Below are 55767 nucleotides of genomic sequence, written 5' to 3'. Positions count from 1 at the left end.
TTACAACCACAGTCCTCACGACTTGACGGTGAGTCCGGTCAATTACTTCGGGAATAACAACCTGGCATCTTTGGAACAAAGTGTAATCACGGATAATTTCACTTCATCGCTCAGGACTTCCTACGGGTTGAAAAAAGGAAACGTAAACATCGATTATGGCCTGTGGTGTAGCGTGGACCTGAAGGGGCTGGATTCCGAACTGAGAGGAAAAGGTCCTGCCGGTCAACTTGTTCCCGCTGCCGACTCACTGAGGAATAACCTCTGGTATAACACCTACCAGGTGGGTGTAGATCAGAATTATACCTACAATGAGGGTGGAAAATTCAAAGCCACCCTTGCCATTCCTGTCATTAATTATACCCTGACGGTAAATAACCGGAATCTTGATACATTCACCGGTTACAACCGCTGGATAATCAATCCTTCCCTTAAAGTTTCGTATGACCTGACGCACGAACTGGCTTTGGCTGCCGGTGGAAATTTCCAAAAAAATTATGGAAATATGGACGATGCCTACACGGGGTACATCATGCATTCTTACCGCAATCTGCTCCGCAATACCATTAACCGTCTGTTTGAGTCGCGTTCGGGAGGAGCAAACGCATCCATACAATACCGCAATGCCTTTCGGGCGCTCTTCCTCAATTTTGGTGTCAATTATGGAACGTCGTGGAGTAACCTGCTTTATGGCTTCGATTACGATGGCATCATGCAGGTGAAGAGAACCATTGACCAACCAACCCGGTCAGAGTACTATGGACTAAGCTTTGGCGGCAGCAAAGGCCTCGGTTTCTGGAAAACAAGGTTCAGCGCGTCAGGAGGGTACAACGAAGGCCGGGGTGACCATTTAATACAGGATGAAATTTTGACCTACCGTTCGGAAGGTTACAACATAAGTGCCTCCATCGATATGACACCCTCTTCATTCATCAATCTGACGTATCGATTTGGCTGGTCGAAGAGTTGGAGTTTTTCGGAGGAGTTAACGACACGGTTTCCCTCCATCCGCAACCAGAATCATACGGCCGGTATCTGGATCAACCCTGCCAAAAGTTTTGGAATAAACCTAAATGGAGATTACCGGTACAACAGTGCGGTGAATAATCGCAACACGACTTTTGTCGATGCCAAAATGCGTTACAAGAGCGGACGGGCGGAATGGGAACTGGAGTGTAATAACCTGTTCAATGTCAGACAATATGTTTCGGCTTCCTATACAGATATAAGTACCTATTATTATAAATATAACCTGAGGCCGAGAAGTTTTCTGTTAAACGTGAGGTTTAAGTTGAAGTGAATGACTATAATTTAAATTTATTTTATTATATGATACCAAAAATAATTCATCAAGTGTGGGAAGGAAGAAAGGATGTATTACCGGATTTTCACAGAAGATTAGGCGGGACATGAAAAGATCATCACCCAGATTGGAAATACGAACTATGGGACGGTAACAGGATGGAGGATTTTATTAAAATTTCCTTCCCTGAAATAGCTGATGTCTATTTTAACTATAAGTATGATGTGCAACGCTGGGATGTAATCCGTTATCTGATTCTTTATAAAATGGGGGGATGTATGTTGATTTTGATTACGAATGTTTTGAGCCTTTTAATGATTATCTTAATAATAACGGAAAATGCTTTTTTGCAATGGAGCCGGTCGAACATTGCCAAGGATTCGAGAACGGTATATATTTCAATAATGCATTGATGATGTCTCCTCCTTGTCATCCGTTTATTGAACACATTATTACTTATTTAAAAACGACACCCTTTATTTATACCGGGAACAAATTTCAGGATGTCTTATCTTCTACAGGGCCTAAAGTGCTAACATCTCTTTATAGTAAATATGAAAATAAAGCTATTATCAATTTTTTTCCGGCAGAAAGAGTATCTCCATGGTTGCCAGAAGATGTGAGACATTATGTATATCATGAAGGGGATATAGAGAAATTAGAAAAGAAATTGGAAAAGGCCATGGCAATTCCCAATCAATATATTCACAATATTATACAGCACATTTCCAATACAATGAATACAAGCGCCTGCTGTATTACCCGCAAAAGCTTGAAATAACCAGGCAACGAATAGCACAGTATGAAAATCAGATTGTAACGGCTGGATATGAAGTTTTCTCTGTGGTGAGCAGCCTATCCCCAACCCTCTTCAAAGAAGAAAATCAAACATTCTCCGAGAGAGGGAGTAGTAATTCTCTTCAATCAAGCGATTTAGAGAATCCCTCCTCCTATTTTATTTTCGGTAAAGCTCTCCTTCCCATAGCACGTAGCGGAAAAGTGAAAATAGGCCAGAAGGTAAATATCCGGCTGGAAAATTTTCCCGAAAACGAATTTGGCATTTTAGAGGGGCAAGTGAAAAACATATCATTAGTGCCGATTAGTGCAGGACAGGCTGCGACCGAAAACGCTGCGGAATATTATACCATTGATATAATACTTCCAGATAGGCTAACAACTACCTATAAAAAAGAACTGCCTTATCTTCCTCATATGCAGGGACGCGCCGACATCGTTACCGAAGATATTTCGCTTCTCGAAAGGTTTTTCCTTCCAATGAAAAGGATTTTGAGTGAAAGTTTGTAAAATCTCATAGTAATCCCTGAATTACGTTTAAGGCAAAACACTTCGCTTACGAGAATTTTCCCAACTAATAAATAGGGTTCCCTGAATCCGACCAAACATCTGATGTTTAACATTATAAATTGATTTTTCTTTGTTTTTTGCTGTAAAAATGGTAAATTTACGGTCAAAACGGCTAGATCCTGAACAAAGTAGGAGTGCAAGAGCTGATGCCATTTCGTTTCTGAATAATCAGGATAGAGAAGGGCCGTTCAGTCTGTCAGGCAAGTTTACATTTAGTCTAAAAGCTGTTTACTCGGTATTCGATTTACGTCCCACGGAACTGATGTTGAGAGTAAGGTTTAAGATATTATAAATGGAGCGTATAGAATAATTGTATGAAAAAATCGACTTTGAGGCTCTGAAATTTTTTTGTACATTTGCCGGTAACGAGTAAACTATACAATGAAATAAATATTATCCTATGAGACGACTTAAAGCACTACCCTTATCGATCTTGCTGTTGGTTTTTGCTACAACCCTCTCCGCACAGGAGAACAAGGAGAACCGTTACACATTCCTGCTTACCGGGGCATCTTTTGCATCACCCAACAACGGATGGTTTGAGGTAGGATGCGAACTGACGGGGGCTGTTCCGTTGAACCGCGCTATCGGAGGCGAGGCGATCGCCCATACTGCCAACCGGATGGCGGAAGGTACGCTTTACTCCAGAGAGGAACTGGAAAAAATAGACGCGCTGGTGATCATGCAGGTACATGACAGGGATGTATTTGATGAGTCGCAATTAAAGGAGGATTATCGCGATTATGAAATACCTTTCGATCGCAACAATTATGCGGCTGCATATGACTATGTGATCAAGCGTTATCTCACGGAGTGCTATAACCTGAAATTTGATTCTACATCCGTTTACTACAACACCCGGGGTGGAAAGCCGGCTGTAATAGTGCTCTGTACCGACTGGCACGACGGACGGGTGACCTATAATACTTCCGTACGGAAACTGGCGGAGAAATGGGGATTCCCGGTAGTGGAATTCGATAAATATATCGGTTTCTCCAGGAATAGTGTGCATCCCGTCACCAAACAACAGACCAGCCTGCTCTTTACGGGCGATAACCAGCAGATCGCCGGCGAGAAATTTGGATGGCATCCCGAAAACGGTCAGGATAGTTATATCCAGCGACGTATGGGGGCTATCTTTGCAGATACGATGCGTAAAATATTCCCGCATAAGTAAATTCCATTGTTGTATGCAACTAAAGCGGGAGACCCTTGGATATTTATAAACTTAATTCCAATATGCGAATAAAAGAGATCATCCAGACGATTGAACAGGTGGCTCCCCTGCCGCTGCAGGAGGAGTATGACAACAGCGGACTCCAGGCGGGCGATGTGAACCGGGAAGTAACCGGTATCCTGCTGTGCATTGACGTGACCGAGGACGTGATCGATGAGGCTCTCTCCCTGGGCTGTAATCTCATTATCTCGCACCACCCGCTCGCCTTCCGGCCGTTCAGGTCACTCACCGGAAAGAATTATGTGGAGCGATGCATGATGCAGGCTATCCGACACGATATCGCGCTCTATGCCGCGCACACCAACCTGGACAATGCACGGGGAGGTGTCAATTACAAGCTGGCGGAGATGCTGGAATTGCAGAACGTGAAAATCCTGCAACCTTTGGAGAATGCGTTATTGAAGTTTGTCACCACCGTACCGCTCCAGCATGCGGAGAGTGTAAGGAATGCCTTGTTCAATGCCGGTGCGGGGCATATCGGGAATTACGACAGTTGCAGTTATAACCTCTCGGGAGAAGGCACATTCCGGGCAAAGGAAGGCGCCAATCCGCATATCGGGGAGATCGACCGCCTTCATCTTGAACCGGAGGTGAGGATAGAGACCGTGATCCCTGTCATGAAGAGGGAAGAGGTGTTCCGGGCGCTGCTCGCGGTACATCCCTATGAAGAGCCGGTATTTGACTTCTATCCCATTGTCAACGATTGGCCGCAACACGGCAGCGGCGTTGTAGGGGTACTGCCGGAACCTATGCCCGAACAGGAATTCTTATACCTGCTGAAAGATATTTTTAATCTGACCGCTATACAGCATTCAAAAATGCAGGGGAGAGAGATCCGGGATGTGGCTCTTTGTGGTGGTGCAGGAGCTTTCCTTATCCCCAGGGCTATCGCCTACGGAGCCGATGCTTTTATCACCGGTGAAGCAAAATACAATGACTTTTACGATGTGGAAGGACGTATACTGCTCGCGGTAGTCGGTCATTATGAGTCGGAAATCTGCACAAAAGAGATTTTTTTCGATCTTATTTCGAGAAAATTCCCTACCTTTGCATTACATAGATCGGCGTTCGACTCGAACCCGGTGAAGTATCTGTAAAAGAAAGCGGTCCGACTTGTTCCCGCAGTTACGGAAAAATGTGGTAATGAGACGATTAAAGGTCGTTTGATTACTGCATTTTTTATTAGGAAATTGTTCTCGGTATCAGGCTGAGACTGGTCCGAAAGAAGTCCGGTTTTATCAATAAAAATCAATTAACAAAATAGATTATGGCAACAAGAAAAAAAAGCACAGAACAGGAAGTTTCGGTAGAGGAAAAGTTGAAATCCCTCTATAAACTACAGTCTTATTTATCGGAAATAGACCGGATTAAAACCTTGCGCGGGGAGCTTCCGCTTGAGGTGGCCGACCTTGATGATGAAATAGCCGGTCTGGGAACGCGTATCAACAATTTTGAACTGGAATTGAAGCAACTGGAAGATGGAACGAAACAACAAAAGGGAAAGATCGAAACCAGCAAGGCCAAAATTGAAAAATACAACAAACAACTTGATAATGTGCGCAACAGTAAGGAGTATGACCATCTCTCCAAGGAGATAGAGTTCGAAACGCTTGAAATAGAGCTTTCCGAAAAGCATATCCGCGAATACGGGCAGGAGTCGGTTTCTGTCAAGCAACAGATTGAAGTTGCCGGCGAGCTCTTGAAAGAGAAAACGTCAGATCTGGAACACAAAAAGAAAGAATTGGACGATATTGTCTCGGAGACCAAGGCTCAGGAGGAAAAAATCCGCGAGAAGGTCAAAAAGACCGAAGCGACCATTGAACCCCGTCTGCTGACCGCCTTTAAAAGGATCCGAAAAAATGCCCGTAACGGTTTGGGAGTAGTACCTATCCAGCGGGGTGCGTGTGGCGGATGCTTTAACAAGATCCCTCCTCAAAAACAGATGGATATTAAGGTCGGTAAGAAAATTATTGTATGTGAATATTGCGGGCGCATTATGATAGATCCCGAAATGGCAGGTATCTCAGAGAAGTAAAACTTCTCATAGCTGGTAACCCGGCAAAAGGGAATGCTGAAAAGCATCCTTGAATGGATTGGAGAATTTTTTCTCCAATTTCTTTTTATTTTTTCTTTTTTGGGGAGAAATAATGTATCTTTGCGTCCCGGAAGGAGGTACTCCTTCGGTGATCATACACAGCTTATTCCTAATCCTTTGATTTATCATTGGTTGATCAAAAAGAGTACAAGAAAGGTTATTTATAAAATACTATATGGCTAATCGAATAAAAATTAAGAAAGGCTTGCGAATTCCGCTGCTCGGCGAGGCTGAAGAGACACTAAGAGGCAGAGTGACGAGTGAATATGTGAGAATTTGTCCGGAAGATTTTCATGGCGTTACTCCCAAGTTAGCCGTTAAAGTGGATGACGTCGTAAAGGCCGGAACTCCCCTGTTCTTTGATAAAAATTATCCCGAAATGTTTTTCGCGTCACCCGTCAGTGGCGTGGTGACCGCTATCGAACGTGGTGAAAAGCGGCGTATCCTCTATATCGAGGTGAAAGCCGACAGTGTCATCCAATACGAAGATTTCGGTAAGAAAGAGGTGGCGTTGCTCTCTGCTGAGGAGGTGAAAAAATCGATTCTCGATGCAGGTATCTGGTTCCTGATCAAACAGCGCCCCTACGATGTGGTGGCTGTGCCCGGCAAAGAACCGCGCGATATATTTGTAACCGGTTTTGATACGGCGCCGCTGGCGCCATCTGCCGATTTTATACTGAACGGTCAAGAGGCCGATCTGCAGACGGGTCTGGATGCCCTGGCAAAACTGACGCAGGGAAAAGTCTATTTGTCTGTCAGCGCCAAAACAACCAATAAATCGTTGTGTGAAGCGAAGAATGTGGTCGTTACCGAATTCGAGGGACCGCATCCCGCAGGAAATGTAGGTGTGCAGATTAACCATATTAAACCGGTGAACAGGGGCGAAACCGTATGGACGCTGAGCGCACCGGATGTGGCGCTGATCGGACGTCTTTTCAATGAGGGGATTGTAGATCTTACCCGTACGGTGGCACTCACCGGATCGGAAGTGAAGCAGACCGGCTACTACCAGATGCTGATTGGTACGGAACTGAAGTCGATTTTCGAAGGAAATGTAAAGGAAGGTATCTCCCTGAGATATATCAGCGGAAATCCGCTCACAGGCCGGAAGATCGATGCGGATGATGTGCTTCGCGCATACGATATGCAGGTAACCGTGATCCCCGAAGGTGATGATGTGCATGAAGCTTTTGGCTGGGCATCACTTTCACCCAAACGTTACAGTGCCGGATGTACCTATCCTACCTATAACAAGAAATATCGTCTCGATGCCCGTCTGTTAGGTGGGCCGAGAGCGATCATCGTCTCTAACGAATATGATAAGGTGTTCCCCATGGATATTTATCCCGAACAACTCATCAAATCCATTATCGCATTCAATATCGATAAAATGGAGCAGTTGGGCATATACGAGGTGGCGCCTGAAGATTTCGCCCTGTGCGAGTTCGTAGATACATCCAAACTGGAACTGCAACGTATCGTGCGCACCGGATTGGATATGCTGCGTAAGGAGATGGAGTGAATGGTGTTCGCACTATGAAATTGAATAATATAACTCATAAATAATAGAACTTTGAAAGCGTTAAGAAAGTATCTCGATAAGATCAAGCCGAATTTCGAGGAAGGCGGAAAACTGCATTGGCTCTATTCTACATACGATGCGTTTGAGACTTTCCTTTTCGTGCCCAACACGACATCGAAATCGGGTGTGCATATCCATGATGCGCGTGATTCGAAACGTACGATGATTATTGTGGTCCTTGCACTGGTGCCTGCGCTACTGATCGGTATGTATAACGTAGGATTGCAGCATTATCTGGCAATTGGCCAGGATGTGGCATTCCTTACCAAATTCTTCTACGGATTCCTGGCGGTGCTACCCCATATAGTCGTCTCTTATGTGGTTGGGCTCGGTATTGAGTTCGCCATGGCACAGGTGAAAAAGGAGGAGGTAGCCGAAGGATTTCTGGTTACGGGTATACTTATCCCGATGATTGTTCCCGTGGATACCCCATTGTGGATGATTGCCGTGGCTACCGCGTTTGCCGTGATTTTTGCCAAAGAGGTGTTTGGTGGTACCGGATATAATATTTTCAATGTGGCGTTAATCACGCGTGCATTCCTTTTCTTTTCCTATCCTTCAAAAATGTCGGGCGACCAGGTGTGGGTTCGCACTGCCAGTACGTTCGGAATGGGGAACGGATCAGTAATAGACGGTTATTCGGGAGCTACTCCACTGGGGCAGATTGCTACCACCGAGGCCGGTAGTTTTGCCGATTTTACCTTTCATGGTATTACCGGTCAACCCCTTTCTATCAGTGATATGTTTTTTGGATTCATCCCCGGATCTATCGGAGAGGTTTCCCCCATTGCCATCCTGTTGGGAGCTGCCCTGCTGATCGCAACCGGCGTGGGAAGCTGGAAAACCATGCTTTCGGTTTTTCTCGGAGGCCTGGCAGCTGTCTTGCTGGTCAACGTGTTTGCACAGAATGCCATCATGGAGATGCCGGTACATTATCACTTTTTATTGGGCGGATTTGCTTTCGGGGCGGTATTTATGGCCACTGATCCGGTGACGTCCGCAAGAACTGAAAAAGGGAAATGGATATACGGTTTCCTGATCGGACTGCTTGCGGTAACTATCCGTGTGTTCAACCCGGGATACCCTGAAGGAATGATGCTGGCTATCCTGTTTATGAACGCGTTTGCACCGCTCATCGATTTCTATGTGATCGATGCCAATATTAAACGGCGGGCAAAACGGGTAACAGCCATGGTGAAATAAGATATTCGGCTTCGCCGTTATTCGTGCCGAGCACGTTATTTGACACTCGAATAACTATTGAATAACAATTGAACAATAAAGATATGAACAGAGAAAACAGTGGATATACGATCATATATGCATCGGTAATGGTAGTGGTTGTAGCTCTCGGCCTGGCGTTCACCCATCAGGTACTGAACGAGCGGCAGACTGCTAACGTGAATACCGATAAGATGCAGCAAATATTACGTTCTCTCAACTTAGAGGTAAATGCCGCCAATGCCCAGACAAAATATACCGAGTTGGTAAAGAATGCCTACCTTATCAATGATGAGGGAGTGAAGGTGGAAGGTACGGAAGGTATTACCCCCGATGATCCCGCCTTTTCAACCGAGTTGGGTGATGAAGCGGCCAAAGGATTACCGGTATATGAAGCGGAAGTCGACGGTTCTACCAAATATATTATCCCGATGAGTGGCGCCGGGCTTTGGGGCCCTATCTGGGGATACCTGGCCATTGAGGCCGACGGGAGCGCTATTTACGGTGCGGAATTCGGCCACGCGGGAGAGACACCCGGATTGGGAGCAGAAATAGATACCGCCCCATTCAGGAATCAGTTTCGGGGAAAGAATCTCTTCAGAGAGGATGTATTCACTTCGGTGGCCGTAGTAAAACCCGGACAGGCCAATAGCCGGAGAGACTATGTGGACGGCATCTCGGGAGGTACCATCACCAGTAAGGGGGTGGACAACATGTTGTTGCACAGTGTCGGTAGATATAGGAATTTTTTAATGAACTTACACACTGCCAATCAATGACAGTGGAACTATTTCGTTAGTGAATATATAACAGTGAAAGAAAATGGCATTATCAACTAAGACAAAAGCGGTTTTATTAGGGCCGCTGAATAAAAATAATCCTGTTATTGTGCAGGTGTTGGGTATCTGTTCTGCACTGGCGGTCACATCCAAGCTCGAACCCTCACTTGTGATGGCGATAGCTGTGACCGTGGTAGTGGCTTTTGCCAACGTGATCATATCACTGTTGCGCAAAACAATTCCCAACCGCATTCGTATTATCGTTCAGCTTGTGGTGGCAGCTGCACTGGTTACCATCGTGAGCGAAGTACTGAAAGCGTTTGCCTATGACGTGAACAAGCAACTCTCGGTATTCGTGGGTTTGATCGTGACGAACTGTATCCTGATGGGACGTCTCGAAGCATTTGCGCTGGGTAACGGCCCCTGGCCCTCTTTTCTGGATGGTATCGGGAATGGCTTAGGTTATGGGTGGATCCTGGTAGCGGTAGGTTTCTTCCGCGAGTTACTGGGTTCCGGTACATTATTAGGACATCAGGTGATTCCGCAGGCCCTCTATGATGCCGGTTATGAAAACAACGGCCTGATGATGCTTGCACCTATGGCGATATTGCTGGTGGCATGTATTATATGGATACAGAGGGGGAAAAATAAAGAGCTTCAGGAAGAGACCAACTAAGTTGGATTCAAGATTCAAGATTCAAAATTTAAGATTCAAGATTCAACGTGAAAGTGAAAAAGGATTTCATTCTTCACTCTTCACTTTTAATTTTTAACTAAGAAATAAAAGATATGGATGCAATTAGTTTGATTGTACGATCGATATTTGTCGACAACATGATTTTCGCATATTTCCTGGGGATGTGTTCGTTCCTGGCGGTGTCAAAGAATGTGAAGACAGCACTGGGATTGGGAATTGCGGTCACCTTTGTATTGGTCCTTACCCTGCCTATCAATTATATGCTGGAGAACTACGTGCTGAAAGCCGGTGCTTTGCAATGGTTGGGAGGAGAGTATGCCGAGGTTGATTTAAGTGTATTCAGCCTCCTTATTTTTATTGCCATCATCGCCTCCTTCGTACAATTGGTAGAAATGATTATCGAACGTTTCAGCCCCTCTCTCTATAGTTCATTGGGTATCTTTCTGCCGCTCATCGCAGTAAACTGTGCGATTCTCGGTGGTTCGCTGTTTATGCAACAGCGCGAGTTCGCGAATGTCGGCTTGGCTACTGCCTACGGATTTGGTTCCGGCATCGGCTGGTTACTGGCTATCGTGGGGATGGCGGCCATCAGGGAGAAGCTGGAGTATTCCCATGTTCCCAAACCGTTGAAAGGATTGGGTATTACCTTTATAATTACGGCATTGATGGCCATAGGTTTCATGAGTTTTTCAGGGATCGACATTTAATCGAAAACAGACAACAATAAATTATTTATTAAAATATGAGTGTATTATTGAGCGCGGGTGGGTTGACGATATGGGCGAGTGTCATTGTATTCCTGCTGATCATTTTGGTACTTGTGGTGATCATTCTGATAGCCAAAGCTAAGTTGATGCCTTCCGGCAATGTAAAGATCACTGTGAATAATGAAAAAGAATTGAACGTGCCAATGGGAGGGACCCTGTTGAACACGTTGCAGTCACAGAATATATTCCTCTCTTCAGCCTGCGGTGGCGGAGGCACTTGTGGTCAATGCCGTTGTCGCGTAGTGGAAGGAGCCGGCGAGATCCTGCCTACCGAAAAAGGCCATTTCAGCCGCAAGGAGCAGTTGAACGACTGGCGTTTAAGTTGCCAGGTGAAAGTGAAGGAAGACCTCGCTATCATTGTGCCCGAAGAGGTGTTCGGCATCAAAGAGTGGGAATGCGAGGTGATCTCCAATAACAACGTAGCTTCGTTTATCAAAGAATTCGTGGTAAAGTTACCCGAAGGGGAGAAACTCGATTTCAAACCGGGATCATATATCGAGATCAAGGTACCCCGATTCGACCAGATCAAATATTCCGATTTTATTATCGATGAACAATACAGAAGCGAATGGGATAAATTCAACATGTGGGATCTCACGGTAACCAACGAAGAAGATACCGTACGTGCCTACTCCATGGCCAATTATCCGGCAGAAGGGAATATCATTACCCTCAACGTGCGGGTGGCAACTCCGCCGTTCGACAGGGATAAAGGTACATGGATGAATGTCAACCCCGGTATTGTGTCGTCCTATATCTTTAACCTGAAACCGGGCGATAAGGTCGTGATGTCGGGTCCGTATGGCGATTTCCACCCGATTCTCAACAGCAAGCGTGAAATGCTCTGGATAGGCGGTGGTGCCGGTATGGCTCCCCTGCGTTCGCAGATCATGCACCTGACCAAAACATTGAAGATCACCGATCGGAAGATGTCTTACTTCTATGGTGCAAGGGCATTGGTGGAAGCATTTTATCTGGAAGATTTTTACGAACTCGAAAGGGAATTCCCCAACTTCTCCTTCCATCTGGCACTCGACAAGCCCGATCCGGTAGCCGATGCGGCCGGCGTGAAGTACACTCCGGGATTCGTGCATCAGGTCATTCACGATACCTACCTGAAAGACCATGATGCACCCGAAGACATCGAATACTACATGTGCGGACCCGGCCCCATGGCAAACGCTGTACAACGTATGCTCGACAGCCTGGGCGTCCCGCCGGAGATGATCATGTTCGATGATTTCGGATAATAGCAGAAGTAAGTATACCATCTATATATTTAACGGCATTCTCTGTAAAGGGGATGTCGTTTCCTTTATACTACTACACTATTCACGGGGAGGGAGATCCCGTCTTCGATATCCAACAGGGCGTTGATAAGGTAAATGCGGTCGTACTCTAAGAGAGAGTCCCGATCAATCCTCTTTTCGGTGATTACTCCTTCGTGAAGGAGTTTCTGCCGCTTGGTGCCGTTCAACAGCGGATTCTCCGGCGTAAAATACCGTTCCCCCTTACTGAACACTACATTGCTGTAAGAGGTGTCCGTAATAAGACCGTTCCGGGTGATAAGGATTTCGTCACAGTCGCCTTTTTGTGCCAGAAGGGCGTTCAATGCTTCCCTGTCGGCAAATTTGAATGAATAATCGATGGAAGCTTCCACCAGCTTCAATGAGGCTATCTTTTTGGGAGTATACCGCTCAAAGGAGATATCTTCAATAGTCCTGTAGTAGGTGAGCCGGCATTTCACTTTGGTTCCCAGTAGTCCGTCAGGAAGAAACTCCTGCAGGTCGGGTAGCGGGGGGGCATTGAATCCGAAATAGGCCGCCGTCCTATGCATACGCTCTTCGTGCGCCTTCCTGTTTTGGATCTCTCCGTGTAATATACAAATGGTTTCCAGAAACATATCTGATAAATGTTAAAAGGGAAGATACACTTTTTGAATTGCTTCCTCGTACTCTTTCCTGCAATTGCTTTGCGCAGTGATACCGCCGCCGCTGCGGAAAAAGAGTTGATCCCCGCGCTGCTCAATGAATCGGATCAGTACAAATGAGTCTAATATCTCACCATCGAAATAACCGGCTACACCGGCGTAAAAACCACGTGGTTCCCGTTCTGCTTCCCGGATAAGCCGGAGCGTGGCTTCTTTGGGTGCCCCCGACACCGAACCGGCCGGCAACAGTTCAAAGAAGAGTGTACCCATGTTATCAAGGTATCCTTCCGGTAATGTTCCTTCGATTTCGGAACTTACCTGCAATATCGGGCCCCTGTTCGTTTGTAATTCGTCAATGTACCTGAAACGATTCACCTTTACAGAAATGGCAATTCGGCTCAGGTCATTACGAAGCAGATCCACGATGGTATTGTGTTCCGCCATCTCTTTCGGGTCGTTCAGGATGATATCCTGTGCATTAGGCAGTCGTGCGTCGATGGTTCCTTTCATCGGGAAGGTACTGATCTTTCCCCGCTCTATTCGCACGAAACACTCCGGGGAAAAGCAGACCCATTTGCCGGGAAGGCAGAGTTTATAGGCCGCCCTGCTGAAACGAAAGATCTCCTCGAGGGAGAGTGAACTGCGTAGCGGGGTTTTTATCGTGAGGTTGGTGAGATACGAGTCGCCGCGCTTCAACCCATTCATCACTATTGTAAAACGCTGCCGGTAGGTGCTGTAATCTTCCGGGTCGGCCTCGAACAAATAGGTTGCCGGAGGGGTGAAAGGATGTCCGTGGAGCGCTTCAGACGGATAATCGGAAAATGGGGGGAACACCGATGCCGTAGAATGTTCCGGAGTGTAAGCATTGGATATACCTTTGATATCGAACAGCACATCCCTTTGAGACAGCGGATCCGGAACGAAAAATCCCTCCCGCATCTCGAAATCCACCGCGAACAGAAACGGCTTTCTCCTTTTTCCCGCTTCGTTCATCCTTTTCCTTATTTCATCGCAATTGAAAAACATGGTGCAAATATAAACAATTCCCTATTGAAAGATGTTTTGTGAAAGAGGGTAACAATGTAGGTTATTTGAAAGGCTATAGGGTTTCAAATCGAAAATTATAGGCGCAAATAATGATCAAAGTGAAGATTTTTTGAAGAAAATTGTGAAAATATTTTGTTGATATGAATTTTTGCTTTTACTTTGCAGCCATTAAACAGGAAAAGTTTCAATTTGTCGTATGTATCATCAGGTCGATATTCTAGTCATTTCTATTCTACTTCTGGAGAAATTCGGAGGGTGAGACTGGAATATCTGTGATTTACATCAGGTAAAAAATATAGGGATAACCTTTCTCACCGCGTGGGAAAGGTTATCTTTTTTGTAGAATAATGAAAAATGTGAATAACGATGGAGCGTATTTATATATTTGATACAACATTAAGAGACGGCGAGCAGGTTCCCGGTTGTCAGTTGAACACCATTGAGAAGATCCAGATCGCCCAAGCTCTGGAACTGTTGGGGGTGGATGTGATAGAAGCCGGTTTTCCCGTGTCGAGCCCGGGCGATTTCAACTCGGTGGTCGAGATATCCAAAGCGGTTACCTGGCCCACTATCTGCGCCCTGACCCGTGCTGTGGAAAAAGATATTGAAGTGGCGGCGGAGGCCCTGAAATATGCCCGGCGGAAGCGGATCCATACCGGGATCGGCACATCCGATTCACACATTAAGTACAAATTCAACTCCAACCGCGACGAGATCATTGAACGGGCCATAAAGGCCGTAAAGTATGCCCGCCGTTTTGTGGATGATGTGGAATTCTATGCCGAAGATGCGGGACGTACCGATAATGAATACCTTGCCCGCGTGGTACAGGCTGTGGTCAATGCGGGAGCTACCGTAGTGAATATCCCCGATACCACCGGGTATTGTTTTCCCGACGAATACGGAGCAAAAATAAAGTATCTTGTGGATAACGTAGATATGAAAGATGCCATCCTTTCTACCCATTGCCACCAGGATCTGGGAATGGCCACTGCCAATACCCTCACGGGCGTGATCAATGGAGCCCGTCAGGTAGAGGTGACTATCAACGGTATCGGCGAACGGGCCGGTAATACTTCGCTCGAAGAGGTGGTGATGGCGCTGAAAAGCCATAAAGACCGCGGATTCGATACCAATATCAATACGCAACATATTTATTCTGCAAGCCGGATGGTATCGAGCCTGATGAATATGCCGGTACAGCCCAATAAGGCTATTGTGGGAAGAAACGCTTTCGCCCATTCTTCGGGAATCCATCAGGATGGCGTACTCAAGAATGTGGAAACATACGAGATCATCAATCCCAAAGATGTGGGAATCGATGATAATGCCATCGTACTGACAGCCCGTAGTGGACGCGCCGCACTGAAAAACCGCTTGTCGCTCCTGGGTGTAAAACTCGAAGCCGAAGAACTGGATGAGGTATATCAGAAATTTTTGGAGGTGGCCGACAGGAAGAAGAGCGTCAACGACGATGATATCCTGATGCTGGTGGGCAAAGATGCGCGCCTGAACAGGATCAAAGTAGAATATCTGCAGGTGCTGTGCGGTATCGGCGTGCGGGATGTGGCCAGCATCGGACTGAACATCGCCGGCGAGCGTTTCGAAGCCACTGCCAGCGGTAACGGGCCGGTAGATGCCGCCATCCGCGCCGTGAAGAATATCATCCGCAGAAAGGTGAGGATACAGGAGTTCCTTATCCAGGCAATCGACCACGGTAGCGATGATGTGGGTAAGGTGCATATGCAGGTGGAACATAATAATATGTTGTACTACGGCTTCTCAGCTAACACCGATATCGTGGCAGCCTCTGTGGAAGCATTTATTGATGCGGTAAATAAATTTGTGGAGTAGCTTGTCAATGTGCCCATAGGTCAATGTACCCATGTGATAAACTAGAAATTAGAATAAAGAAGTAGGAAGTAGATAATATATAAATTTTCAATTGAAAAAAACCATAGATAATTAATGATTTGATAATGTGATGATGTATATTAATCGTCAAATCAGTAAATCGTTGAATGAACAAATCAATAAAATAAATGAAGACTCTTTTTGATAAGATATGGGATGCGCATGTGGTGGCCACGGTGAAAGATGGTCCTACCCAGTTATATATCGACAGGCATCTGTGTCACGAGGTGACCAGTCCCCAGGCATTTTCCGGCCTCCGGGCGCGTGGGCTGAACGTGTTCCGCCCGAAGCAGACTACGCTGACGGCTGACCATAATATTCCTACTATGTGGCAGGACAGGCCTATTCGGGACTCTATTTCCCGTTTTCAGGTGGAAACGCTTGCCGGAAATGCGAAAGCTTTCGGGCTGACCTACTACGGACTGAATAATCCTAAGAACGGGATCGTACATGTAATAGGACCGGAGAACGGTTATACACAGCCCGGGATGACCATTGTCTGCGGCGACAGCCATACTTCTACCCACGGCGCCTTCGGAGCTATCGCTTTCGGGATAGGTACCAGTGAAGTGGAAATGGTGCTGGCTTCGCAATGTATCCTGCAGACACGCCCTCAGACCATGCGTATCAATTTTGAAGGTAGCCTGGGCGAAAATGTGAGTGCCAAGGATATGGCTCTCTATATGATTTCACAGCTTACTACCGGAGGTGCCACCGGCTATTTTGTGGAGTATGCCGGAGAAGCGGTACGCAATCTCACCATGGAAGAGCGGATGACGCTCTGTAACCTGAGTATAGAGATGGGTGCGCGTGGAGGCTTGGTCGCCCCGGATGAAACCACGTTCAACTATATCAAAGGGCGTGAGTTCGCACCCAAAGGGGAGAAATGGGAAAAAGCCGTGGCTTACTGGAAAACCCTGAAGAGCGATGAAGGTGCTGTTTTCGATAAAGAGATCACTTTCGATGTGGCAAAAATCCGTCCGATGATCACTTACGGCACTAACCCCGGTATGGGAATTCCCATTGACGGCACTATCCCTCAGCTGAATGAGATAGACGAAGCCGGAAAGATATCATTCGAGAAATCATTGAATTATATGGGATTTGTTCCCGGAGAAAAGTTGGAGGGGAAACCCATCGATTATGTGTTCCTGGGAAGTTGTACCAATGGGCGAATAGAGGATTTCCGGGTATTCACCGGTTATGTGAAGGGTAAAAAGAAGGCCGAAAATGTGACGGCATGGCTTGTGCCCGGCAGTTGGCAGGTGCGCAAACAGATTGAAGCAGAAGGACTGGACAAGATATTGGCAGAGGCCGGGTTTGAACTCCGGCAACCCGGATGCTCGGCATGCCTGGCGATGAACGACGATAAAATACCGGCAGGGAAATATGCGGTTTCCACTTCCAACAGGAATTTTGAAGGACGGCAGGGACCGGGCGCGAGGACTATCCTGGCAGGTCCTCTGGTGGCCGCCGCCGCCGCGGTGAACGGGAAAATAACGCAACCGTAACTAATTTATTAATGTGCCAATATACCAATGTGCCAATGAGATTAATAAGGCTAATGAGAATTCAGAATTCGGAGTTCAAAATCTTGAATCTTGAATTTTGAATCTTAAATTTTGAAAAAAACTAAAATGGAAAAGTTTCAAACAATTACATCAACATATGTTCCGCTTCCCATTGAGAATGTGGATACCGATCAGATCATCCCGGCACGCTTTCTGAAGGCGACTACGCGGGATGGATTCGGCGACAACCTGTTCGCCGACTGGCGTTACGATAAGGAAGGAAACCCTAAATCCGATTTCGTGCTGAACAATCCCGTCTACTCGGGAGAGATACTGGTGGCCGGAAAAAATTTCGGCAGCGGGAGCAGTCGTGAACATGCGGCCTGGGCCATCGGCGGTTATGGATTTAAAGTGGTGGTGTCGAGCTTCTTTGCCGATATCTTCCGCAACAATGCCCTCAACAATGGTATCCTGCCGGTGATCGTGAGCGGAAAATTTTTGAGTGAACTGTTCGCCTCGGTGGATAACAATCCGCAGGCAACCATTACGGTGAACCTGGAGGAGCAGACTATTTCGAATAACGAGACCGGCGCGGTCGAATCGTTCGAGATCAATCCGTATAAGAAGGAATGTTTGCTGAAGGGTTTGGATGATATCGACTTTCTGCTCTCCAACAGGGATAAGATTGAGGAATATGAGAAGAGTCGTGCATTTGCGTACGAGTAATTATTTGATTCAAAATTACAGATTCCAGATTCAAGACGATTTATTGATTGGCAAATTGTAATCATCACATCGTTGAATCAACAAATCATCACATTAATACAGATTGTTTTGGGAGAAGTAAAGAAAATAGAGATCATGGATACCACGCTTCGGGATGGTGAACAAACCTCGGGCGTATCCTTTGCGGCACAGGAGAAAGTGAGCGTGGTGCGACTTTTGCTCGAAGAGCTGAAGGTCGACCGGGTAGAGATCGCTTCTGCACGGGTCTCCGAAGGAGAATTCCAGTCCGTGAAGAAAATGGCGCAATGGGCGCAGATGCATGGTTATATCGACCGGCTAGAGGTGCTGGGATTTGTGGATGGCACCACTTCCCTCGAATGGATTGTCAATGCCGGGTGTAAAGTGATAAACCTGCTCTGCAAAGGGTCCTTGAAACACTGTACCTATCAATTGTGCAAATCTCAGGAAGAACACCTGGCAGATGTGAGAAACTGTATTGCTCAGGCGCAGCGAATGGGACTGACCGTCAACCTCTACCTTGAGGACTGGTCTAACGGGATGCGCGATTCCAAAGAATATGTGTTCCAAATGATGGACGGACTGAAAGATGAGGCGATCACCCGCTTCATGCTTCCCGATACGCTGGGAGTACTCAATCCCGATGAAACACACCGGTTCTGCTCTGAAATGATTACACGTTATCCCGGACTTCATTTCGACTTTCATGCCCACAATGACTATGACCTGGCAGTGGCCAATGTCTACGAAGCCATCAAAGCGGGGGTGAAAGGCGTACATGTTACCGTGAACGGACTGGGCGAACGGGCCGGCAATGCGCCTAGTACCAGTGTGATAGCGCTTATCCATGATCACATGGGATTAAGTACCAATATCGATGAATCGAAGCTCTATAACGTGAGCAAGGTGGTAGAGAGCTACTCCGGCGTGCGTATTCCGAACAACAAGCCGGTCATCGGCGACAATGTATTCACACAGGTGGCAGGTGTCCATGCCGATGGAGACAAAAAGAAAAATCTCTATTTCAATAACCTGATGCCCGAACGGTTCGGCCGTTTCCGGGAATATGCACTGGGGAAAAATGCGGGCCGTTCCAATATCATCAAAAATCTGGAAGCGCTGGGTATCGAACTCGACGATGACGCGACCCGCAAGGTGACGGCGCGTATCATTGAACTGGGCGACAGGAAAGAGATCGTGAACCTCGACGAACTGCCTTATATCGTTTCCGATGTGTTGAAGAACGGGATCGAAAATCAGGATATCCAAATGCTCAATTATTCGCTTACGCTGACTGACGGACTGCGGCCGACCGCTACCGTGAAGATATCGATAAAAGGAGAAGTGTATCAGGAGACCGCAGCGGGCGACGGGCAATACCACGCCTTTTCCAAAGCAATGTACAAGATATACAGAAAACTGAATAAGCCGGCTCCCGAACTGATAGATTATGTGGTGGTGATCCCTCCCGGGGGGAAGACCAATGCCTATGTGCAGACGGTGATCACCTGGAAGTTCGAGGATAAAGTGTTCAAAACCCGTGCGCTGGATATAGACCAGACTGTGGCGGCCATCAAGGCGACAATGAAAATGTTGAATATGTTGGAAAGCGGGAATATTCCCAATATGAATTATATGAGATTACCGTAGTTAATATGCCAATATGCCAATGAGACTAATGTGCTAATGTGATCAATGTGCTAATAAGAAGTGAAGAAGTCGGAAGTGAAGAAGTAAGAATTAGGCTTTTAATTGATTTAAAGGTGAATTGAAAATCGACGTAGTCAATCCTAAATAAAAGAATATGCAACTAAATATAGCTGTACTGCCGGGCGACGGAATAGGGCCGGAGATCATGAAACAGGCGCTGAATATTACATCGGCTGTCTGTGAAAAATTCGGTCATACCCTGACATACAAAGAGGCCATTGTAGGAGCCTGTGCCATCGATGCAACCGGTGATCCTTATCCTGCCGGAACACATGAACTGTGTATGCAGAGCGATGCCGTACTGTTCGGCGCTATCGGTGATCCCAAATATGATAACGATCCCAATGCGAAAGTGCGGCCCGAACAGGGATTGCTTCGCATGCGCAAACAGTTGGGACTTTATGGGAATATCCGTCCGGTAATGACCTTCCCCTCCCTTATCCATAAATCGCCCTTGCGGGCTGATCTGGTAGAAGGCGCCGATTTTGTCTGTATCCGTGAACTCACCGGCGGTATGTATTTCGGCCGCCCCCAGGGTAGGAGCGAGGACGGCAATACAGCTTACGACACCTGTATCTATACCCGTGAAGAGGTGGAACGGGTGTTGCATCTGGCCTATAAATTCGCCGGACAGCGGCGCAAAAAAGTGACAGTAGTGGACAAGGCAAACGTGATCGCTACCTCACGACTCTGGCGCCAGATAGCGCAGGAGATCGCACCGCAATATCCCGGTATCGAGACCGATTACCTTTTCGTGGATAATGCCGCCATGCGCATCATCCAATGGCCCAAAAGCTTTGACGTGATGGTTACCGAGAACCTGTTCGGTGACATACTTACCGACGAAGCATCCGTGATCACCGGCTCGTTGGGATTGCTTCCTTCGGCATCCGTCGGATTGCATACCTCGCTGTTCGAACCGATCCACGGCTCCTATCCGCAGGCAGCCGGCAAAGATATCGCTAATCCGTTGGCTATGATCCTTTCCACTGCACTGATGTTTGAATACGGTTTCAATCTGATGGATGAGGGGGCGCTCATCCGTGAAGCGGTCAATGCGAGCCTCGAAGCGGGGATCGTTACCGAAGATATCGCCGACGGTGGAAAAGTTTACAGAACCAGTGAAGTGGGAGAGTGGATTGAGAAGTTTATAAGTAATAATAAGTGAAAAGGTGAAAAAGTGGGAAGGTGATTTACGCAGTGCGACCAGTACGCAGGGACGCCGCATGGCAGGTGCACGTGCCCTCTGGCATGCCAACGGGATGACGCGCGAACAGATGGGAAAACCGATCATCGCGATCGTGAACTCCTTCACGCAGTTTGTTCCCGGCCATGTACACTTACATGGAATCGGTCAACTGGTGAAAAAAGAGATTGAGAAGCTGGGTTGCTTTGCTGCCGAGTTCAATACCATCGCCGTAGACGACGGTATCGCCATGGGACACGACGGTATGCTGTACTCACTGCCGTCGCGCGACCTGATCGCCGACTCGGTAGAGTACATGGTGAACGCCCACAAGGCCGACGCGATGATCTGTATCAGCAACTGCGACAAGATTACGCCCGGGATGCTGATTGCCGCCATGCGGCTGAACATACCCACTATCTTTGTCTCCGGAGGACCGATGGAGGCGGGTAAGATCGGCGATGAACAGATCGACCTGATCGACGCCATGATTGAGTCGGCCGACGAGTCGGTTTCCGATGAGCGTGTAGCCCAACTCGAACAACTGGCCTGTCCCACTTGCGGCTCCTGCTCCGGGATGTTCACTGCCAACTCCATGAACTGCCTCAATGAGGCGATCGGACTGGCCCTGCCCGGTAACGGAACCATTCTGGCTACCCATGTCAACCGTAAACAACTGTTCGTGGATGCTGCCCGGCAGATTGTGGAGAGTGCTCACAGATACTATTTTGAGGGAGACGACACGGTGTTACCAAGGAATATCGCTACCCGTGAATCCTTTCTGAACGCCATGACACTCGATATCGCCATGGGTGGTTCTACCAACACCATCCTTCACACATTGGCCATTGCCCATGAAGGGGAGATCGACTTCACCCTCGATGATATCGACGCCCTTTCGCGTCGTGTACCCTGTATCTGCAAGGTGGCGCCCAACTCCAAAAAGTACCATATCCAGGATGTGAACCGTGCAGGCGGTATCATGGCGATAATGAACGAATTGGCGAAAGCCGGTCTGGTGAATACCTCGGTCCACCGTGCCGACGGGCACACGCTGGCGGAGGTACTGGAAGAATATGATATTACGAACGGAAATCCCGGTAAAGAGGCGCTCAGGATCTATTCGTCCGCGCCTGGTAACCGCTACAATATCGTGATGGCTTCGCAGAACGCACAGTTCAAAGAGCTGGATACCGACAGGGAGAACGGCTGTATCCGCAATGTGGAGCATGCTTATACCAAAGATGGCGGACTGGCTATCCTGAAAGGGAACATCGCCGAAAAAGGCTGTGTGGTGAAAACGGCCGGGGTAAACGAGAGTGTCTGGAAATTCAACGGTAAAGCTAAAGTGTTCCACTCTCAGGATGATGCCTGCACCGGTATCCTTAACGGAGACGTGGAGGCAGGTGATGTGGTGGTGATCGTCTACGAAGGCCCCAAGGGAGGCCCGGGCATGCAGGAGATGCTCTATCCCACATCCTATATCAAAGCCAGACATCTCGGGGAAAAGTGCGCCCTGATCACTGACGGACGCTTTTCGGGCGGTACTTCGGGTCTCTCAATCGGCCATATCTCTCCCGAAGCGGCTGCCGGTGGCAGTATCGGGCTGGTGCGCGACGGAGACATCATCGGGATAGATATCCCCGGCCGTTCCATCAACTTAAAGATCACTGACGAAGAACTTCAGGAAAGAAGAAAGCAGGAAGAGGCTAAAGGGGAAAATGCCTTCAAGCCCCAACGCGACAGAGTGATATCGAAAGCATTGAAGGCGTACGCCGCTTTTGTAAGTTCGGCCGATCTGGGAGCGGTAAGAATGATTTGAAACGAGCGGAAGAAAAGTTCTTATAAAGGAACATGATTAAAGCGAGTTCCACACACCCTAGGGTAAATATAAAATAATCGTGTGAAAACAGGTTTTACAATTTTAAGTTCAAGTTTAAAGAGTAAGAGTGTATGAACAGAGATAATCAAACCCCATTAACTACGCCCCTTTCCGTTAAGACGGAAACTATTCCGGGGAGTGAAGTGCTTATCCGTTCACTGATTGCCGAAGGGGTAGATACCATATTCGGTTATCCGGGCGGGGCTATTATGCCGGTATTTGATGCCTTATATGATCATAAAGAGGAAGTAAGACACATACTGGTGCGTCATGAACAGGGAGCGCTGCATGCGGCGCAAGGATATGCACGGGTTTCGGAGAAGGTGGGTGTAGCCCTCGTTACATCCGGCCCGGGGGCGACCAACGCGATCACCGGCATCACCGATGCAATGATGGACAGCACTCCGTTGGTGGTGATCTCGGGACAGGTAAATTCGACCCTGTTGGGTTCCGATGCTTTTCAGGAAGCCGATGTGATCGGCGTCACGCAACCCATCACCAAATGGGCTTACCAGGTACGGCGTGCTGAAGATATCGCCTGGGCGGTATCGAGAGCGTTCTACATAGCTTCGAGCGGCCGCCCCGGACCGGTGGTACTCGATATCGCCAAAGATGCACAGGTACTCAAGTGTGACTACTCCTACCAAAAAACATCCTTTTTACGGAGTTATCACCCGCAACCTGAAGTGGAAGAAGACAAGATAAAGATGGCGGCCGACCTCATTAACAGCGCCAAAAAACCGTTCGCACTCGTAGGGCAGGGGGTGATCCTCGGAAATGCCGAAGAAGAGTTGCGTGCTTTTCTCGAAAAAGGCGGTATTCCTTTCGGGTCTACCATCCTGGGATTGTCGGCCATACCTTCGGATCACCCGCTGAATTGCGGTATGCTGGGCATGCATGGGAATGTGGCGACCAATATCAAGACAAATGAATGTGATGTGCTGATTGCCATTGGCATGCGTTTCGACGACCGCGTGACGGGCGATCTGAAGACCTATGCCAAACAGGCGAAGGTGATCCATTTTGATATAGACCTTGCCGAAATGGACAAAAATGTAAAAACCACTGTCAAGGTGCTGGGCGACGCCAAACAGACGCTACCGATGGTAACCGGGCTGATCGAAAAGAAAGCGCACCCCGAGTGGTTGGAGGAATTCAAACCGTATGCGCAAAAGGAATACGATTGCATCATCAAGAACGAGCTCTATCCTGAAAATGGAGGAGAGATAAAAATGGGTGAAGTAGTGAATAAGATCACCGAAGCCACACACAACAATGCAATCTGTGTGACGGATGTGGGACAACATCAGATGATGGCCACCCGTTATTTCAAATACAATCAATCGCGCAGTATGGTCACATCGGGCGGATTGGGAACGATGGGATTCGGACTGCCCGCGGGGATCGGCGCCAAATACGGCGCCCCGGACAGAACGGTTTGTATTTTCGTAGGCGACGGCGGCCTGCAGATGACTATCCAGGAGTTCGGAACCATTATGGAGTACGGTATAGATGTGAAGATCATTCTCCTGAACAATAATTTTCTGGGGATGGTACGTCAATGGCAGGAGCTTTTCTTTGATGAACGCTATTCGGAGACACACCTGAAAAATCCCGACTTCATCAAGATCGCCGATGCATATAATATCAAAGGGCGGAAAGTAACACAGCGCGGAGAACTGGATAGCGCTATACAGGAGATGCTGGAGCACCAAGGGGCCTATCTGCTTGAAGTGGTAGTGGAAACCAAAGGGATGGTGTACCCGATGGTGCCTGCCGGGGGTACCGTTACCAATATTATGTTGGGGAACGGATATACGCTTTAGAGTGAAAAACGAAAAGTGAAATCTGTAAGTACGCAAGAGCAAAAACAAACTTGTTTGGATTTGCCGAGCAGGAGCAGATTACGCGAAGCAAAAGTGAAAAATTAAAAAATGAAAAGTAAAAATGGACGGGAATAAAACATTATATACCATTACTATTTTCTCAGAAAATACGGTAGGTGTGCTCAATCAGATCACAACCATCTTTACCCGCAGGCAACTGAACATTGAAACATTGTCGGTTTCGCCATCCGCCATCAGGGGGATACATAAATTCACCATCACCACTTTTTCCGATGACGAAGAGGTGATGAAGAAACTGGTACGCCTGATCGACAAACGGGTAGATATCCTGAAGGCCTATTATAACACCAATGAAGATCTGGTGCATCAGGAACTGGCGCTCTATAAGCTTTCCACCGACAAGGTGATGGAACATGGTTCCATAGAATATTTGGTGAGAAAATATAATATCCGTATCCTGGAGGTCAATAAGGACTGCGTGGTGTTTCTGAAGGCAGGGCATTACGAGGAGACCCAGGGACTTTTCGAGGAACTGGCCGATACCATTGGCGTGTTACAGTTCGTCCGTTCGGGAAGGATCGCCATCACCAAATCGAAGGTGGAACGCCTGAGCGATATGCTGGCCAAATGGGAGCAGCAGAGAAACGGCATGGGTAAACCTGAAAGTGTAATATAGAATCAATAAAACAAGAAAATTAATTATATTCACAATGGTCAATGGGTTGCGACTTCTATTCTGATTCTTATATCTTGATTTTTTGTTTCTCGAATTTCGAAATCCAGGAATCTCAAATCCTGGAATCCCTGAAATCCCTGGGATATCTGAATCCTAGAATTCTGGAATCTTGAAATGATGAATCTGGAGGTCTTGATTCCTGACTCTAATAGTCTGATAAATATGGCAAAAATGAATTTTGGCGGGGTTGAGGAAAATGTAGTCACCCGCGACGAATTTCCTCTGGAAAAAGCCCGGGAAGTATTGAAGAATGAAACAATAGCGGTGATCGGTTACGGTGTGCAAGGTCCCGGACAGTCGCTCAACCTGCGTGATAACGGCTTCAACGTGATCATAGGACAGCGGAAAAAGAGCAAGACCTGGGATAAGGCGGTAGCCGACGGATGGGTGCCGGGCGAAACGCTCTTCGATATTGAAGAGGCCTGCGAACGGGGAACCATTATCCAGTACCTCCTGTCAGATGCGGCACAGATCGCCCTGTGGGACACGGTGAAGAAGCATCTGACTCCCGGTAAGGCGCTCTATTTCTCACACGGCTTCGGTATTACCTATAAGGAACGCACCGGTATCATTCCTCCTGCAGATGTGGATGTGATCCTGGTGGCTCCCAAAGGATCGGGTACAAGCCTCCGGAAGATGTTCCTGGAAGGACGGGGGCTGAACTCCAGTTATGCCGTCTATCAGGATGCTACCGGAAAGGCGCATGACCGCGCTGTCGCCCTCGGGATCGGCGTAGGATCAGGCTATCTGTTCGAAACCGATTTCAAACGTGAGGTATACTCTGATCTTACCGGTGAGCGCGGCACGCTTATGGGCGCTATCCAGGGGCTGTTGCTGGCGCAATACGAAGTATTACGTGAGAACGGGCATACGCCGTCCGAAGCGTTCAACGAAACGGTGGAAGAGCTTACCCAGTCGCTGATGCCATTATTCGCCGAGAAAGGAATGGACTGGATGTATGCCAACTGTTCAACTACTGCACAACGCGGCGCCCTCGACTGGATGGGGCCGTTCCACGACGCCACCAAACCGGTCTTCGAGAAACTCTACAAAGAGGTCGCCTGTGGCAATGAGGCGCAACGCTCCATCAACAGCAATTCACAGTCCGATTACCGGGAGAAACTGGAAGAGGAACTGAAAGCCCTCCGCGAAAGCGAAATGTGGCGGACCGGAGCAGTCGTAAGAAAACTGCGTCCGGAAAACAATTGATCATTTCAAAGCAGAATTCTAAGTCTAAAAACAAAAAGCGCGGCATTTCACCGCGTTTTTTGTTTTTATATCTCTTCCTCTTTTGTCAGATCCAGTTTCTCGTCATCCTTGCCCCGGTCAAAGAACATTTTGCGGAGCGGGTTTTTGCGTGCCTCATCATAAGCCTGCCTGTTCCTGAAAATGTCGATTCCCATATAGATAGCCTGCCGGAACGATTCGTCGGAGGCCAGGTTCTTTCCCGCGATATCGTAAGCGGTACCATGGTCGGGTGAAGTGCGCACAATGGGAAGCCCCGCCGTAAAATTCACCCCTGAATCCATGGCGAGGGTCTTGAAAGGGATCAATCCCTGATCGTGGTACATTGCCAGGATGGCATCAAACTCCTTGAAGCGTCCTGAACCGAAAAAACCGTCGGCTGCAAAAGGGCCCGCACAGAGTATCCAGTTGTCCTGCGCCTCTTTCACGGTAGGGGCAATGATCTCGGCCTCTTCTTTTCCCAACAGTCCGTTCTCACCGGCGTGGGGGTTCAGTCCCAGGACTGCGATACGCGGGTTCTCCACCCTGAAATCCCGTTTCAACGTATGGTCAAGGGTCTTCAGTTTCTCCATGATGAGTTCTTTCGAGAGCTTCGATGATACCTCCGAGAGGGGAACATGAGTGGTTACCAGCGCCACGCGCAATGTCTCCGTGGCCATAATCATCAGGGCCTTTTCGTGGTTCGCAGCAAAACGCTCTTCCAGAAATTCCGTATGTCCGGGAAAATGAAACCGGTCGTTCTGAATAGTATCCTTGTTGATAGGAAGGGTGACCAGCAGGTCTATCCTGCCATTGGCAAGATCACGGCAGGCAACATCCAATGCCGTATAGGCCGATTCTCCCGCATCGGTGCTTGCCGAGCCCAGTTCTATCTTGATCTCTTCCCTGACACAGTTGATAAGATTGATTTTTCCTTCATGGGACTCTTCGACCCTGGAGATGATATGGAAATTAACGGAGTCGCTGTTCAATACCTTGCGGTGATAGGACGCTGATTTGGATGATCCGTATACAATTGGGTGGAACAACTCGAGTATCCGGGCGTCGGAAAAGGCTTTCAGCAGGATCTCATATCCTACGCCGTTCACATCGCCATGTGTGATGCCCACCTTGATTAATTCTGACATGTATATATGTTGATTAGAAGACCTTATATATAGTTAAAAAGCTACCGGGTAGCCTGTTATGATCTCTCTTTTTCCTTTTTGGGGATGCTTATGGTGTATAGTGTGGATTCCAGATTACGCAGTAGGTTCCGTTTATTCATTTCGGGGGCGTAAACAAAAACCTCCACTACCACCACCATGCCGGTGTTTTCATTCACGAACGCATGCATCACGAACGGGCCGCCCATCATATCGGTGCTCATTTCCCACAGGCCGCGCAGTTCGGCCCTGAAGAGGCCGTCCATCTCCATCTTCCGGTAATCGGGCGGGTAGGTGAGAACGGCGGTTGTCATTTCCGAATCGAACGATCCCTTGATATATCTCCCTAACACCCTGTTGCGGATCCCGATGAGCGAATCTCTTTCGAAGACAGTCTCCGTCGTATAGGGAAACTGGTATATCACAATGTCCTGGCGTCCCCGTGCGGCATTGTTGGTCGCCCAGTAGAAGTTTTCGTGTTCGGTGACGTTGGACAGTCCCTTTGGGAAATGGATATCGATATCGAACACCTGCTTTGCGCGCGAGAGAGGCTCCTTTGCCTGGTTTTTGAGATATTGCGCGTTGCGTTCTAACTCTTTCGTGATAAAATAGTCCACTATACTCTCCCTGTTTTCGCTCACAAACTTTACAAAACTGGCCGTATCGGGAGCATGGATATTCATGATGACCTGCCCCATGGCATATTTGTCGATATCCGCCGTAAGTTTTGGGTAGCTGTATATATTGGATATTTCGGGAATAATCACGTTTCTAGCCATCTTGAAAGTGCTGCTAAAATTTTCCGGGACAAGTTGCAGTATCCTGAAATTGGGTTCGGGTTGCGGTAATGCCTTCGCGTTGGAGTTGAGTACGTCGAAAAGCGCTCTTCCTGCAGTACCCTCCCAGGCAGTCTCGTCCATCAGTACGATTATTTCGTTGGTGGTGCCCGAAGCGGTGAAAAAACTCCCCCCGCTGTCACACGATGTAAACAGCGCTAATAAAGCAAGCACTGCGGGTAAAACGGTAAATCGTTTCATCAGTGAAAAGAATCTATCTGCTCGTTTCATATCGACGTAGTTTTAAAGGTTTATATTTTTGTCAAGCCAAATGAGCAAAGGCCGGGCTTACCCAACAATAAGTAAATTTACCCGAACGATGCTATGGCGTTAAGTGAACAAATATACGATTATTTGTGTGAAATAAAACCGAGAAGACTGAAATAATCGTTAAACTCCTCCTAACTTCGCCGTGGACAGCATGCCGCAGGCGGCGAAGATATCCTCCCCCCTTGAGGCGCGGATGGTGCAGATGAATCCTTTCGCAGTGAGAAAATCGCGGAACCTGACCATATTTTCGTCGGTGGAGGGTTTCAGGTTGCTCATCGGGATTACATGGAACCGGATCAGGTTGATGCGGCAATCCAGTCCTGCAAGCAGTTTGGAAAGTTCACGTGCATAGAGCAGCGAATCGTTTACCCCGTCGAACATGATGTATTCGAACGAAAGTCTCCTCTGGTGGCTCCAGTCGTACTCCCGCAGCATTTCGATCACCGAAGCGGCGGGCGCTGATCTCTCTACCGGCATGATGGCGAGCCGTTCTTCCGCAACCGGGTTGTGCAAACTGACGGCCAGGTGGCATTTGCTTTCGTCGAGAAAACGTTTCAGGTTCGATTTCAACCCGATAGTGGAAAGCGTGATCCGCCGCGGGCTCCAGGCCGGTCCATATTCAGCCTGGAGTAATTCCGTCGCCTTCTTTACGTTCCTGTAGTTATCCAGCGGCTCACCCATTCCCATGAATACTAAGTTGGTGATCGCCTCCGAATCGGGCACCGAGTAGACCTGGTTTAAAATTTCCGTGGCGGTAAGATTGTCGTGGAATCCCTGTTTTCCGGTCATGCAGAAGTCGCAGTCCATCCTGCATCCCACCTGCGAGGAGACGCAGATAGTGAGGCGGTCCTCTTCGGGAATGGTCACGGTCTCTATAAATTTCCCGCTGTATGTCCTGAACAGCATCTTCCGTGTGCCATCGACCGATATCTGTATCTCCAGCGGTTCCGATCTTCCTATGTCGAATTTCCCCGAGAGGAGTTCCCGGTTCTTCAGTGATATATTGGTCATCTCGTCGATGCGCTTCACCCGTTTCACGTACACCCAGTCGGCAACCTGTTTGCCTGTGAATTTGGGCAGGCCCAGTTCCGTCACGCTTTCTGTGATCTCGGTAAGCGTCATCCCCAGAAGATATTGTTTTTGATCCATTTGCTGCAATTATATTTAGACTGCAAAGATAACATCAACCGGGCGTTTTTTTTCTATCATCGTAATATAAAATGAATTTGTGGCAGGGAATTAGGTTTATAGTTTATATCTTAATAGATAATCTTCATAATTTGCATTCGTGGCATATATGTATCCATTATCTTCATCCACAACGAAATAAAAAGGAATTATATCAAATGTATATTTAATTATTGGATTTCCTTCGTAATTATATACTTCTAAAGTCCTGTCAAAAAAGTTATCATCTTCTTTATGCCCGACATATATAACATAAAAATATTTCTTTCCCGCGTAGATATTAAAATAATGATAAGTTATATTTTCAAAGTCATTGACTGCAACTTTAGAATATTGTTTACCATCGTCAATCCTTTTTATCAGACCGTCCAAAGAATAAATTGTTAAGATTCTGTCTGAATTCTGTTTCGTCCTTATTTTACAATCAATAGAGACCGGGAATTTGAGAATATAATTTTTTTCATGTACTTTTGTCCGAAATGCATCATGCAAAAAGACAATGAAACGAACCATTTTTTCACTTTTCTTATTTTCAGTAATGACGATGACCCTAACGGCACAGCATAATCCAGTTTTGTTGTTTCCCGACGGCGCACCGGGTGAATCCCGGAAGATGAAACAGGTGGATGACCTGAGCGGTAATAAAGTGGCCGGATGTCCTGTACTGCGCATCAGTAACGTGAGCGAATCGACGCTTACCTTTTATCCCGCCCCTGCCGATAACAATTCGGGCGCCACCATCATTGTGAATCCGGGCGGCGGTTACAATATACTGGCATATAACCTGGAAGGATCCGAGATCTGTAAGCGGTTCAACAGTTTCGGGATCAACTGTGTGCTGGTGAAATACCGTGTGCCGCGCCGCGAAGGATTAGCGAAACATGGAGCTCCTTTGCAGGATCTGCAACGCACCATCGCCTATACACGCTCCCATGCCGGAGAGTGGAATATCGATCCTGGCAGGATCGGAGTGATGGGCTTTTCTGCCGGGGCGCATCTCTCGGCCATGGCGAGTACGGCATATGGTGAACGTACCTATCCGAAAACCGATACTTTTGATGACGTAAGCCTTCGTCCCGATTTCTGTATCCTTGTCTATCCTGCCTATTTAGCGGGGGAGGATTTCTCCATTGCTTCCGAACTGAAAGTAAATGCCGATACCCCTCCTACCATCCTTATCCAGACCCAGGATGACAAGGATCATATCGACAGCAGCCTGTTCTATTATTACGCGTTGAAGGAAGCGAAAGTTCCGGCGGCCATGCATTTATATCCATCCGGTGGGCATGGTTACGGATTGCGCAATACCGGCCACACAGTAAATGAATGGCCTCACCGCGTCCTTTCATGGCTGCGCGATATCGGGATGATATGAGAAAAATATTTTTAATTTTATCGATATTTATGGCAGGAACAGTGTATGCACAAACGAACGCGGAAGAACTATCCGCAACCATTATTGCGTTGGAGAAAGCGGCTTTGGAAAAATGGAATCAGGGCGATCCGGGTGGTTACCTCGATCTTTCGGCCGATGATGTTACTTATTTCGATCCAGCCATTGAGCAGCGGATGGAGGGGCTTGAAAACCTGAGGAACTATTATAAACCGGCAACGGGAAAGATCTCTGTGGACAGGTATGAGATGGTTAATCCGAACGTAACCGCCGTAAACAGCATGGCAGTATTAACGTTCAACCTGTTTTCATATGTAGGGAACGATGTACATAAGTGGAATTGTACCGAAGTATACAGGCTTGAACGGGGCGGACAATGGAAAATCGTTCATACGCATTGGTCCATTGTCCAACCGGATGTTAAATGAGTGTGTACCGGCCACACGGTGAACGAATGGCCTCACCGGCTCCTTTATAATTTTTCTTCATTTTTCTTCACATATAGATGTATAATTAACTATAATACCATAGGTTCCCGAGAACAAATACTCTTCAGGAAAGGTTTTATATATGTTATCATTATCATCCGGAAGATGAAACTTATAAAGAATTATGCAGAAACAAAGTGAAGAAAAGAAATTACGTCCAAAGCAAAAGCAACGCCGTCCCGGAAAAGAATCGAAAATGACGCCGGTTCCCAATACCGAACCTGTGAAACAAGAAAATAAACTCGACGGAAAAGTTGCTCTTATAACCGGTGGCGACAGCGGTATAGGAAAGGCAACAGCCTTGCTTTTTGCGGCAAACGGAGCAGATATCGCCATAGCTTATTTGAGTGAAACGGACGATGCGAAAGCCACGCAGGAAGAGATCCGCGAAATGGGAAGGGAATGCCTGTTAATAAAAGGAGACCTGTCCAAAGAAGTGAATTGCAAAAAAGCTGTCGATAAAACCATCGATACATTTTCCAAACTCGATATTTTGGTGAACAATGCTGCTTTGCATTGGGAAACAGAAAGCCTGGAAGAAATATCGACCGAACAATTGGAGCGCACTTTTGCCAACAACGTGTTTTCATATTTTTGGGTTACCAAGTACGCTCTGGCACACCTGAAAGAAGGGAGCGCCATTGTGAATACAAGTTCCGTAACAGCTTACCGTGGAAGCGGGAAGCTCATCGATTATGCCGCAACCAAGGGCGCTATCATCAGTTTCACCCGAAGCCTTGCCCAAAGTCTGGCTCCCAGGAAAATACGGGTGAATGCTGTTGCCCCCGGCCCTATATGGACGCCTCTGATTGTGTCGACATTCGATGAGAAAAGGGTCGCTGAATTCGGAAGCGATACGCCGATGGGCAGAGCGGGGGAACCCAACGAAGTGGCTACCTGTTTTCTGTTTCTGGCATCTGACGATTCGACTTACATGACTGGGCAATGCCTGCATCCTAACGGCGGTGAGATTGTGAATGCCTGATTATTTTTATTTTCGAAATAGAGGTTATTGGTATAAACGATCAATTCGTCGTTCAACGTTTTCAGTCGTATTGTTATTCCATTAGACCTTTCACATTCCTCATTACGCGGAACTCTTTCTTACCAGTACCGAGCAGCCCGTTTCCCCCGGCTCCTTCCACATGAACCTTGAACTTGTTATTGATGTCCGAACAGTAGAATGAAATGGTTGCCTCGCCGTTTTCGTCAGTTACCACGCCGGGATCCCAGAGAAGCGTATTGCGGCTATCGGGAACCGAAGAGAGTATGTCAAACTCATCGGGCTGGTAAAATTCCCGTTTGCCGTAATAGCCCTTCTCCCGTTGGATATTGTTCATCCGCATCAGTTCTTCGTCGCTGTAATACGGGCCCCTATACTCTATCTCCTGAATATCTTCCACATACCATACGCCGTCTTCCCTCGGCTCATACTTAATCATTCTGTATATTTTCCCGTGAACCGGCGCCAGTCTTTTTCTATCGTATTTTCCGGATCTTGCACCTCCTGACGGATGGTGTGTATATCCCGGCTGATAGTCATTGAGATATCCGGGGGGACATTCGCATACCCATGCCGGGTTCAGGTTCCTTTGCGCCATGTTGTCCAACCCTCCCATGAACTTGTCCCTGTAAACGCGCCCTTTTGTCCCGGTCACGGTAAATTCATCCAACAGGATAATGCTGTCGCCGCTCATCACCGGTATATTGGCTTCATACTTCTTTTCCGGTTGTGGCATGTCGCCTGTAAGGGGATAATTGCGCGGTTTTATCTTCCGGAGGCTGTCGATTACATGAAAAGATCCTTTGGTTTGTATTTGTGGCGTGAATTCTTCCCCTAGCATGGGCTTCAGGTAGATGTAACCGCCCCTCAACTCCCTCAGCATATCCGATTCCACGAGGAAATATCCTGCCGAATCGGTCCATATAAACCGGGCGTCCCCTTCAGCGCCGAATACCTGCACGAGCTGTTCACCGCTGTTGACATCCCTGCTTTTGCGTTCGCTTTTAAACGTCTGCCGTCCGGATATGCCGTCGGCAAGGATTGCTTCACCACATGGGATAAAGGTGCCGGCATCCCACACATAACGCCGCCAGCCTTGCGTGAGCATCAAGAGGTCCAGCGCCTCCCGGCGGTCTTTATTATCCTCATCAAAATAATAGGCCGGATTGTAAATCTTTCCCTTCAATTGGGTGGAAAGGTGGTAATGGGAGAGTATATTGGCCGGATTGGCGGGGTTGTGATAGGCTTCATCGAATACGCTGACTCCCAGATTCGCCTGCACGGGGTTGCCGTCTTCGTCGGTAACCCTTATGGTTACTTCTGCCTTTTCGCGGGTGAAATAGGCCTTTTTGGCGGTTGTAACGCAAATATTCAGTTTTTTTTCAGGGAACAGGTACACCAACCGTTCGGCTACGGGCTTCATGTCATGGGTGAAGAGTGTGAACTGCGCGATACCCTGTCCCAGGAAATCATCCAGCAGTATTTTTACCATGATGCTGTCCCCCAACATTCCCCTGGCTATGTTGCATACCACGCCCCTCTGTTGCCCGAGCAGGTAAAACGGTTGCCGGGGCAGTCCGGCACTTTGCCGGACGGTAAACAGCAAATGTCCTTTGGTTTGTCCGGATAGCCGCAAAGAAATGCCTTCGGCATGGATTGGTTGTAGGGGATGGCTCTTCCCGCCGGTGAGTTCCATGTGGTATGTCTTACCCTTCCCGGGAGTGAAGTCCATAACCCCCATGCCTGCATCCAAAGTGGAGAACGGTTGTAACGGCCGGCCGTTTTCGTAGAGCATGCCCGATACCTCCATGGGGTTTCCCCGACCGTCAGTAGCTTTGAAAGCTACGCGTGCCGGCAGTCCGTGAACGAGGTTTCCCCCTTCGGGCAGGATGGAGAAATGCTCCGTACCGGTCAGGGCGATTGTATCGGATGTGTGAGCATTCCCGCTGATATTATCCACAACCCGTATCTTCCTTACCGATGATAGCTGGTTGCTGTCGGCGTGGAATGAATGGGAGGTGAAGGCTTCTATAAAGTAGTCGCCCGGGGGCAGTTCTTTGTCGATATGTACATGTCCCTCGGCCACACCGTTCTCTATGGGGTATTTCTCCTGCCATACCAGCGAGTCGTTTTCACCCCTTATTTCTAAGTAAAGTGTCTGGCTAAGGGCGGAAAACAGAAGTGTCTGCGCATCCAACTGGTATGCTTTAAACCAGAGGTCTTCCCCTGTTTCGTAAATACCTTTTGAAGTTTGCAGGTAAACCGTTTCGGGTGCATGGTGGCGCAGTCGTTCCGTTATCCTCCCTGCAAGAGTGTCGAGGTCTGCCTGGGCATGGGCGTACAGCATATACCCGAGGGCAAGAAAGCAGATGAAGATTTTCTTTTTCATGACGCTATAAGCGTATTGTTCCAAAATCGAATTGAAAAGCAACTTCAAGCTTTTCCTTTCCCATTTTGTACACTACAGGATGAACAGGCCGGAAAAAAACCAGTCATCCTGGTACTGGTAAGGATTATTAGAGAAACTACCAAGACGCCTGTTTTCTTCAAATTCTTGATGCAACAGCTTTTGCTCGTCCAGATTGAAATAAATAATTTTTTCAGGTTCAAACATCGTATGAAATACGTGTGTGTGGCTATTTACAGCAGAAAGCGTGTGTACGACGCGAAAACCGGAGAAAGCAATCCGTTTTGTTTCGATATAGTTGCCTGATACATCATAAACATGCACATTGCCATAAGGTTCAAGTATTTCAAGGTGGCCTGAAAAAGGGTTGATATTGAAATCCTGGATAAATACATATTCTCCGGCACCTTGCCCCTTTTTTCCTATTTTAAAAAGAAATTTCCCTGTTTTATCAAACACAAAAATGATACATTGATTTTTATCCAACGCATAATATTTATCCTGGTGAACAATCATTTTCGAGATACCTACAATAAGAACATCAGGCGAAGTTTCCAGTGAAATTAACTCAATGGAATGGAAGTAATCGAACAGAGAGGCTCTCTCCGCTCGATCCAGATCAACGAAAATAGTACCCTCAGTTTGTGGTTTTTGTTTACACATTGTAAAACATATCACAATCAAGAGTATAAATACTTTCTTCATATTTTAATCTGATAAAAATTCTAATTTATTTTTATACTATCCCCGGCAACTGGGAAATCATATAAAATGGTAAATTAATTAACCGAATAGTTTACTAATCCGGCGTCAAGCCAAAATAGTTTTGGTGATTTTTTTAAATCCGAAATAGCAGGCAGTACCGTTTGCGTTACAGGATAGGATAATTCCAATAACATGGCTTTAGCCAATGTACGAAAGGCCTCACCTGTTTCGCGTGCTTTATAGGGAGATCCGGCAAACCCGCCGAAGGTAGTGCCGTTGTGAGTGAAGGCTCGGTAAGAATCTCAATATATCGTTTGTTACCCGTGGCGGTTAGAAATTCGGTAAACGAGCAAGGGTGCAAGGACATAAATTCCACTCGTCCTACACACTTATCGAAATAGTTCAGATACAAATATAGTGGAATTGTTTCATTGCATGGGTATTTTTCTCTTTTTTTTGTATCATTGCAGGGGTAAAAAGTGGAAAATAATGTATCATTGCAGGGGTATATTTATGAATTGGGATTTACATTACTTGGCCTCCAAATTATCTAATTGATATTCTACAAAAGCGCCTTCAGGATGATATCCTATTCCGTAAATTGTGTTTTTTTCATTATCAAATTTCATTGAAAAGAGTGGGATATCTAAAATATAATGTTTGACAGGATTACCATCCCAGTCATATATCAATAAATTTTCACAATGATGACTCAGCATTCCATGTTCTGTAAACGTTCTTCCGGAGTATAAAGCATACACGTACTCATCATCACAGTCCAGTCCGCAAAATCCTATTTGACCATCTCTAGACCAGGCAATGCCACCTCTCTCCGGTAAAATGAATTCTGGCCCGTAATATTTTAACTGCTTATATTCTTCCAATATCAATCCATTGATATAATTGAAGAAAGATATTACCCCAAGGTCTTGCGTCGCGGCAACCACTTTCTTATTATCCGGTTTATTTGCTGTGTGCGTGCTGAGATATAACATGGATAATTCCATCTTGGGGATATTGTTGGTCTCTTCAAAAGTAGGGAAGTCCACTTTTGATATTATTTCTCCATTCCCTTTCAAAGTGGCTAACCATGCATCTTCAAATAGTCCGGTAGCTATGATATGTGAGCCCTGATAGTTTATTACAAATAGTCTTTTATCGAAATTAATATCTTCGACTTCTTTTAGCGTCAATATTGTATCAGATGATATATCGATCCGGCTTATTTTTCTTCTATCAGAATCGTATATCAAAAGTCTACCGTCTTTAACCTGAACACTGATTGTAGATATAATTTCTCCGGGTCCATTCCCTTTCCTGATACCCTTGATTACTTTTTTCGAATCGAAATTAACAAGGCTGAACATCTTCTCATTGTTATTATCCCAAACCATATATGAGCCATCCATCCGAAAAACATGGGCTGGCATTAATATGTCAAACTCTTCCAGATGAATTATTTTTGAGTGGATTAACCTTTGTTTTTTGGCGGGGGTGAAATGTTGGATTGGGTTATTGATCGTCTGATTACATGACAAGAAGAATAGTGTGCTAAAGAAGATGAGTATATGTATTTTCTTTTTCATTTCTTTAAAAATTTAGTTGTTTAGAATTATTGATTAATGCCTTTTTATTAAGGGATTTACCTTCAATCAATCCTTTAAATTGTATAATTAATAGCGAATCTTCCATTCGTTATAATTCTTTTTTCCAGTTAAACTTAATCATTTGATCAATCGCAACAGCATAAATGCTGTCACCCACCAAAGTAAACTTCAGTAATATATGGCCTTCATCAAGCTTAATATGTTTCTGTAATTCGCCACTGTGTTTAAGTATAACGATGCTTTCGGGATAAATGTCTTTTGTTTCAAAAGTTTTACCGCTAAATGAAAGAAAAAGATACTTGTCATTCAATTGAATGTCGTAAAAGCCTTGTTGATTCTTTTTTGCCCAATTAAAAGCAGGATTTATTTCATATTTTGGAGTAGTGAAAAATGCATCCCACTCTTTTTTGACGTCACCTTTATCAGTTATCTCATAACAAACTAAATATCCGGTAGACTGGGAAGCAAAATACAATTTATTACCTATGGAGGCAAACCACCCGTATAAATATGAATAATTCGCATCAGGCATTTCTCTTATCGGCTTTTCTCCAAAAGTTTTAATGATTTTCAAATCTTTATCAAACAGAACAAACATATTCTCGTGTCCAAATAACGCTTGGCTTACATAATACCCGTTATCCATCTTATGAAGTCCTAAAGTTGAAATTGAATCTGTATTAACTTGAAATCTCTCTTTAGAGATTAGGGAAATTGAATCGTTTTCTATATGCGTTTTAAAAGATACCATTTTTCGCAAATTCGTATCATAGATTTCTATTGCGTTATCATCATAGTTATGATAAATGCAAGAAGCCGACATAAAATCATCAGGACCGCTCCCAATTTCCCCCCAATAAAATTGATGAGCTGTTTTTCTGTTATAAAATAAAAGCGACTTACCCATCATTGGCTGTGTAAATAACAGATAATCTCCATAAGATTTTATTTCAAGAGGCGATCGCATGATAAGTTCATCAGGTAACACTTCAGGAGTAACAACCTTCGGCTGAGGTAATGATATAACTTTTATATCACTTTTATTCTTACAAGCCGTAATCAATATCACTAGTAAATAAACATATACTTTTCTCATATAATAATCATATTGTTCCGTTGAGCCCTTAATAGGAGTAAATAATAAGCACATTGGTAAGATAGTTTGTAAGCCAATTAATAGATTTGATACCGACTTACCAATGTGCTTAACCTCCTAATATTTATTTATCATATTCCAATGAGACCATCCTACACCACCCGACGGAGTTACTACAAAGTAGTTGCAATAATGACCATCCAAATAATCACAAAGTGCAATCATATCGTCAATATCGTCTTCGCTTTGCGCTAGTGCTTCCACATTCGCCAACACCAAATCACTTAGATTAGCGTCACTTTTCATACTTTTGTTTACTCCATAACCTGCGGTTGCGAGGAGTGCAAGGGAAAATATGCCCGATAATAATTTTTTCTTCATACTTGATAAATTTTAATTAAATGATTCACTCATATTCCCTTTCGATGAAAGAGTTTTGTCTTTTGTCCTTTTATTGAGTTTCATATGCTGTCTCTTATCACGGATACAAAAGAGTAGAAACGCATCGTTATCTCCAAATTTTTTAACTCATTTATAACTTATATTTTTAATTTGCTGTAAATTAATCGATTGTTTCCCTTATTCATTCTGGCTTTCCTGCAAATAAACAGAAAAAGGTGAAACCGGCCAAAGAATATTGTGTTAAGATTCTGTTCGAATTCTGCCACTTTTCCTCTTCACCATCAATAGTGGGAGGAAAATAAAGATCCCGATAAAGGACATGATCAGCCCGCCGATGGTGCCTGCCGCCAGTGGGAACCAGAAGCCTTCTTTTTGCGTGCCGACCAGAAACGGGATAAAGCCGAGCACGGTGGAGATAACGGTCAGGAAGATGGGGATGATCTTCGCGTTCCAGGCTTTCAGGTAAGTACGTAACGGGGAGAGGCGGGGCCTGCGCTTTCTTATCCGGTTGTATTCGTCCGTGATATAAATCCCGGCGTTGATGGTGATGCCCGACAGGAGGATAAACGAGGCAAAGCCGCCCTGGTCGAAGTTGAGCCTGAACCAGTAAAACGTCAGGAAAATACCGATAAAGGATACCGGGATGATAAAAATCACGGCCAGCGGCTGCTTCAGCGAATTGAACAGGATGGAACTGGTGAAGAAAATGATCACGATCAGCAACCCTATCAACCGGTACTGCTTATTGTCTTTCTTGCCCCAGCCCCAGTAGCTGTCTTCCCTTTGCGCGGTATAACCCATGGGGAGCCGCTTGTTGAACTCCTCGACCTCCCTTTCCAGGATTTTCTGCCCCTGCGTGTTGGAGCCGATATAATCGTATTGCAGTACCAGACGGTATTGCTGGTTTTCCTTACCTACCTCCTGCGGCGCCTGCCCCCTGGCAATATCGGCCACTTCGTCCAGTTTATAGTAGCGATCGCCCACGTGACGCCCCAGATGCTGCAATGCCCAGATATCATATTCCCTTGCCTGCCTGCCGGAGAGGATGATGTCTTCGTTTTCCCCGTCCATCACCACGGATCCTGCCCACATATTCCTCGCAAAGACCGGTTGCAGGGAAGCGAACAATTCACCGGGGAGGATACCCCGTGCCGCAAGCTGTTCCCTTTTCAGGTCGAACGAGAACTCCTGATAATCGTCCTTATACCACGAAAAATTGGAGTTGACGATCACCTCCCGGATGCGGCGGTAGGTAAGCAACCGCTGTTTCAGGCTGTCCGTCCATGCCGACAATTCATCGTAGTTATACCCGTAGAGTTTTACCTTATACTGCCCGGCCATATCGCGCACTTCGTTGCTGAACCCCTGGTCCTGCAACCCATAAACTCCCCAGCTTCCACCTCCCAATTCCAGGGCTTTGCTGATCACATTGCTTCTCAACTGGTAGGGGAAGCCGCCCTGCTCCGCTTCTTTCCGGAAAAAGACATTGATCGAGGCGCGCCGGGCATTAGGGATACTGGTCTGGAACTGCCGTATTTCGGGAAAACCGCTCAGGTAACGCTCCATCTTGACGACCAGGTCGTTCATCTGTGAAAGGGTGGTGCCGTTGGGCATCGAAGCGGTGATGGTGAGCACCATCTCCTCGCTGCGGGTAAAGTAACTGCCTTGGTAGACTTTCTCCACGAACAGCCGCAGGGTGCCTCCCAGCGCTTTATCAACCACTGGTTTGATTTTTTCTTTATAGGTGGCGCTCCCGAATATTTCATTATACTTCAAAGCAAAGGGAGTTTCCTTTTCTATCTTGTCCGGCAGCATGAAAACAGGAAGGCCGAATAACAGGACGATACACGCGAAAGCGATCCATTTCCTGCGGGAAAGCAACAGGATCATTTTTTCATAGAGCCGGGTGAGCCGGATAGCGATCCGTCCGCGGGACAGGTAACGGTGGCGGAAACGGGCAAGATGGCCGGAATGGGTAAAAAGGCGGAATTGGGAAAGGGGACGGAATCGGGACGTTCTCTTCTTCTTTCTCCTGCGGCGCCGCTTTGTGAGCCCTATCCGTTCGACTAAAGCCGGGACGAACAACAGCGCCACGAACAGCGATACCATCAGGTTGATCATCACCACCGCCGCGAAATCCTGCATGTTCAGCCGTATCCGCTCATCCAGCAGGAAGATCATGGACAATGCACCGACGGTCGTGACCGTAGCGGTCAGGATAGGCATAAAGGCATTCCTGTCCCCCTTGTGCATGATATGGTCCGTCATGATGATGGCATTGTCGATGATCAGGCTCAATGAGATGGTGATGCCGGCCAGTGAATACAACTGTATCTCTAATTTGAACAGGTAATAGAAAATAACGGCGATGGCCAGGTCGACAAAAAGGCTGGCGGTGATAAGGAAGAGGTAACGCCCATTCCGGGTTATCAGCAGTACGAACAGGGTCAGGATAAGTACGGTCAGCCCGCTGCGGATATATATCTTGTTCAGTTCGGCCTGGATATAATCGGTGGCATCGTAACTGGCGTGTATCTCGTAACCGGCCGGCAGCGAAGCTTCCACACCCCGTATCGTCCTTTTCACCTGTTCATTCAAACGTAACTGGTTGGCCGACTCTTCGGCCGTGAGGGAAAGGTAAACTGAATTCAGCCCGTTGATCCGGTAGTAACCCGAGGGTTCCCTTTCCGCATGATTGACCCTCACCAGCTGGTCCAGGCGGATAAGGGCTCCCTCCCTGTTCGCCACGAGGATGGCGGCCGGGTCGAGCCGGTTTTCTTCGGCTGCGGATGCGAGCGTAATGCGGATCCACGAAGCAGCGCTACCTTCCATTCTGGTTTCCGCCATTCCCAGGAAATCGGTGGAGTAATATTGGGATACGGCCTGCAGGATATCCGACACGGTAACGCCGGCAGACTCCAGTTGCAGGTAATCGTATTCCAGTTGCCACTCCATAGGGCTGGCCCCGGTCACATCGATCTTGTACAATCCTTTGATATCGCTCAGCGCCGTCTTGATCACGTTCTCGGTATACCGTTGAATGACGATGGGCGTTGCCGCCGAATTGACGGTATAGGTCATGAAAGGACGGGCTGCATCCGCGTCGGGGCGGTTCACCGTGATATAGGGGTAGGTCACTTCGCGCGGCAGTTCGGGCCATGTCTGCCGGATGATGGTGGATACCTCGAAGCGGGCCACGTCGATGGGCGTATGTTTGTCCAGTTCGAGGGTGATGTTTCCCCAGCCGTTCCCCGACGTGGAATACATGTTTCTGATCCCCTTAATGCGGGCCAGCATCGACTCCAGCCGGGAGGTGGCCTCCATCTCCACTACCCGGGCCGGGTTCTGCGGCATATTGAAATGCACGGTAATGCTCGGCAGGGTACGTGAAGGCGCCAGCTTCACGGGCAGCAGCGGGATAAGCGCTACACCCACGATTGCGAGGCAGACAAACGATACAATGACCGTAAAAGAGGATATATATTTTTTCTCAGCCAAAATAAATAATTGAGTGTTTATGGAAGCGTGTATTCGAAAAACGGATCATCGTAGCTGGTCGAGGCCAGATACAGTTTGTGATTCTTTTCGTCTACAGTGAAATAGCCCCATTGATCTAATTTAAAGTTTTGGATTGGATCTCCATTCCAGTCATATTGTTCTACATAGATGTAATAGTTTTGCTTTTGATTTTCTTTTGCCACGTCATAAGGAGTGCGTCCACTGTAAAGAAAATAAACATACTCGTCCTGAGCGCACACTTTCCAGTAATGAGTTATATTTTGGTCTAATCCGTCCACTTTATAAAGGGTATTATCGTAGAAATTATTTCGTTCGAAATTAATTGTACGCACGGTTCCAGCATCCAAATCCATGAACTTGATAATTTTAAAATATTTATATGCATAAGCCATACGATTCTTTTTTGCATTTACGGCAAACGAACCAATATAGGCAAATGGGGATTTACGGTTGGGATTCAACGCCAAATTAAATACTTCGTCTGTTATAACGGAGTCTCCTTGTAGGGCAATACGGTAGATGCTTTTCCCTGTTGGACTGTTATCAACATATAGAAAATCATTTTCACTTACATTTGAAAGCTCCCTTTCACTCCCAAACATTGCTCTTTTCTTTTTTTCTTCAAAAGGATATCTGCAATACTCCAGTGTTCCGTTTTTTTGAAGTTTATATAGTTTATGGTTTGTATTCTCAAACACATAACAAAGGAAAGTCGTGTCCCCGGACGGGATCAATGTGGAAGAAATAAATTCATCAGGACCCCTTCCTGATATTCCGGCTGTCCGGATCTCCCTGAGATCCGGAAGACTGAAAATACGAAACGGCGGATTTCCCCTGTTTTTCATTATCAGTCGATTCCCTTTCACATGCATCTCTGTTTCAGAGGTTTTAAAGATTGCCGTATCACCGGTAATGTATTTTCCGGATAATTCGATCATTTCGCCAAATGGATTTTTATTTTTCAGGAAAATCTCCCCTTCTTCCAGCTCTGGAAAAGGAACTATAGTCTCTACCGAATCCATATTCATTTCCTGAACGGAAGGCTGTTCTTTCCGGTTTTGGCAGGAAAAAACCAATCCGGGAAGAAGAGCTAACATTATGTAAAGCAGGTGTTTTTTCATATTTGAATAATTATAAATGATACGATTATTTACCCGTCATATCCCAGTCGAATGTATCCGCGATGGGAGCCCGTTTCTCAAAGTCGTACAGGGTGAGCTTGCGTATCTTGAAATAGCTTTGCCAGTAATTCTTCAACGCGGAGATATAATTCCGTTGCGCTTCCTGGCGCCGGTTGGTGGAAAGGGTAAGGCTGTTGATATCGGCTTTCCCGATAATAAACCGTTCACGGGTCTGCTCGTAGGCCAGCTTTGCCAGTTCCATCGCCTCCTCAGCGCTGCGGATAAGATGTTGCTGTATGGTAAAATCCCCTACGGTCATGATCACGTCTTCCTCCAGCCGTATTTCATTTTCCTGAGCGGTGAGGCGGGTGATGTTCAGGTTGCTTTTGGCCATATTGTAGCGTCCCTTCCTTACGCCCCAGTCCACCAACGGAATGGATAACGTGAGGGAGACGATGTCCTGCTGCAACGGGTTACGGTACGCATCCCTGAAGGACTCCGCTACCTGGTTGAACCCCACGCTCGCGGATAACCCGGCATTGAACCACGATTCTATTTTCGCTTTTTCGACTGTCTGTTCCGAGTGGAGTATCTGCTGTTCCGAATCTAAGTACTGCGGGTTATTCTCCTTGGCCAGCATTAATGCTTCGTCTTCGGTGATGATCACTTCCCTGGGATATCCGGGCAGTTTCAGGGTGATACGCGTATCTTTTTCTAAGTTCAGGTATGCCGCCAGTGCGAACATGCTTCTTTTGAGGTTGATCTCGGCATTCTGGAGGCTGTTCTGTGCATTCACCTTATCCAATCTGAGGGTGAGCAGGTCGGCTTGCCCGATCGAAGCGATCCTGTGCCTCTGTTCCCCGATGCGGTAGAGCGTATCCGAACTGGCCAGATTCTCCACGGCCAGTTCATACTCGGCTTGTGCCATGGCCAGGTCGAAGAAATAGCCCGTGGCCGTTTCGGCCGTCTGCTCTAATTGGTGGATCAGCTCTTTCTGCGCTTTCTCATATTTCACGGGTGCGATCCTCTTTTCCCATTTAAAAGGGTTGTAACCGATCAGGTCCTGCCTGTAGCCGACGCGGATGGGAACAGTGGAGTACTGGCTATAGGTCTGTTCCCCAAAATTACGGATATATCCCAGTTCCGAGTCGATGAAAAAGGTACCGCCGGTGAGGTCGAGATTTTGTTGGGCTGCCAGGTTACCGTAACTGTAAAATGACTGTTGGCGGCGGTAAATATCGATATTCTGTTCGGAGTCGTACCTGCGCGTATAATCCCTGTTATAGCTGACGGGGGTAAGGTAGAGGGACAGGGACGGCAGCCTGTCCGCCCTGAACGAGCGGTATTCCCAGTAGCTGGCCATATAGCTGTTCTTCGCGCGGAATGCCGATAACGAACTGTCGTTAGCCAGTTGCACAGTCGTGTGCAGGTCTAACTCTATATACGTCCGCTGGGCAACAACACGGGGGGAGTGTAAAACTACGCAGTACAGTATGAATATCAGAATGGAATGTCTCATATTTTAATTGCTAATTACAAATTGCTAATTACCATTTAATTGGCATATTATTCACATTAGTCTCATTGGCACATTGGCAAATTAGTCTTATTGGCATATTAGTCATTTTTCACTTTTCCGATAGATTGCCCAATAGAGCAATGGGATCAGGAAAATACTCACAATCGTCCCGATGGTCATTGCGCTGATCATCGCCACGGCCAGCGGTTTTTGTAATTCCGAGCCGATATCGAAGGTGAACAGGATCGGGATCATCGAAAAGAGGGATGTGAGCGCCGTCATGATAATGGCCCTCAACCTCCTCACGCCCCCGGTATGGATCGCTTCCATCAGCGGCATTCCTCCTTTGCGCAACTCATTGATCAGGTCTATTTTCAGGATAGAGTCGGTAAGGATTACCCCGATTGTCACCACCATACCGATGGCGCTCATCAGGTTCAGCGTATGCCCTGTCAGCCAGAGGACAACCAGGGCGAAAGCGATATCGATGGGGATCTCGGCCAGCACGATCAGCGGCTGCAGGAAATTCTCGAACTGGGAAGCCAGGATGAAATACATCAGCAGGATAGATATCAGTAAGATGATCACCAGTTCTTTCAGCATTTGCCGGTTGGAAAAGAAATTGCCGGAGAATGCCACATCCCATGAACCCTCCTGCCGGACGGTCTCCCGTGCTTTCTCCATCAGCTTCTCCGGCTGGCTGGTATGGTAATAGTAGAGCGGTATGTATTCCCCGTTCTTTCCGGCGATGATGGTCTTGATATCTTCACCGGGCGTAAGGCTGACCAATGCAGTTAACGGTACGCGGACGGCCTGCGACCCGTCGGCCGGGTAGCCATATACCAGTGTCTGCTGCAATACATCCTGAATGGATTGTTGTTTACCGGCTATGGAGATGGGTAGATACTGCTGGAAGGAGCGTAACACCGCCACCTGGTTGTCCCTGAACGCCGTTTTTAATGTCTGTGATACCTCCTGTTGTGAAACGCCGTAAAGCAGGAGTTTCTCCCTGTCGGTTGTGACCACGAACTGTTGTTCGAACGGTACACTCTCCGCCCGTTCGCCTGTGGATGCCGCCAGGCTTGCTTCCATCTGCCGGATAGCCGCCGGCTCGGGTATCTCTTCCCTGTTCTTCGGATAGAGCTGCACTACCATTTCGGCTTCGCCGGTATCGAATATCTTCTCGAATATGTTCTCCGGCGGGGAAAAAGTCACTACTGCATCCGGGTAATGTTGGCGCACCCAATCCGATATATGCGTTTCCAGCGATGTGATCCGCGAGGGCTTGTCGGTTTTCAGGTACAATTGGGCTTCGGTGGCGGTCAGATCATTGTCCTTGTCCAACAAGTACTGCCGTTGTCCTATGTAGGCGGCGTTTTCCTCCGCATATCCTTCCGCCGTCTGAAGCAGTTCCGATATCCGGCGCGCATTTTCATCCACATGGATATTCTCGTTCCATTCCACCGTGACGATGCTTTCGACATAGCTTATTTTGGGCATGCTCGTTTTGGGCATGGCGTTGAAAAGGAATGCGCAGAGCGGAACGGCAATAACTAGTAATGCGATGAAGAAAACCTTGTGGTTAAATACGTACCGGAGACCCTTATCGTAGGAAGGAAAGATGACTCCGTCAATCTTTTTTTGCATGGAAGCAAAGAAGCCCTCTATTTTTTTATGGGTGAATTTTCTTCCGTATGCGACTTTATAAAGCACCGGCAGCAGGATAATCCCTGTCAGGTAGGAAACAAACATCCCCACCGTCACGGCAAAGGCTTCCGCATAGAAGATGGCGCCTGCGATCCCGCTCATAAAGACTAAGGGCACGAAAACGGAAATGGTGGTCAGTGTGGAGCTGAAGATCGGCATGACCACCTCTTTGGTGCCTTTCTCGCAGGCATCCTCCAGCGCATAACCCTGTTTCCGGTATTGCGTGATGATGTCCGTGACCACGATGGAACTGTCTATCATATTCCCCAGGGCAAGAATCAGCCCCGAGAGGGTAATGATATTCATCGACTGGCCGAAAAGGAAGAAAAAGATAAAGGTGGTGATCAGCGCCGTGGTCATGCTGATGCCGATGATCAGCGGCGATTTCCCGTCGCCGAGGAACAGCAGGGCGACAATGAACACCAGGATAAAACCGATCAGCAGGTTTTCCTGCAGGTTGGAGATCGTATAGTCGAGCAGTTCCGTCTGGTTGCGGTTCACGGTGAACTTCACGTCGGAATAACTCCATTCGAGGTTATCCAGTGTTTCGTCCAGCGATTTGCGCAGATTCTTCATGGTCTCGTCCGCCTGCTTTATGACGCCTAAGGTGACGGCCCTTTTCCCGTTGATGAACGACATCCCCGACTCGGGTTGCCTGACGATATCGATCCGGGCCAGGTCTTTCAGTTGGAAGAGGCGTCCCTCTTTCTCCATGTAGATATTCCGTACATCTTCGGGGGTGCGCAGCAGCGAGGAGAACTTGATGTTGTATTCATAATAGCCGTCGCGTACGATCATGCTGCCAGGCTCTATGTTATTGGCCGACAGCACGTTCTCTATATCGCCGAGGGTGATCGATGCGGACTCCAGCAGGGCCGGGTCGGGCACGATCTGGAGATACTTGTACATCAGTCCCGTCATGTCGGCCATCGCCACTTCGGGCAGCTGTTCTATACGCCGCTTCACCACGTTATCGGCAAATTCCGACAGGTCGAGGAATTGCTGTTCATCGGTAGGGGAGTAGGGTATATCGTTTTTCAGGGTGAGGTTCAGGTAGAACACGGGCAGGTCGGTTGCGCTGGCCTTGATCACCCTTGGGCGTCGGAAATCGCGCGGCAGGTTGTTCATAGCGGCGTCGATCTTCTCGTTCACTTCGATGAAGGCCAGGTCGGTATCCGTGCCGTAATCGAATTTCAGGCGGATAATGGCCGACCCGTCGCGTGTCTCGCTCTGGATATCCCGTAGTTTACTCACCTGCATCAACTGCCGGCGGACGGGTTTTACTACTGTGTTCTCCAGTTCGCGCGCCGAAGTGTTGTCGCCCGACACCTGCACGGTGATCTCCGGGATGGCGATATCGGGTAGCAGGGATACGGGCAGCGTGTTATAGGTGATGATCCCCAGGATCACGCATGCCAGGAACAGCATTAATACCGATACGGGACGTTGCAGTATTGCTTTGATCATTGTTATTCAATTAGAACCAAGAATCAAGACTTTAGAATTCAAAATTCAAGATTTAAGATTCAAGATTTGCCGGAATTTATTCATTATCTTCGTTATTTCCTGTGGCGACTGAATCCTCGGTGGTATCAGAGGAATTGTCTCTCCTTTCAGGTCCGTCACTCTCTATTACCGTCACGGGTGACTCATGCGCCAGGTTGATATTACCGCCGGTAATGATCCGGTCACCCTCCTTCAGCGTTTCCCCCGTAATGGTATAGGAGGAGGCGTTCTCCAATCCCGTCTGCACATAGTTCCAGATGGCTTTCCCGTTCTCTAAGGTAAAGACCACCTGCCTTCCCGTGCGCAGGACGACTGCGCTTTTGGGTACGACCCACTGTTTGCCCAGCGAGCGGAAGATACTCACCCGCACGTTCATCCCTTCGATCATCCGTTCATGGTATCCTACCGAAGCTTTCACCTGTACCATCCCGTTCTTGTCCACCCATGGGTTGATTTCTGAAACGCGACCTTCCACTTCCACCCCGGGCATGGAAAAAGGCGCTACCTTTATCTTGTCGCCGATGCGTATCATCCCCAGTTCGTTTTCCAGTACGGTGAAAGTGGCTTCCAGGCTGCGCGTGTCAATGATGTTGCAGAAGATCTCGGAAGGGGAGGAGAGGGTATTGGGTTTGTCGAACAGGTTGGCGATCACCCCGCTTATGGGGGCGGTCAGCGTAGCCTGCTCCAGGTTATAGAGGGCCATGTCGTATTGTGTTTGTGCCGTGTTGTGACCGCTCTTTACCTTGGCCAGTTCTTCCACTTCCCTGGGCACGGCTTCCGGGTTGTCGAGCCGGTATCCTTGCCCGATCAGTACGTCCTGGTATTCGAGTTTACTCCTTTCGAGCGCATCTTTGGCCTGGTTCACGGCATTGGTAAGGGAATAGGTATCGAGCATGGCAATGCGTTGTCCCTTTTCCACACGGGCGCCGTTTTTGACATGGATCGCGGCGATCACCTCGGAGGTCTGAAACTTGAGTTCCGCCACATTTTGCGCCGATATCTTGCCGTTGCTGACCAGTTCGTGTTCAAAATTCACAGCAGTGAGTGTCATGGAGGTTACTTCGGCTGGCCGGTCCGGAAGAAGTTGCTGGACCGTTTCTTCCTGTTGATCTTTTTTCCCCGGTGTACAGGCAGAAAGAACGGCAATTGCCAATACTATCGCATAGCGTGAGATCACGATTCCGAAAATATCTTTCATATACAGATGTGTTAAATTTCTTATCATCAAAGATAGTGTTTATTTTTTGTATTGTAAATGTATCCGAACTCATGTTTTTGAACAATTTTCTTAACTCATTTATAACTCATTTTTATTAAGGTGTTGAAAAAGAGTGTGTCTTCTCATACCTTTCAACTCCCTTGTACAAATAAACAGAAAAAGGAATGATCCTCCAACAAGTAATTTGTTAAGATTCTGTTCGAATTCTGTTTTCATTGGAGAGTCCGAATTCTACTGTCACCGTTTTTTCTCATTGTATCATTTTTTATTGCAATTATAAATCCCTATATTGCAAATTTACGAATAAATCGTAAAAAGAAAATTATTTCGTAAAATATTAATCTTAAAAAATGAAAATAGATATTCTTTATGTTACCTGGTTTATTATAAAAAGCAGTGCTGAGGATACTTTCTCTTATTGTAATTATTCTGTCATTTTTATCGCTGCCATAGAGTCCTCTGTAAAATAAAAATACCTTTCTGAGTTTTCGACAATGATCAATCCTGTTACATTTATTTTCTAAGCTTTCCGTAAAACAGGTAATTGTTATCATTCTCATCGATAGAGTTCAGCAAATCTGTTAACTTTTTACGGTCATTTTCCGTGAGCGTATTGCTCTTATCAAGATGTTTTGTCAAAAGGTCGGCCAATTCACCGGGATCGACGTTCCACAGGTAATATCCATTCTGGTATAGAGGCCATCCTTCGATCGGCAAGTTTCCCAGAAAATCATTGTATAGTTTATAGAATCCACCTTTGAGCGTTTTTTTGTCGACAATGAAATTAGAGGGATGTTCGGTAACGGTTATATTATCGGATAGTTTTTTCTCGACGGTTACATCACCTATGAAATGGCCGGGTAATTCCTGATACGAATGGATCTTCCACGGCCTGTCCTTGAAATCGAGTGTAAACTTCGGATCGAGTCTGTTGTCTGCAATGTTATAGTGATAGAGGCTGTCCGGGCGTTGTTCGAAAAAGGTGAATAGAGAGCAGTCGAATTCGTTTGTATTTTTATTCGAAATAACCTCGTTACTATAATCAGGCTGTACGGTAAGATGCCCGGCAGGAATAGAATCAATCATATTTCCGTTGAAATCCTGTGTCCATGCTACAACAGGACTACCGGCAAAGGGGAGCAGGAATACCGACACGGTCGATTCTTTGGTATTCACGAAGAATTTTCCTTTGGGAACCCTGTATTTCAGAGGGATGGGCTCCAGTGCATTGTTTTGCAGGTCGAAACGGAACAGTTTATTGCTCTGCCAAGGTAAAATAAAGACCTGTCCGGTTTCTTCATCCAGCCAGTCGTCGTACACATTCAGGTATTCATTGGGCCCTTGCCCGTACGTGCCGATCGTGGTTAAAAATTCACCCTTTGTGTTGAATAGCTTATAAGGGTTCTGGCGGTTATTCCGGACTAAGATATGTTTGTCGGTGAGAGTTATAGAAGTGAATCCTACAAGCGCTTCGTCGCGGTTATCGAGCCGTATCATCTGAAGATCCTCTACAAGATAGCTTAACGGTATATTCACGGTGTCTTTCAGTTTGGCCAGGTCACAGGAGATCAGTTCGGAATTGGTGATCATTACTTTTTCGGCTACGACATCAAGATGGTTGAGTGTGGAGCGCCGCGTATTTTTTCCGCAAGAGATGAGGAATAAAAGGAAGAAAAGATACATTCCCGAAAGATGAAAAAATAATCTGTGTTTCATGTCTGTTTGTTTTTAATGGTGATACACAGTGGCAAAGATAGGAGATTGTGCAGCATATAGGCAAATAATGAGGTGGACAAGAAGTGATGTCTGTTGAGTAGTAAGGAATTTATTATTATGTGTTTGTATTTTTTATTGTGTGTATAAAGGCGGACAATGATCACTTTGAGTCAATTTTTTTACGATAAAATCGTAAAAATTATTTGTCGATGGGTGGTATCCGGTTAATACATCTGTTGTAAAAGAGCATCTAAATTCACGTTATTATCGACAATGTGGAATTTCTCGGTTTTCAACCGGTATTTCCGTTTTGTAATGGCTGCCTTGGAAACACAGTAGATATCCGACAGATCCTGCATATTCACGTTGATTTTCAAAAGGCAGCAAAAGCGTATATCGTCATCCGACAGGGTAGGGGCGTGTTGTTTCAATTTGTCCAAAAATTCAGGATAGGCATCCCGGATGCCGCTTATTAATTCCTGCCAGTCGTTGGGGGTAATTTTTATTTTTCCCTGTTTGTCGTGATGATTGTGTTCTTCCCGGTTCAATGAAGGTAGTTTGTTGAAGAAATTGATTTTTCTAAACAGGGATTCCCTGAGCACCGCTTCTTTTTCCCGTAGAGCGCTTATTTCCTGTTGTTGTTTCAGTAACAGATTTTCCTGTTGTAAACGGAGCATTCGGTTTTCATGTGCTGCTTTTTCATTTTTGCGTCTGCTGTTTACACGAATAACATAGAGTACAATCAACATAAGAAGGAGGAGAAAGGCGCTTACCAATAAATAAAACTGGTGCTCTTTTTGTTTGATCTTTAACTGGTTATTTTCATTTTCTAATTTCTCCTTTTCATATTTCTGCTGCATTTCGGCCGAACGGACTCCTGACAGAAATGAATTGAATATCCGTTCGCTGTTTTTTGAAAGGTTCAGGGCATCGGTATAGCGGCCTTCTTTCGCTTCCGATATACTTAGCAAAGCGTAGGCCAGATCGGCCACGAATTGATCGTCCCCTTTGATGGATAATTGCGCGTAATGCCGTGCCGAATCAGGCATGTTTTGTTTTCCGAACAAGATCGCCCTCTGTAAATTAACGGCAGGTATATCTTGCCTGTTCCGTTTAATCTCCTGCGATTTATTCTTATAGGATAGCGCTTCCTTTATCCGGTTGTCTGATTCGTAGATACCTGAGACAATATTGAGGATATCGGCTTCCATATCACGTTCCTCTCTTTCCCTTACCCGGTCGAGTGCCTGCATATAGGTCTCTAAGGATTGCTCCGTTTCCTTATTGTATTTATAAGCGTCCGCGAGGCTTAACAGCGAGTAAATAACAGATAAAGAGTCGTTCGTGGCGCGGGCATATTGCAACCCCTCTTTCTGGGTTTTTACCGCTGCCTCTGCATCTCCAAGGTACAGGTAAGAATAACCGGCCGTTCGTTTATAACCGGCTTTCCGATCTTTATCGTTTCCTGCCGGAACAGCTTTTATAGCTTTATCGAAGTAGAGAACGGCAGAGTCGTGCATGGCATTCCGGTAGTGGTATAATCCGTTATAATACAAGGCTTGATGCAAACCAGCAGAATCATTATGATTCCGGTAGTATTGTGTGGTAGTATGGATGATAGAATCGGATGGGAGTTTGTTGCCCGACCGAAGCATGCTTTTTATGAAAATCAGGTTGTATTCGGCCTGTTCCGATGCATTTAACCTCTTCACATCCTTTATTTCCTCCAGTTTCATCAATGCCTGGGAAGGAATGGAATCTGATAACCGGGTTGCTTCACTTAGCACTTCCGTATGGCGGAGTCCGTTCCGGCAGCCTGTAAACAGCAGGCAGAGCAGGACAATCATATAGATAAAGATTCTTTTCATTGGCTTATGGTCATGGATTAATCAAGAAGTCTCTAAATGTTTTGTATCCGTTCCATTGGTTGTTATTCTGATAAACCTTTCACATCCCTCATTACCCGGAACTCTTTTTTACCGGTACCGAGTAGTCCGCTTCCTCCGGCTCCTTCTACATAAATTTTGAATTTGTTGTTGATATCCGAACAGTAGAATGAAACAGTAGCCTCGCCATTTTCATCGGTTACTACATTGGGTTCCCAAAGTAGAGTATTTCGACTGTCCGGAATCGAGGAAAGTATATCAAACTCGTCGGGTTGGTAAAATTCCCGTTTTCCGTAATAACCTTTCTCTCGGAAGATATTATTCATTTCCAACAGTTCCTCGTCACTGTAGTAAGGTCCCCGGTATTCTATTACTTTGATATCTTTTACATGCCAATAACCATCCTCTCTTGGTTCGTATTTAATGACCCTGTATGTTTTCCCATGAACCGGGGTAGATCTTGTCCCACTGTAATGCCCTGAACGGGAACTCCCTGATGGATGATGTGTATATCCCGGCAGATAATCATTCAAATACCCAGGATGGCATTCACATACCCATGCCGGGTTGAGGTTGACCTGTGCCAGGCTGTCGAGCCGTCCCATGAACTTGTCACGGTAAACACGCCCCCTCGTTCCGGTCACGGTAAATTCATCCAGCATGATGATGCTGTCGCTGCTCATCACCGGCATCCTGTCTTCCTGCTTCCCGTTCGGTTGTGGCCTATTATCTGCAAGGGGGTAGTTTCGAGCTTTTATCTTTCTCAAGCTGTCGATCAGATGGAAAAAACCTTCGGTTTCCACTTTAGGTGTAAACTCCTTGCCAAGCATCGGTTTCAGGTAGATATAGCCACCCCGTAAATCTCTTAATATTTCAGGTTCCACGTTGAAGTACCCTGCAGAATCCGTCCAAACAAACTGTGCGTCGCCTTCGGCCCCGAAAACCTGCACGAGTTGTTCGCCACCGCTGACATCCCTGCTTTTGCGTTCGCTTTTGAACGTCTGCCGGCCGGGTACGCCGTCAGGAAGGAAAATTTCACCGCATGGTGTAAAGGTTTCCGCATCCCATACGTAACGCCTCCATCCCTGGGTGAGCATCAGCAAGTCCAACGCCTCAATACGGTCTTCATTTTCCCCATCAAAATAGTAGGCGGGATTGAAAATCCTTCCTTTCAGCTGTGTAGAAAGGTGATAGTGGGTTAGTATGTTTACCGGATCGGCAGGGTTGGAGTATGCCTCGTCGAACACGCTTAGCCCGAGGTGTGCCTGCACCGGGTTACCCTCTTCGTCGGTTACCTTTATAACCACCTCCGTTTTTTCACGGGTGTAATAAATATCTTTAGGGGTTGCCAGGCTGATGTTCAGCTTCCTCTCCGGGAACAGGTACACCAGCCGTTCGCATACCGGTTTCATGTCACGGGTGAAGAGGGTGAACTGCGCGATACCCTGGCCGGGAAAATCGCCGAGCGGTATCTTTACTAGGATGCTGTCCCTTAGCATTCCCCGGGCGATGCTGCATACAATGCCCCTTTGCTGTCCGAGCAGGTAGAATGGCTGCGGTGACAGTCCGGGACTTTGGAGAATGGTAAACTGTAAATATTCCCCGGTCTGTCCGGAGAGCCGCAGGGAAATACCTTCGTCATGAATATGGGGTAATGGATAGCTTTTCCCATTGGTGAGTCCCATGCGGTAATCCTTGTCACTTCGGGGTGTGAATTCTACAGTCCCCATTCCTGCATGGATGGTTGAGAATGGCTGTAGGGGGTGGTTGTCTTCATAGAGCATGCCCGATACTTCGACCGGTTTTCCCTTTCCATCGGTCGCCTTGAATGCCAACCGTGCCGGAAGACCTCTGACGAGGTTCCCACCTTCGGGCAGGATGGCGAAATGTTCTACGCCGGCCATAGCGACCGTATCTGAGGAGTAAGTATGTCCACTGATATTGTCCACGACATGTATCTTCCGTGGCGATGTGAACCGGGTGCTGTCTGCACGGAATGATTGCGGGGTGAATGCTTCCATGAAGTAATCACCAGGAGGCAGTTCCCTGTCAATATATACCTGACCCTCGGCCACGCCGTTTTCTATGGGATATTTTTCCTGCCATACCAGCGTGTCGTTCTCTCCCCTTAATTCGAGGTAGAGTGTCCGGCTAAGATTGGAAAAATGGAGTGTCTGTGTGTCTAACTGGTATGCCTTGAACCAGAGATCCTCCCCGGTTTCATAAATGTCTTTGGATG

Annotated in this window: 44 protein-coding genes and 1 pseudogene; 25 read left to right on the top strand and 20 right to left on the bottom strand. The window is 46.9% G+C overall.

Annotated features, from left to right (window positions below; translation table 11 throughout):
- From Q0502_RS10290 to Q0502_RS10280, 4 genes and pseudogenes are all read left to right on the top strand, one after another.
- Positions 1–1297, top strand: a 1297-nt coding sequence (locus tag Q0502_RS10290; RefSeq protein WP_298650359.1) for a hypothetical protein, incomplete at its 5' end; no start/stop codon positions are given.
- Positions 1298–1458: 161 nt separating this feature from the next.
- A pseudogene (locus tag Q0502_RS19030) lies at positions 1459–1515 on the top strand (hypothetical protein); the annotation flags it as partial.
- A gap of 59 nt (positions 1516–1574) precedes the next feature.
- Positions 1575–2081, top strand: coding sequence for a hypothetical protein (locus Q0502_RS10285; protein WP_298650358.1), 507 nt, complete (start codon positions 1575–1577; stop codon positions 2079–2081).
- A 65-nt stretch (positions 2082–2146) separates the two neighbouring features.
- The gene (locus tag Q0502_RS10280) at positions 2147–2605 is read left to right on the top strand and encodes a hypothetical protein (protein ID WP_298650356.1); all 459 of its coding nucleotides are present in this window, start codon (positions 2147–2149) and stop codon (positions 2603–2605) included.
- 27 nt (positions 2606–2632) lie between these two features.
- Here Q0502_RS10280 and Q0502_RS10275 read toward each other — a convergent pair whose 3' ends face one another.
- A complete protein-coding gene (locus tag Q0502_RS10275) occupies positions 2633–2818 on the bottom strand; it encodes a hypothetical protein (RefSeq protein WP_298650354.1) in 186 nt (61 codons plus the stop codon).
- A 247-nt stretch (positions 2819–3065) separates the two neighbouring features.
- On the opposite strand from Q0502_RS10275, the gene Q0502_RS10270 reads away from it, so the two are divergent.
- The 9 genes from Q0502_RS10270 to nqrF all read left to right on the top strand — a co-directional run bounded on the left by Q0502_RS10270 (position 3066) and on the right by nqrF (position 12293).
- Positions 3066–3842, top strand: coding sequence for a DUF5040 domain-containing protein (locus Q0502_RS10270; protein WP_298650353.1), 777 nt, complete (start codon positions 3066–3068; stop codon positions 3840–3842).
- A gap of 62 nt (positions 3843–3904) precedes the next feature.
- Positions 3905–4999, top strand: coding sequence for a Nif3-like dinuclear metal center hexameric protein (locus tag Q0502_RS10265; protein ID WP_298650351.1), 1095 nt, complete (start codon positions 3905–3907; stop codon positions 4997–4999).
- A 170-nt stretch (positions 5000–5169) separates the two neighbouring features.
- Positions 5170–5937, top strand: coding sequence for a C4-type zinc ribbon domain-containing protein (locus tag Q0502_RS10260; RefSeq protein WP_298650348.1), 768 nt, complete (start codon positions 5170–5172; stop codon positions 5935–5937).
- 235 nt (positions 5938–6172) lie between these two features.
- The gene (locus Q0502_RS10255; protein WP_298650346.1) at positions 6173–7519 is read left to right on the top strand and encodes a Na(+)-translocating NADH-quinone reductase subunit A; all 1347 of its coding nucleotides are present in this window, start codon (positions 6173–6175) and stop codon (positions 7517–7519) included.
- 51 nt (positions 7520–7570) lie between these two features.
- Positions 7571–8782, top strand: a complete 1212-nt coding sequence (locus tag Q0502_RS10250) for an NADH:ubiquinone reductase (Na(+)-transporting) subunit B (RefSeq protein ID WP_298650343.1) — start codon at positions 7571–7573, stop codon at positions 8780–8782.
- 83 nt (positions 8783–8865) lie between these two features.
- Positions 8866–9579, top strand: a complete 714-nt coding sequence (gene nqrC, locus Q0502_RS10245; protein WP_298650340.1) for an NADH:ubiquinone reductase (Na(+)-transporting) subunit C — start codon at positions 8866–8868, stop codon at positions 9577–9579.
- Positions 9580–9622: 43 nt separating this feature from the next.
- The gene (locus Q0502_RS10240; RefSeq protein ID WP_298650337.1) at positions 9623–10255 is read left to right on the top strand and encodes an NADH:ubiquinone reductase (Na(+)-transporting) subunit D; all 633 of its coding nucleotides are present in this window, start codon (positions 9623–9625) and stop codon (positions 10253–10255) included.
- Positions 10256–10368: 113 nt separating this feature from the next.
- On the top strand, positions 10369–10983 hold the full coding sequence (nqrE, locus tag Q0502_RS10235; RefSeq protein WP_298650334.1) for an NADH:ubiquinone reductase (Na(+)-transporting) subunit E: 615 nt from the start codon (positions 10369–10371) through the stop codon (positions 10981–10983).
- Positions 10984–11018: 35 nt separating this feature from the next.
- Positions 11019–12293, top strand: a complete 1275-nt coding sequence (nqrF, locus tag Q0502_RS10230) for an NADH:ubiquinone reductase (Na(+)-transporting) subunit F (protein WP_298650331.1) — start codon at positions 11019–11021, stop codon at positions 12291–12293.
- 65 nt (positions 12294–12358) lie between these two features.
- Here the strand turns inward: nqrF and Q0502_RS10225 are convergent, their stop codons facing one another.
- A complete protein-coding gene (locus tag Q0502_RS10225) occupies positions 12359–12946 on the bottom strand; it encodes an aminotransferase class IV (protein ID WP_298650328.1) in 588 nt (195 codons plus the stop codon).
- Between the two features lie 12 nt (positions 12947–12958).
- Positions 12959–13999: an aminodeoxychorismate synthase component I gene (locus Q0502_RS10220; RefSeq protein ID WP_298650325.1), complete on the bottom strand. Its 1041-nt coding sequence runs from the start codon at positions 13997–13999 to the stop codon at positions 12959–12961.
- 387 nt (positions 14000–14386) lie between these two features.
- On the opposite strand from Q0502_RS10220, the gene Q0502_RS10215 reads away from it, so the two are divergent.
- From Q0502_RS10215 to ilvC, 9 genes are all read left to right on the top strand, one after another.
- Positions 14387–15874, top strand: coding sequence for a 2-isopropylmalate synthase (locus Q0502_RS10215; protein ID WP_298650323.1), 1488 nt, complete (start codon positions 14387–14389; stop codon positions 15872–15874).
- Between the two features lie 188 nt (positions 15875–16062).
- Positions 16063–17445 carry a 3-isopropylmalate dehydratase large subunit gene (gene leuC / locus Q0502_RS10210; protein WP_298650320.1) on the top strand — a complete coding sequence of 461 codons (1383 nt, stop codon included), beginning with the start codon at positions 16063–16065 and terminating at the stop codon, positions 17443–17445.
- 126 nt (positions 17446–17571) lie between these two features.
- Entirely contained in the window at positions 17572–18171 is a 600-nt protein-coding gene (leuD, locus tag Q0502_RS10205; protein ID WP_298650317.1) for a 3-isopropylmalate dehydratase small subunit, read from the top strand.
- 108 nt (positions 18172–18279) lie between these two features.
- On the top strand, positions 18280–19839 hold the full coding sequence (locus Q0502_RS10200) for an alpha-isopropylmalate synthase regulatory domain-containing protein (RefSeq protein ID WP_298650361.1): 1560 nt from the start codon (positions 18280–18282) through the stop codon (positions 19837–19839).
- Between the two features lie 154 nt (positions 19840–19993).
- The gene (gene leuB / locus Q0502_RS10195; RefSeq protein WP_298650315.1) at positions 19994–21067 is read left to right on the top strand and encodes a 3-isopropylmalate dehydrogenase; all 1074 of its coding nucleotides are present in this window, start codon (positions 19994–19996) and stop codon (positions 21065–21067) included.
- 4 nt (positions 21068–21071) lie between these two features.
- Complete coding sequence (gene ilvD, locus Q0502_RS10190; RefSeq protein WP_298650312.1) at positions 21072–22907, top strand: dihydroxy-acid dehydratase; 1836 nt, start codon at positions 21072–21074, stop codon at positions 22905–22907.
- Between the two features lie 131 nt (positions 22908–23038).
- Positions 23039–24793, top strand: coding sequence for a biosynthetic-type acetolactate synthase large subunit (gene ilvB / locus Q0502_RS10185; protein WP_298650310.1), 1755 nt, complete (start codon positions 23039–23041; stop codon positions 24791–24793).
- 121 nt (positions 24794–24914) lie between these two features.
- A complete protein-coding gene (gene ilvN / locus Q0502_RS10180) occupies positions 24915–25490 on the top strand; it encodes an acetolactate synthase small subunit (RefSeq protein WP_298650307.1) in 576 nt (191 codons plus the stop codon).
- A 222-nt stretch (positions 25491–25712) separates the two neighbouring features.
- Positions 25713–26759 (top strand): ketol-acid reductoisomerase, encoded by a 1047-nt coding sequence (gene ilvC / locus Q0502_RS10175; RefSeq protein ID WP_298650304.1) that lies wholly within the window; start codon positions 25713–25715, stop codon positions 26757–26759.
- Between the two features lie 65 nt (positions 26760–26824).
- Here ilvC and pdxA read toward each other — a convergent pair whose 3' ends face one another.
- The 4 genes from pdxA to Q0502_RS10155 form a co-directional block, all read right to left on the bottom strand.
- Positions 26825–27922: a 4-hydroxythreonine-4-phosphate dehydrogenase PdxA gene (pdxA, locus tag Q0502_RS10170; RefSeq protein ID WP_298650302.1), complete on the bottom strand. Its 1098-nt coding sequence runs from the start codon at positions 27920–27922 to the stop codon at positions 26825–26827.
- A gap of 56 nt (positions 27923–27978) precedes the next feature.
- Complete coding sequence (locus Q0502_RS10165) at positions 27979–29007, bottom strand: DUF4837 family protein (RefSeq protein WP_298650299.1); 1029 nt, start codon at positions 29005–29007, stop codon at positions 27979–27981.
- A gap of 159 nt (positions 29008–29166) precedes the next feature.
- Positions 29167–30195, bottom strand: a complete 1029-nt coding sequence (gene rlmN, locus Q0502_RS10160; protein WP_298650296.1) for a 23S rRNA (adenine(2503)-C(2))-methyltransferase RlmN — start codon at positions 30193–30195, stop codon at positions 29167–29169.
- Positions 30196–30291: 96 nt separating this feature from the next.
- The gene (locus Q0502_RS10155; protein ID WP_298650294.1) at positions 30292–30606 is read right to left on the bottom strand and encodes a hypothetical protein; all 315 of its coding nucleotides are present in this window, start codon (positions 30604–30606) and stop codon (positions 30292–30294) included.
- A gap of 127 nt (positions 30607–30733) precedes the next feature.
- Here Q0502_RS10155 and Q0502_RS10150 point away from each other — a divergent pair, with 127 nt between their 5' ends.
- The 3 genes from Q0502_RS10150 (at position 30734) to Q0502_RS10140 (ending at position 33100) form a co-directional block, all read left to right on the top strand.
- Positions 30734–31609, top strand: a complete 876-nt coding sequence (locus tag Q0502_RS10150) for an alpha/beta hydrolase (RefSeq protein ID WP_298650291.1) — start codon at positions 30734–30736, stop codon at positions 31607–31609.
- The gene (locus Q0502_RS10145; protein ID WP_298650288.1) at positions 31606–32055 is read left to right on the top strand and encodes a DUF4440 domain-containing protein; all 450 of its coding nucleotides are present in this window, start codon (positions 31606–31608) and stop codon (positions 32053–32055) included. Before Q0502_RS10150 ends, Q0502_RS10145 begins: the two co-directional genes overlap by 4 nt.
- 184 nt (positions 32056–32239) lie before the next feature.
- The gene (locus Q0502_RS10140) at positions 32240–33100 is read left to right on the top strand and encodes a glucose 1-dehydrogenase (protein WP_298650287.1); all 861 of its coding nucleotides are present in this window, start codon (positions 32240–32242) and stop codon (positions 33098–33100) included.
- Between the two features lie 73 nt (positions 33101–33173).
- Here the strand turns inward: Q0502_RS10140 and Q0502_RS10135 are convergent, their stop codons facing one another.
- From Q0502_RS10135 to Q0502_RS10075, 13 genes are all read right to left on the bottom strand, one after another.
- The gene (locus Q0502_RS10135; RefSeq protein ID WP_298650285.1) at positions 33174–35507 is read right to left on the bottom strand and encodes a hypothetical protein; all 2334 of its coding nucleotides are present in this window, start codon (positions 35505–35507) and stop codon (positions 33174–33176) included.
- 72 nt (positions 35508–35579) lie between these two features.
- Positions 35580–36188: a 6-bladed beta-propeller gene (locus Q0502_RS10130; protein ID WP_298650283.1), complete on the bottom strand. Its 609-nt coding sequence runs from the start codon at positions 36186–36188 to the stop codon at positions 35580–35582.
- A 572-nt stretch (positions 36189–36760) separates the two neighbouring features.
- Entirely contained in the window at positions 36761–37816 is a 1056-nt protein-coding gene (locus tag Q0502_RS10125; protein WP_298650282.1) for a BF3164 family lipoprotein, read from the bottom strand.
- 109 nt (positions 37817–37925) lie between these two features.
- Positions 37926–38933, bottom strand: a complete 1008-nt coding sequence (locus Q0502_RS10120) for a BF3164 family lipoprotein (protein ID WP_298650280.1) — start codon at positions 38931–38933, stop codon at positions 37926–37928.
- Positions 38934–39050: 117 nt separating this feature from the next.
- Entirely contained in the window at positions 39051–39314 is a 264-nt protein-coding gene (locus Q0502_RS10115; protein ID WP_298650279.1) for an NVEALA domain-containing protein, read from the bottom strand.
- A 261-nt stretch (positions 39315–39575) separates the two neighbouring features.
- Entirely contained in the window at positions 39576–42836 is a 3261-nt protein-coding gene (locus Q0502_RS10110) for an efflux RND transporter permease subunit (RefSeq protein WP_298650360.1), read from the bottom strand.
- Between the two features lie 14 nt (positions 42837–42850).
- A complete protein-coding gene (locus Q0502_RS10105) occupies positions 42851–43975 on the bottom strand; it encodes a BF3164 family lipoprotein (protein WP_298650278.1) in 1125 nt (374 codons plus the stop codon).
- A gap of 25 nt (positions 43976–44000) precedes the next feature.
- Positions 44001–45494 carry a TolC family protein gene (locus Q0502_RS10100; protein ID WP_298650276.1) on the bottom strand — a complete coding sequence of 498 codons (1494 nt, stop codon included), beginning with the start codon at positions 45492–45494 and terminating at the stop codon, positions 44001–44003.
- A 102-nt stretch (positions 45495–45596) separates the two neighbouring features.
- Positions 45597–48668 carry an efflux RND transporter permease subunit gene (locus Q0502_RS10095; RefSeq protein ID WP_298650275.1) on the bottom strand — a complete coding sequence of 1024 codons (3072 nt, stop codon included), beginning with the start codon at positions 48666–48668 and terminating at the stop codon, positions 45597–45599.
- A gap of 76 nt (positions 48669–48744) precedes the next feature.
- A complete protein-coding gene (locus Q0502_RS10090) occupies positions 48745–49905 on the bottom strand; it encodes an efflux RND transporter periplasmic adaptor subunit (protein WP_298650273.1) in 1161 nt (386 codons plus the stop codon).
- Positions 49906–50439: 534 nt separating this feature from the next.
- Positions 50440–51642, bottom strand: coding sequence for a 6-bladed beta-propeller (locus Q0502_RS10085; RefSeq protein WP_298650271.1), 1203 nt, complete (start codon positions 51640–51642; stop codon positions 50440–50442).
- 224 nt (positions 51643–51866) lie between these two features.
- Positions 51867–53510, bottom strand: a complete 1644-nt coding sequence (locus Q0502_RS10080) for a hypothetical protein (protein ID WP_298650268.1) — start codon at positions 53508–53510, stop codon at positions 51867–51869.
- Positions 53511–53572: 62 nt separating this feature from the next.
- On the bottom strand, positions 53573–55767 hold a 2195-nt coding region (locus tag Q0502_RS10075; RefSeq protein WP_298650266.1), incomplete at its 5' end, for a hypothetical protein.

The organism is uncultured Proteiniphilum sp. (assembly GCF_937873925.1).
GTDB lineage: Bacteria > Bacteroidota > Bacteroidia > Bacteroidales > Dysgonomonadaceae > Proteiniphilum.
This window is presented reverse-complemented; position numbering and strand designations above follow the sequence as displayed.

What these genes read in the sequence shown, in the direction of transcription:
- Q0502_RS10085 (WP_298650271.1), bottom strand. Translation starts at nt 51,642, where the DNA reads ATGAAACACAGATTATTTTTTCATCTTTCGGGAATGTATCTTTTCTTC.
- Q0502_RS10140 (WP_298650287.1), top strand. Translation starts at nt 32,240, where the DNA reads ATGCAGAAACAAAGTGAAGAAAAGAAATTACGTCCAAAGCAAAAGCAA.
- Q0502_RS10130 (WP_298650283.1), bottom strand. Translation starts at nt 36,188, where the DNA reads ATGTGTAAACAAAAACCACAAACTGAGGGTACTATTTTCGTTGATCTG.
- Q0502_RS10100 (WP_298650276.1), bottom strand. Translation starts at nt 45,494, where the DNA reads ATGAGACATTCCATTCTGATATTCATACTGTACTGCGTAGTTTTACAC.
- Q0502_RS10255 (WP_298650346.1), top strand. Translation starts at nt 6,173, where the DNA reads ATGGCTAATCGAATAAAAATTAAGAAAGGCTTGCGAATTCCGCTGCTC.
- Q0502_RS10215 (WP_298650323.1), top strand. Translation starts at nt 14,387, where the DNA reads ATGGAGCGTATTTATATATTTGATACAACATTAAGAGACGGCGAGCAG.
- Q0502_RS10080 (WP_298650268.1), bottom strand. Translation starts at nt 53,510, where the DNA reads ATGAAAAGAATCTTTATCTATATGATTGTCCTGCTCTGCCTGCTGTTT.
- Q0502_RS10150 (WP_298650291.1), top strand. Translation starts at nt 30,734, where the DNA reads ATGAAACGAACCATTTTTTCACTTTTCTTATTTTCAGTAATGACGATG.
- Q0502_RS10265 (WP_298650351.1), top strand. Translation starts at nt 3,905, where the DNA reads ATGCGAATAAAAGAGATCATCCAGACGATTGAACAGGTGGCTCCCCTG.
- nqrF (WP_298650331.1), top strand. Translation starts at nt 11,019, where the DNA reads ATGAGTGTATTATTGAGCGCGGGTGGGTTGACGATATGGGCGAGTGTC.
- Q0502_RS10165 (WP_298650299.1), bottom strand. Translation starts at nt 29,007, where the DNA reads ATGAAACGAGCAGATAGATTCTTTTCACTGATGAAACGATTTACCGTT.
- Q0502_RS10275 (WP_298650354.1), bottom strand. Translation starts at nt 2,818, where the DNA reads ATGGCATCAGCTCTTGCACTCCTACTTTGTTCAGGATCTAGCCGTTTT.
- Q0502_RS10095 (WP_298650275.1), bottom strand. Translation starts at nt 48,668, where the DNA reads ATGATCAAAGCAATACTGCAACGTCCCGTATCGGTATTAATGCTGTTC.
- rlmN (WP_298650296.1), bottom strand. Translation starts at nt 30,195, where the DNA reads ATGGATCAAAAACAATATCTTCTGGGGATGACGCTTACCGAGATCACA.
- Q0502_RS10220 (WP_298650325.1), bottom strand. Translation starts at nt 13,999, where the DNA reads ATGTTTTTCAATTGCGATGAAATAAGGAAAAGGATGAACGAAGCGGGA.
- Q0502_RS10285 (WP_298650358.1), top strand. Translation starts at nt 1,575, where the DNA reads ATGTATGTTGATTTTGATTACGAATGTTTTGAGCCTTTTAATGATTAT.
- nqrC (WP_298650340.1), top strand. Translation starts at nt 8,866, where the DNA reads ATGAACAGAGAAAACAGTGGATATACGATCATATATGCATCGGTAATG.
- Q0502_RS10260 (WP_298650348.1), top strand. Translation starts at nt 5,170, where the DNA reads ATGGCAACAAGAAAAAAAAGCACAGAACAGGAAGTTTCGGTAGAGGAA.
- Q0502_RS10105 (WP_298650278.1), bottom strand. Translation starts at nt 43,975, where the DNA reads ATGAAAAAACACCTGCTTTACATAATGTTAGCTCTTCTTCCCGGATTG.
- ilvN (WP_298650307.1), top strand. Translation starts at nt 24,915, where the DNA reads ATGGACGGGAATAAAACATTATATACCATTACTATTTTCTCAGAAAAT.
- Q0502_RS10270 (WP_298650353.1), top strand. Translation starts at nt 3,066, where the DNA reads ATGAGACGACTTAAAGCACTACCCTTATCGATCTTGCTGTTGGTTTTT.
- Q0502_RS10240 (WP_298650337.1), top strand. Translation starts at nt 9,623, where the DNA reads ATGGCATTATCAACTAAGACAAAAGCGGTTTTATTAGGGCCGCTGAAT.
- Q0502_RS10145 (WP_298650288.1), top strand. Translation starts at nt 31,606, where the DNA reads ATGAGAAAAATATTTTTAATTTTATCGATATTTATGGCAGGAACAGTG.
- ilvB (WP_298650310.1), top strand. Translation starts at nt 23,039, where the DNA reads ATGAACAGAGATAATCAAACCCCATTAACTACGCCCCTTTCCGTTAAG.
- leuC (WP_298650320.1), top strand. Translation starts at nt 16,063, where the DNA reads ATGAAGACTCTTTTTGATAAGATATGGGATGCGCATGTGGTGGCCACG.
- nqrE (WP_298650334.1), top strand. Translation starts at nt 10,369, where the DNA reads ATGGATGCAATTAGTTTGATTGTACGATCGATATTTGTCGACAACATG.
- Q0502_RS10225 (WP_298650328.1), bottom strand. Translation starts at nt 12,946, where the DNA reads ATGTTTCTGGAAACCATTTGTATATTACACGGAGAGATCCAAAACAGG.
- Q0502_RS10115 (WP_298650279.1), bottom strand. Translation starts at nt 39,314, where the DNA reads ATGAAGAAAAAATTATTATCGGGCATATTTTCCCTTGCACTCCTCGCA.
- Q0502_RS10135 (WP_298650285.1), bottom strand. Translation starts at nt 35,507, where the DNA reads ATGAAAAAGAAAATCTTCATCTGCTTTCTTGCCCTCGGGTATATGCTG.
- Q0502_RS10125 (WP_298650282.1), bottom strand. Translation starts at nt 37,816, where the DNA reads ATGAAAAAGAAAATACATATACTCATCTTCTTTAGCACACTATTCTTC.
- ilvC (WP_298650304.1), top strand. Translation starts at nt 25,713, where the DNA reads ATGGCAAAAATGAATTTTGGCGGGGTTGAGGAAAATGTAGTCACCCGC.
- pdxA (WP_298650302.1), bottom strand. Translation starts at nt 27,922, where the DNA reads ATGTCAGAATTAATCAAGGTGGGCATCACACATGGCGATGTGAACGGC.
- leuB (WP_298650315.1), top strand. Translation starts at nt 19,994, where the DNA reads ATGCAACTAAATATAGCTGTACTGCCGGGCGACGGAATAGGGCCGGAG.
- leuD (WP_298650317.1), top strand. Translation starts at nt 17,572, where the DNA reads ATGGAAAAGTTTCAAACAATTACATCAACATATGTTCCGCTTCCCATT.
- Q0502_RS10120 (WP_298650280.1), bottom strand. Translation starts at nt 38,933, where the DNA reads ATGAGAAAAGTATATGTTTATTTACTAGTGATATTGATTACGGCTTGT.
- Q0502_RS10090 (WP_298650273.1), bottom strand. Translation starts at nt 49,905, where the DNA reads ATGAAAGATATTTTCGGAATCGTGATCTCACGCTATGCGATAGTATTG.